The organism is Azonexus sp. (assembly GCF_030824335.1).
Taxonomy (GTDB): domain Bacteria; phylum Pseudomonadota; class Gammaproteobacteria; order Burkholderiales; family Rhodocyclaceae; genus Azonexus.
The window spans coordinates 1-56951 of the sequence record NZ_JAVBXX010000008.1 but is presented as its reverse complement, the minus strand read 5'-3'; the positions used below and the strand labels follow the sequence as shown (position 1 = coordinate 56951).

At 59.4% G+C, this 56951-nt stretch carries 53 protein-coding genes and 1 tRNA gene (1 of these 54 running past the window's edge); 12 read left to right on the top strand and 42 right to left on the bottom strand.

Annotation, left to right across the window (positions count from 1 at the left end):
- The 5 genes from bamC to RCI20_RS05715 all read right to left on the bottom strand — a co-directional run.
- Nucleotides 1-1105: the 5' portion of an outer membrane protein assembly factor BamC gene (gene bamC, locus RCI20_RS05735; protein WP_306603609.1), read on the bottom strand. The gene continues 26 nt to the left of window position 1, outside the view; 1105 of the gene's 1131 nt are visible here — the first part of the coding sequence; its start codon is at nucleotides 1103-1105; its stop codon lies off the left edge, out of view.
- 14 nt (nucleotides 1106-1119) lie between these two features.
- On the bottom strand, nucleotides 1120-1998 hold the full coding sequence (dapA, locus tag RCI20_RS05730) for a 4-hydroxy-tetrahydrodipicolinate synthase (protein ID WP_306603608.1): 879 nt from the start codon (nucleotides 1996-1998) through the stop codon (nucleotides 1120-1122).
- A 77-nt stretch (nucleotides 1999-2075) separates the two neighbouring features.
- The gene (tilS, locus tag RCI20_RS05725) at nucleotides 2076-3065 is read right to left on the bottom strand and encodes a tRNA lysidine(34) synthetase TilS (protein WP_306603607.1); all 990 of its coding nucleotides are present in this window, start codon (nucleotides 3063-3065) and stop codon (nucleotides 2076-2078) included.
- Nucleotides 3034-4002 (bottom strand): acetyl-CoA carboxylase carboxyltransferase subunit alpha, encoded by a 969-nt coding sequence (locus tag RCI20_RS05720; protein ID WP_306603606.1) that lies wholly within the window; start codon nucleotides 4000-4002, stop codon nucleotides 3034-3036. Before RCI20_RS05720 ends, tilS begins: the two co-directional genes overlap by 32 nt.
- A gap of 59 nt (nucleotides 4003-4061) precedes the next feature.
- Nucleotides 4062-4661 carry a DNA-3-methyladenine glycosylase gene (locus tag RCI20_RS05715; protein WP_306603605.1) on the bottom strand — a complete coding sequence of 200 codons (600 nt, stop codon included), beginning with the start codon at nucleotides 4659-4661 and terminating at the stop codon, nucleotides 4062-4064.
- A gap of 143 nt (nucleotides 4662-4804) precedes the next feature.
- On the opposite strand from RCI20_RS05715, the gene RCI20_RS05710 reads away from it, so the two are divergent.
- Nucleotides 4805-5965: an EAL and HDOD domain-containing protein gene (locus RCI20_RS05710; RefSeq protein WP_306603604.1), complete on the top strand. Its 1161-nt coding sequence runs from the start codon at nucleotides 4805-4807 to the stop codon at nucleotides 5963-5965.
- Between the two features lie 9 nt (nucleotides 5966-5974).
- Here RCI20_RS05710 and RCI20_RS05705 read toward each other — a convergent pair whose 3' ends face one another.
- Nucleotides 5975-6616 carry an MBL fold metallo-hydrolase gene (locus RCI20_RS05705; protein WP_306603603.1) on the bottom strand — a complete coding sequence of 214 codons (642 nt, stop codon included), beginning with the start codon at nucleotides 6614-6616 and terminating at the stop codon, nucleotides 5975-5977.
- A 103-nt stretch (nucleotides 6617-6719) separates the two neighbouring features.
- Here RCI20_RS05705 and RCI20_RS05700 point away from each other — a divergent pair, with 103 nt between their 5' ends.
- Entirely contained in the window at nucleotides 6720-7586 is an 867-nt protein-coding gene (locus tag RCI20_RS05700; protein WP_306603602.1) for an HDOD domain-containing protein, read from the top strand.
- On the opposite strand, the gene RCI20_RS05695 is transcribed toward RCI20_RS05700, so the two are convergent.
- The 4 genes from RCI20_RS05695 to RCI20_RS05680 all read right to left on the bottom strand — a co-directional run bounded on the left by RCI20_RS05695 (nucleotide 7574) and on the right by RCI20_RS05680 (nucleotide 13002).
- Complete coding sequence (locus tag RCI20_RS05695) at nucleotides 7574-7723, bottom strand: hypothetical protein (RefSeq protein WP_306603601.1); 150 nt, start codon at nucleotides 7721-7723, stop codon at nucleotides 7574-7576. The two genes, RCI20_RS05700 and RCI20_RS05695, sit on opposite strands and share 13 nt — an antisense overlap.
- A complete protein-coding gene (locus tag RCI20_RS05690) occupies nucleotides 7720-8928 on the bottom strand; it encodes an MFS transporter (protein ID WP_306603600.1) in 1209 nt (402 codons plus the stop codon). The genes RCI20_RS05695 and RCI20_RS05690 overlap by 4 nt, the downstream gene beginning before the upstream one ends.
- A gap of 19 nt (nucleotides 8929-8947) precedes the next feature.
- Nucleotides 8948-10897 (bottom strand): ATP-binding cassette domain-containing protein, encoded by a 1950-nt coding sequence (locus tag RCI20_RS05685; protein WP_306603599.1) that lies wholly within the window; start codon nucleotides 10895-10897, stop codon nucleotides 8948-8950.
- A 62-nt stretch (nucleotides 10898-10959) separates the two neighbouring features.
- Entirely contained in the window at nucleotides 10960-13002 is a 2043-nt protein-coding gene (locus RCI20_RS05680; protein ID WP_306603598.1) for a methyl-accepting chemotaxis protein, read from the bottom strand.
- A 91-nt stretch (nucleotides 13003-13093) separates the two neighbouring features.
- On the opposite strand from RCI20_RS05680, the gene RCI20_RS05675 reads away from it, so the two are divergent.
- Nucleotides 13094-13168: transfer RNA gene (locus RCI20_RS05675), tRNA-Arg, on the top strand.
- A 560-nt stretch (nucleotides 13169-13728) separates the two neighbouring features.
- Here RCI20_RS05675 and RCI20_RS05670 read toward each other — a convergent pair.
- Both RCI20_RS05670 and RCI20_RS05665 read right to left on the bottom strand, forming a co-directional pair.
- Entirely contained in the window at nucleotides 13729-14964 is a 1236-nt protein-coding gene (locus RCI20_RS05670; protein WP_306603597.1) for an MFS transporter, read from the bottom strand.
- Nucleotides 14942-15916 (bottom strand): alpha/beta fold hydrolase, encoded by a 975-nt coding sequence (locus RCI20_RS05665; RefSeq protein ID WP_306603596.1) that lies wholly within the window; start codon nucleotides 15914-15916, stop codon nucleotides 14942-14944. Before RCI20_RS05665 ends, RCI20_RS05670 begins: the two co-directional genes overlap by 23 nt.
- Before the next feature lie 118 nt (nucleotides 15917-16034).
- Here RCI20_RS05665 and RCI20_RS05660 point away from each other — a divergent pair, with 118 nt between their 5' ends.
- Nucleotides 16035-16937, top strand: a complete 903-nt coding sequence (locus RCI20_RS05660; protein ID WP_306603595.1) for a LysR substrate-binding domain-containing protein — start codon at nucleotides 16035-16037, stop codon at nucleotides 16935-16937.
- Nucleotides 16938-17025: 88 nt separating this feature from the next.
- Here the strand turns inward: RCI20_RS05660 and RCI20_RS05655 are convergent, their stop codons facing one another.
- Nucleotides 17026-18513 carry a PLP-dependent aminotransferase family protein gene (locus RCI20_RS05655; protein ID WP_306603594.1) on the bottom strand — a complete coding sequence of 496 codons (1488 nt, stop codon included), beginning with the start codon at nucleotides 18511-18513 and terminating at the stop codon, nucleotides 17026-17028.
- A 134-nt stretch (nucleotides 18514-18647) separates the two neighbouring features.
- Here RCI20_RS05655 and RCI20_RS05650 point away from each other — a divergent pair, with 134 nt between their 5' ends.
- Entirely contained in the window at nucleotides 18648-19916 is a 1269-nt protein-coding gene (locus RCI20_RS05650) for a benzoate/H(+) symporter BenE family transporter (RefSeq protein ID WP_306603593.1), read from the top strand.
- Here the strand turns inward: RCI20_RS05650 and RCI20_RS05645 are convergent.
- Complete coding sequence (locus RCI20_RS05645; protein WP_306603592.1) at nucleotides 19876-20316, bottom strand: hypothetical protein; 441 nt, start codon at nucleotides 20314-20316, stop codon at nucleotides 19876-19878. The genes RCI20_RS05650 and RCI20_RS05645 overlap by 41 nt on opposite strands.
- Nucleotides 20317-20322: 6 nt before the next feature.
- Between RCI20_RS05645 and RCI20_RS05640 the strand changes: the two genes are divergently transcribed.
- Entirely contained in the window at nucleotides 20323-22056 is a 1734-nt protein-coding gene (locus tag RCI20_RS05640) for a sigma-54-dependent Fis family transcriptional regulator (RefSeq protein WP_306603591.1), read from the top strand.
- A 38-nt stretch (nucleotides 22057-22094) separates the two neighbouring features.
- On the opposite strand, the gene gstA is transcribed toward RCI20_RS05640, so the two are convergent.
- From gstA to RCI20_RS05525, 23 genes are all read right to left on the bottom strand, one after another.
- Nucleotides 22095-22700, bottom strand: a complete 606-nt coding sequence (gene gstA, locus RCI20_RS05635) for a glutathione transferase GstA (RefSeq protein ID WP_306603590.1) — start codon at nucleotides 22698-22700, stop codon at nucleotides 22095-22097.
- 122 nt (nucleotides 22701-22822) lie between these two features.
- A complete protein-coding gene (locus RCI20_RS05630; RefSeq protein ID WP_306603589.1) occupies nucleotides 22823-23524 on the bottom strand; it encodes an NAD(P)H-dependent oxidoreductase in 702 nt (233 codons plus the stop codon).
- 14 nt (nucleotides 23525-23538) lie between these two features.
- Nucleotides 23539-23964 (bottom strand): tautomerase family protein, encoded by a 426-nt coding sequence (locus RCI20_RS05625; protein ID WP_306603588.1) that lies wholly within the window; start codon nucleotides 23962-23964, stop codon nucleotides 23539-23541.
- A gap of 12 nt (nucleotides 23965-23976) precedes the next feature.
- Entirely contained in the window at nucleotides 23977-24732 is a 756-nt protein-coding gene (locus RCI20_RS05620; RefSeq protein ID WP_306603587.1) for an SDR family oxidoreductase, read from the bottom strand.
- A gap of 58 nt (nucleotides 24733-24790) precedes the next feature.
- Entirely contained in the window at nucleotides 24791-25846 is a 1056-nt protein-coding gene (gene dmpG / locus RCI20_RS05615) for a 4-hydroxy-2-oxovalerate aldolase (RefSeq protein ID WP_306603586.1), read from the bottom strand.
- Entirely contained in the window at nucleotides 25847-26761 is a 915-nt protein-coding gene (locus RCI20_RS05610) for an acetaldehyde dehydrogenase (acetylating) (RefSeq protein ID WP_306603585.1), read from the bottom strand. It lies immediately after the preceding gene.
- A gap of 27 nt (nucleotides 26762-26788) precedes the next feature.
- Complete coding sequence (locus RCI20_RS05605; RefSeq protein ID WP_306603584.1) at nucleotides 26789-26992, bottom strand: 2-hydroxymuconate tautomerase family protein; 204 nt, start codon at nucleotides 26990-26992, stop codon at nucleotides 26789-26791.
- Between the two features lie 22 nt (nucleotides 26993-27014).
- Nucleotides 27015-27818 (bottom strand): 2-oxo-3-hexenedioate decarboxylase, encoded by an 804-nt coding sequence (dmpH, locus tag RCI20_RS05600; RefSeq protein ID WP_306603583.1) that lies wholly within the window; start codon nucleotides 27816-27818, stop codon nucleotides 27015-27017.
- Nucleotides 27815-28612, bottom strand: coding sequence for a 2-oxopent-4-enoate hydratase (gene dmpE / locus RCI20_RS05595; RefSeq protein WP_306603582.1), 798 nt, complete (start codon nucleotides 28610-28612; stop codon nucleotides 27815-27817). Before dmpE ends, dmpH begins: the two co-directional genes overlap by 4 nt.
- Before the next feature lie 7 nt (nucleotides 28613-28619).
- Nucleotides 28620-30080, bottom strand: coding sequence for a 2-hydroxymuconic semialdehyde dehydrogenase (locus RCI20_RS05590; protein WP_306603581.1), 1461 nt, complete (start codon nucleotides 30078-30080; stop codon nucleotides 28620-28622).
- Nucleotides 30081-30238: 158 nt separating this feature from the next.
- On the bottom strand, nucleotides 30239-31300 hold the full coding sequence (locus tag RCI20_RS05585) for an NADH:ubiquinone reductase (Na(+)-transporting) subunit F (RefSeq protein WP_306603580.1): 1062 nt from the start codon (nucleotides 31298-31300) through the stop codon (nucleotides 30239-30241).
- A gap of 13 nt (nucleotides 31301-31313) precedes the next feature.
- Nucleotides 31314-31670, bottom strand: a complete 357-nt coding sequence (locus RCI20_RS05580) for a phenol hydroxylase subunit P4 (protein ID WP_306603579.1) — start codon at nucleotides 31668-31670, stop codon at nucleotides 31314-31316.
- 28 nt (nucleotides 31671-31698) lie between these two features.
- Nucleotides 31699-33219, bottom strand: coding sequence for a YHS domain-containing protein (locus tag RCI20_RS05575; protein WP_306603578.1), 1521 nt, complete (start codon nucleotides 33217-33219; stop codon nucleotides 31699-31701).
- A gap of 14 nt (nucleotides 33220-33233) precedes the next feature.
- Nucleotides 33234-33503, bottom strand: a complete 270-nt coding sequence (locus RCI20_RS05570; protein WP_306603577.1) for an MmoB/DmpM family protein — start codon at nucleotides 33501-33503, stop codon at nucleotides 33234-33236.
- 9 nt (nucleotides 33504-33512) lie between these two features.
- On the bottom strand, nucleotides 33513-34505 hold the full coding sequence (locus RCI20_RS05565; protein WP_306603576.1) for an aromatic/alkene monooxygenase hydroxylase subunit beta: 993 nt from the start codon (nucleotides 34503-34505) through the stop codon (nucleotides 33513-33515).
- An 18-nt stretch (nucleotides 34506-34523) separates the two neighbouring features.
- On the bottom strand, nucleotides 34524-34799 hold the full coding sequence (locus tag RCI20_RS05560) for a phenol hydroxylase subunit (protein WP_306603575.1): 276 nt from the start codon (nucleotides 34797-34799) through the stop codon (nucleotides 34524-34526).
- Nucleotides 34800-34808: 9 nt separating this feature from the next.
- Entirely contained in the window at nucleotides 34809-35744 is a 936-nt protein-coding gene (locus RCI20_RS05555) for a catechol 2,3-dioxygenase (RefSeq protein WP_306603574.1), read from the bottom strand.
- A gap of 53 nt (nucleotides 35745-35797) precedes the next feature.
- On the bottom strand, nucleotides 35798-36040 hold the full coding sequence (locus tag RCI20_RS05550) for a 2Fe-2S iron-sulfur cluster-binding protein (RefSeq protein ID WP_306603655.1): 243 nt from the start codon (nucleotides 36038-36040) through the stop codon (nucleotides 35798-35800).
- Between the two features lie 236 nt (nucleotides 36041-36276).
- Nucleotides 36277-37320: a universal stress protein gene (locus RCI20_RS05545; RefSeq protein ID WP_306603573.1), complete on the bottom strand. Its 1044-nt coding sequence runs from the start codon at nucleotides 37318-37320 to the stop codon at nucleotides 36277-36279.
- A gap of 36 nt (nucleotides 37321-37356) precedes the next feature.
- A complete protein-coding gene (locus tag RCI20_RS05540) occupies nucleotides 37357-39753 on the bottom strand; it encodes an RND family transporter (protein WP_306603572.1) in 2397 nt (798 codons plus the stop codon).
- Nucleotides 39750-40862, bottom strand: a complete 1113-nt coding sequence (locus RCI20_RS05535; RefSeq protein WP_306603571.1) for a YCF48-related protein — start codon at nucleotides 40860-40862, stop codon at nucleotides 39750-39752. The genes RCI20_RS05540 and RCI20_RS05535 overlap by 4 nt, the downstream gene beginning before the upstream one ends.
- An 87-nt stretch (nucleotides 40863-40949) precedes the next feature.
- On the bottom strand, nucleotides 40950-42293 hold the full coding sequence (locus RCI20_RS05530) for a DUF1329 domain-containing protein (protein WP_306603570.1): 1344 nt from the start codon (nucleotides 42291-42293) through the stop codon (nucleotides 40950-40952).
- A 27-nt stretch (nucleotides 42294-42320) separates the two neighbouring features.
- Complete coding sequence (locus RCI20_RS05525) at nucleotides 42321-44021, bottom strand: DUF1302 domain-containing protein (RefSeq protein ID WP_306603569.1); 1701 nt, start codon at nucleotides 44019-44021, stop codon at nucleotides 42321-42323.
- A 193-nt stretch (nucleotides 44022-44214) separates the two neighbouring features.
- Between RCI20_RS05525 and RCI20_RS05520 the strand changes: the two genes are divergently transcribed.
- Entirely contained in the window at nucleotides 44215-45162 is a 948-nt protein-coding gene (locus RCI20_RS05520) for a LysR substrate-binding domain-containing protein (RefSeq protein WP_306603568.1), read from the top strand.
- 348 nt (nucleotides 45163-45510) lie between these two features.
- Nucleotides 45511-46473 (top strand): hypothetical protein, encoded by a 963-nt coding sequence (locus tag RCI20_RS05515; RefSeq protein WP_306603567.1) that lies wholly within the window; start codon nucleotides 45511-45513, stop codon nucleotides 46471-46473.
- A gap of 197 nt (nucleotides 46474-46670) precedes the next feature.
- On the opposite strand, the gene RCI20_RS05510 is transcribed toward RCI20_RS05515, so the two are convergent.
- Genes RCI20_RS05510 through RCI20_RS05495 form a run of 4 tightly spaced genes read right to left on the bottom strand, consistent with a single transcriptional unit; the run spans nucleotide 46671 to nucleotide 51023 of the window.
- The gene (locus tag RCI20_RS05510; protein ID WP_306603566.1) at nucleotides 46671-47267 is read right to left on the bottom strand and encodes a nucleotidyltransferase family protein; all 597 of its coding nucleotides are present in this window, start codon (nucleotides 47265-47267) and stop codon (nucleotides 46671-46673) included.
- 3 nt (nucleotides 47268-47270) lie between these two features.
- A complete protein-coding gene (locus tag RCI20_RS05505) occupies nucleotides 47271-48275 on the bottom strand; it encodes an XdhC family protein (RefSeq protein WP_306603565.1) in 1005 nt (334 codons plus the stop codon).
- A 2-nt stretch (nucleotides 48276-48277) separates the two neighbouring features.
- Nucleotides 48278-50539, bottom strand: a complete 2262-nt coding sequence (locus tag RCI20_RS05500) for a xanthine dehydrogenase family protein molybdopterin-binding subunit (protein WP_306603564.1) — start codon at nucleotides 50537-50539, stop codon at nucleotides 48278-48280.
- A 10-nt stretch (nucleotides 50540-50549) separates the two neighbouring features.
- The gene (locus RCI20_RS05495) at nucleotides 50550-51023 is read right to left on the bottom strand and encodes a (2Fe-2S)-binding protein (protein ID WP_306603563.1); all 474 of its coding nucleotides are present in this window, start codon (nucleotides 51021-51023) and stop codon (nucleotides 50550-50552) included.
- 201 nt (nucleotides 51024-51224) lie between these two features.
- On the opposite strand from RCI20_RS05495, the gene RCI20_RS05490 reads away from it, so the two are divergent.
- Together RCI20_RS05490 and RCI20_RS05485 are read left to right on the top strand one after the other, a co-directional pair.
- A complete protein-coding gene (locus RCI20_RS05490; RefSeq protein WP_306603562.1) occupies nucleotides 51225-52124 on the top strand; it encodes an AraC family transcriptional regulator in 900 nt (299 codons plus the stop codon).
- Between the two features lie 192 nt (nucleotides 52125-52316).
- Nucleotides 52317-53114 carry an aldolase/citrate lyase family protein gene (locus tag RCI20_RS05485; RefSeq protein WP_306603561.1) on the top strand — a complete coding sequence of 266 codons (798 nt, stop codon included), beginning with the start codon at nucleotides 52317-52319 and terminating at the stop codon, nucleotides 53112-53114.
- On the opposite strand, the gene RCI20_RS05480 is transcribed toward RCI20_RS05485, so the two are convergent.
- The gene (locus RCI20_RS05480; RefSeq protein WP_306603560.1) at nucleotides 53111-53365 is read right to left on the bottom strand and encodes a hypothetical protein; all 255 of its coding nucleotides are present in this window, start codon (nucleotides 53363-53365) and stop codon (nucleotides 53111-53113) included. The two genes, RCI20_RS05485 and RCI20_RS05480, sit on opposite strands and share 4 nt — an antisense overlap.
- Nucleotides 53366-53684: 319 nt before the next feature.
- Here RCI20_RS05480 and RCI20_RS05475 point away from each other — a divergent pair, with 319 nt between their 5' ends.
- On the top strand, nucleotides 53685-54404 hold the full coding sequence (locus RCI20_RS05475) for a LuxR family transcriptional regulator (RefSeq protein WP_306603559.1): 720 nt from the start codon (nucleotides 53685-53687) through the stop codon (nucleotides 54402-54404).
- 64 nt (nucleotides 54405-54468) lie between these two features.
- Nucleotides 54469-56951, top strand: a 2483-nt coding sequence (locus tag RCI20_RS05470; RefSeq protein ID WP_306603558.1) for a DUF4347 domain-containing protein, incomplete at its 3' end; no start/stop codon positions are given.

Genomic DNA, 56951 nt, shown 5'->3' with positions numbered 1-56951 from the left:
CGAGTATTTTTCGAGCCGTTTCCGACTTGTCTGTCCCGCCTTCACTGGTCAGCACCTGAACACTGGAACGACCAGCAACATCGGCCACATAAATGCGATATTGTTCGCGCTTGACCGTCGCTGAATCAGCACTCTTCCAGAAACTCAGCTTGGACAAGATGCCATCGCTTTTCTTGCTGGCGTTATCGACTTCCGGATCGACGTAGCGGACAAAGTACAAACCGCGCGAACGATCACGATCTTCAACGGTAAATCCGACACGATCCAGCGCCAGACCGACACGACGCCAAGCGCGGTCAAAACGATCAAAAACTTCCAGCTTTCCACTGCCATCTTCAGCGCTGCCCAAGCGAGCCCGCGGTTCGGCCTTGGGTACGGCCATTGCAACTTCAGCGCGCCGCTCTTCAGCCCCCAGACGCACCATCAAACGGCGCAGCATTTCAGCTTCCAGCTCAGGGTCGGCCGGCCGCGGCTGCCAACGCGTGTCATCCTTGGCTGACGAGGTATAAACCTCTTCCATCGCCCGATGGCTGATGTAAATCTCCGTCGTACCAGCGACGCTTCCAGGCTCCAGACGGGTACGGAATTTGTCACGTTCGCCGGACGAATAAAGGCTGTCGAGCAGCTTACCCAGCGTATTACGCAGGAAGTCGTCCGGAATCTTGGCCCGGTTTTCTGCCCAATCGGTTTCCATCACCCCTGCTTCAGGACGCTCAACATTGACGATGAAGCCGGTTTCCTGCCAGAAATCCTTGATATTGTCCCACAAGGCTTCAGGTGGCATGGCGACGACCAGCCAGCGCTGGTTGCCCGAGCGCTCTACACTCACCTTGTCGACCTGCGGCAAAACGACTGACTGACCAGCCCGAGCTTCCGGGCTGCGCTCCGCTGAATAGGCGGAAAACGTGGCCGCGCCCTTGCCGGTATCGTCAGGCACCAGATAGCGGTCATCCCGAGTCAATTGCGACAGATCGGGAGGAACTTCCAGCGTGGAAACCTTGCCGGCTGATTTGTAATCGATCTTGCGCGAATCGGGCAAAATGCCGCAACCAGCGAGTGAAACTGCGACTAGGCACAGCGTGAAGCCGGAAATCCGACGATTCATCTTTTTTAACTCCGTCAGGCAGTAATGCCAGCTTGGCGCATCGCGGCCAGCACGCGCGCCTGATTGGCTTCGGACAGCGAGGTCAGTGGCAGACGGATGCCGTTTGGCATGAGACCCATCTGCTGAACAGCCCACTTGACCGGGATCGGATTGGCTTCGCAGAACAAATCGCGATGCAAACCCAAAAGCTTGAAATGAATTTCCTTGGCCTTGGCCAAGTCACCTGCCGCTGCCGCAACGCACATTTCGTGCATCAGGCGCGGTGCCACATTGGCCGTCACCGAAATGTTGCCGTGGAAGCCGAGCAGGATGGACAGGACACAGGTCAGATCATCGCCGCTATACAGCGCAAACCCCTTCGGCGCGCGAGCGATCAGATCGTAAGCACGATCCATGTTGCCAGTCGCATCCTTGACACCAACGATCCCCGGCACATCGGCCAGACGCAGGATGGTGTCGTTCGACATATCGGCCACCGTGCGACCCGGTACGTTGTACAACAGCACCGGCAACTCAACGGCCTCGGCAATCGCCTTGAAATGGCGATAGAGACCTTCCTGCGTCGGCTTGTTGTAATAGGGCACCACGGACAAGGCCATGTCAGCGCCGGCCTGCTTGGCGAAACGGGTCAGTTCGATGGCTTCGGCTGTCGAATTGGCGCCTGTCCCGGCGATCACCGGAATCCGGCCAGCTGCATGGTCGACCGTCACTTTGATCAATTCGCAGTGTTCTTCGACGTTGACCGTGGGCGACTCGCCCGTGGTGCCGACGACGACGATTGCATCGGTCCCTTCCTGCACATGGAAGTCGACCAACTGCTTCAGGGAATTCAAATCGAGGCTGCCATCCTCGTGCATGGGCGTCACAATAGCGACAAGGGATCCGGTAATCATGGCCTGTTTGCGTGAAAGTAATTGGTCGATTGTAACTGAAGCCTTCCGCCAGTTGAAAGGCACGCTACAAGAGTTTCTTATTCCAAAGCACTCCAGTGCAAGCGACCGCGCGCCAGACGCATTGTTCCGGCAGGTAGAACGAGTTCCGGATGACGATCCGGCGCGGCAGTCATCAATTGCCGGGAAAACTCGTCGAGACGCGCCGCCACCGGAACCTGCCAGCCGAGCTGGCGCAGACGCCAGCGCAGCAGATTCTTCAGGCGCGCCAGCGACAAACTGCGCATTTCCACTAGGCGTGCCGTTTCAGTACCAGTTTTACCGTCCACCACCCGTTGCCAGTCCTCGGCCGCCAGTTCATCGAGCAAATCGCTCGCCTCGGCAAAATTGGCTGCCGCGCGAGCCAAAGCCACCTCGGCATTCGGAAAACGCTGATTTATTGCGGTCAACGCCTCATGACGCAGAAAATTCCGCGTGAAACGCGTATCGGCATTACTCTCGTCGTCAATCCAGCGCAATCCGTACTGGCGCGCATAAGCCTCAATCTCGCCGCGACTGACATCGAGCAAGGGCCGCAACAAGCGCAACGCCCCTTGGGCACGCTCGTCACGCATCGCCGCCGCCCCCGCCACGCCGGCGCCCCGCAAGAGATTGAACAAGACGGTTTCGGCCTGATCGCCACGATGCTGGGCCAGCAGCAAACAAGCACCGGCCGGCAGACTTTCGCTGAACGCAGCGTAGCGCGCCTGCCGCGCCGCCGCCTCCAGTCCGTGGCCGCTATTGCGCTCAACGTTTACCGAACGAACAATCAGCGGCACGCCCAACGACTGACAACAGGCCGAACAAAAATCGGCCCAGGCATCGGCGTTGGGCGACAGGCCGTGGTGCACATGAATTGCCGCAAGACGCCCGGCCAAACCGGCACGCGACAGCAAATGCAAGAGGACGACAGAGTCGCAACCGCCAGACAGGCCAACATATACGGCATCGCCAGCAGTAAGGCGGGCGGCGGCGAAAGCCTCAAGCCGCCCGAGGAGATCAGCCTGCAGGCTGTTCCTTGAAACGCCCATAACTCATCAGACGCTCGTAACGCTGCGCCAGCAATGCCTCAACCGACAAGGCAGACAATTGCTTCAGCGAATCCTGCAAGGCTTTCTTCAGGTTGGTCGACATGGCGACGTGATCGCGATGCGCCCCGCCCAGCGGTTCGCTGACCACGCGGTCGATCAAACCCAGGGTTTTCAGGCGCTGCGCCGTGATGCCCATGGTTTCTGCGGCTTCCGAAGCTTTTTCCGCACTCTTCCACAAGATGGAGGCACAGCCTTCCGGCGAGATCACCGAGTAAGTCGAATACTGCAGCATCTGCACGTTGTCACCGACGGCAATGGCCAACGCACCACCAGAACCGCCTTCACCGATGATGGTGACGATGATGGGCACTTTCAACTCGGCCATCACGTAGAGATTGCGCCCGATGGCTTCGGACTGACCGCGCTCCTCGGCCCCGATGCCCGGATAAGCGCCGGGCGTATCGACGAAAGTCATCACCGGCAGACCGAATTTCTCGGCCAGTTTCATCAGGCGCAAGGCCTTGCGATAGCCTTCCGGACGCGGCATGCCAAAATTGCGGTAGATTTTATCCTTGGTATCGCGCCCCTTCTGGTGGCCGATCACCATCACCGGATCGCCATTGAAGCGGGCCAGACCGCCGACGATGGCATGGTCGTCGGCAAAGGCACGATCGCCGTGCAACTCTTCGAAATCGGTAAAGATGTGCTGTACGTAGTCCAGCGTGTAAGGCCGCTGCGGATGACGGGCGACCTGGGAAATCTGCCATGGCGTGAGTTTGGCGTAGATATCCTTGGTCAATTGAGCGCTTTTTTTCTCCAGCCGCCCGATCTCTTCCGAGATATCGACGGCGGAATCGTCCTGAACGAAGCGCAACTGCTCAATCTTTGCTTCGAGGTCGGCAATGGATTGCTCGAAATCGAGAAAACTAATTTTCATGGATTGCTCGGTTCTGAAGTTGGCGCGCATTTTACCCCAAAGGCCAAAAGGGTAAGCAGTCAGTACGCGACAGGCACCGGATCAAGGCTGCGCCACAAGTGCCAGGTCGCCACCGAACGCCATGGCCGCCAGCGCTCGCCGAATTCCGCCAGAGCCTGCCGCGACTGCTTCTGGCCGGCAAAGTAGCGGTCAAAGACGGCACGTTGCAAGCCCACATCATCGAGCGGAAAAACATCCGGACGCATCAGGTTGAAAATCAGGAACATTTCTGCGGTCCACCGGCCAATTCCGCGAACTTTGCATAGCTCAACGATCAGGCTTTCGTCATCCAACCCAGCCCAGGCCGCCGGATCGAGCCGACCGTCGACAAAATGCGCCGCCAGATCCCCCAGGTATTCGATCTTGCGCTGCGACAGGCCACACCCGCCCAGACCGGCTGGACCAAGGCGCAACAGATGATCGGGCGTCAAGACCACAATCTGGGCAACGAAACGTCCCCACACGGCATCGGCCGCTTTCACCGAAATCTGCTGCCCGACAATCGAACGGGCCAACGTGGCAAAAGGATCGCCCCGCGACGACAAACTTGCACCGGCATGCCGCTCGATCAATTCGGCCATCAACGGATCCGCATCGGACAATGCCCGGGAAGCTTTCATCCAGTAATCGGGAAGCATCTTTAAATTCGCACCTTTCTGCGGTCGACCGCAAATAACGACGGAAATTGTGATACTGAAGCCGTCCTTCGAGACGATGAATTTGTTACCATAAATCGACTACCATCCACCAAAAACCGAAAACAATGCCCCTCGGATATTCCTTCATCCACCCCCTGCTCACCCAGGACGATAGCTGTGCCGGTTATCTGGTTGAACATGCGGCCGGCGCGACGCTGGCCGGGACGACAACGGGCATTGTTCAACATCCCCAATTTCCGCGATTCGACAAACGCCACCCGTGGTTCGTCCCGGCAGACGGATTCGAAAATCCCGGCCCGGAACAGATCATTCCCTGCTTTGCCGGTGAACAACTCGGCATGGAGGCAATCAAGGCGCAGGAAACCGAATTGCGCAAGGCAAAACGCAAACTGGCTTTGCACGTTCCACCGAACAGCAAGCTACCCGCCCCCGGCGCTTGGGACTATGCCTTTGTTCCGCCGGCCCAGGCCCGCACCCTGCCCCCCTTTGCCCTGCATGGTCTGGCCTCGCGCACGACCATTATTGCCATCGGCGTACAAAATTACAGCGACCACACTTGGGCGCAAAGCAACGCCTATACACTTTACACGGGTGAATTCCTGCTGACGCATTCGGCACCGGGTAAAAAAGCGGACACTTCGCGCCAGAAAATGCTGGAACTGCTGGCCCTGATCGCCCAGGACGCCGACACCGAAGACCTGAACGAAATTTTTCGCCAGGAACCCAAACTGTCGTACAGCCTGCTGCGATTGGTCAATTCAGCCGCCATTGCACCACGCACACCGATTACCAGTTTCACCCAGGCCATCAACCTGCTCGGCCGGCGTCCGCTGGAGCGTTGGCTGCAACTTTTGATTTATGCCGATCCCGACGATGGGCAACACCCGAATCCGCTGCTTTACAAAGCAGCCGTTCGCGGCCGCCTGATGGAATTGCTGGCCCCAAAACTTGAGCCGCTGCCGGATTTGCCCAATCTGCCGGACAACGCCTTCATGATCGGCTGCTTTTCGCTGCTGGATATACTGCTGGGCATTTCGATGCCGGAAATCCTGCTGCAACTGCCGATTTCCGAAACGGCAATCGAAGCCCTGGCGCACCATGCCGGCTCAGCCGGCAAACTGCTGCAAGCCCTGGAAATCGCCGATAGCCGCAATCTCGCGACTGCCGACCGTTTACTGGAAGAGCTGGCGATCGACAAAGACGACTTTCTCAAGGCCCAGATCGATGCGCTGAGCTGGGCCAGTCGTATCCGTCAAGCCGCCTGAGTCAGCGCATCAACCGAATCGGGCACTGAGGAAGGGGTTGTAGCGACGCTCTTCGCCCAGCGTCGACATCGGCCCGTGCCCCGGCACGAAATCCACCGCATCGCCCAGCGCAAACAACTTGTTCTTGATCGAGGCAATCAGCGTCTCGTGATCGCCACGCGGAAAATCCGTACGTCCGATTGACCCCTGGAATAGCACGTCACCGACCTGAGCCAGTTGGCTAGGCGCGTGATAGAACACCACGTGACCCGGCGTATGGCCCGGGCAATGCAGCACATCGAGTTCAACTTCGCCAAAACAGACTTTATCGCCATCCTTCAACCAGCGATCCGGCGTAAAGCTCTCGACGTTGGGAAAACCGAACATCTTGCTCTGCTGCGGCATCCCGTCGATCCAGAAACGATCTTCTTCATGCGGCCCTTCGATCGGCACCGCCACTTTCGCCACCAGGGCAGCCACGCCGCCCGCGTGATCGATATGGCCGTGCGTCACCAGCACTTTGGCCAGGGTCAGATTCTCGTCGGCCAGCGCCTTGAGAATGCGATCGACATCGCCGCCCGGATCGATCACCGCCGCCTGGCGCGTGCTTTCGCACCAGAAAATGGTGCAATTTTGCTCAAAGGGAGTAACCGGAACGATCAGATAGCGCATGACAGAACTTGAATGATTCGCGAAGGCGCGATTATGTCATGTTCGACAGCTTGCCCGGCACAGCCGCCGCCCTTAAACTGCCCCAACGCTTTTTCGGAATGCCATGCAAATGATCGACCATCCGCTGCCGGACCGCGATGCCTGGGTGCTGCTGTTCAGCAACAGCAGTTTGCCGGTACTTCGCGCCACCAAGCGCCATCTGGCCGAAATGCGCGAAGACATCGACCGGGTCGATGCCCGCGAACTGGCGCGCGTCATCCTGCATGACCCGATCATGACCGTGCGGGTACTGGCCTATATCCAGCCTTATCACGGGCGCTCCTTGCCGCACGACATCACGACGATTGCCGGGGCCGTCATGATGTCGGGCATCCTGCCTTTTTTCCGCCGCTTCGAATCCTTGCCAACCATCGAGGATGCGCTGGCCGGCCATGATCCGCACGCCCTGCTCGGCGTACTGCACGTCATCCGCCGCGCCCAGCGGGCGGCCGAATACGCCCACGAGTGGTCGCTCTGGCGGCACGACATGAACCTGGAAGAAATCCGGATTGCCGCGCTCCTACACGATCTGGCGGAAATTCTGGTCTGGTGCTTCGCCCCGAAACTGGGGCTGGAAATTCTCGCCCGGCAACAAGCAGAACCGACCATGCGCAGCAGCGACGCCCAAATCCAGACGCTCGGCCTCAGTTTCCAGGACATTCAACTCGCCTTGTGCAAGGTCTGGCACCTGCCGCCCCTGCTCGCCCGCCTGATTGACGATCATCCGACCGACCTGGCCCGCGTCCGCAACGTCGCGCTGGCGGTCCGGCTGGCTCGTCACTCGGCCCACGGCTGGGACGACCCGGCGCTACCGGACGATTACCGCGATATCGCGGCGCTGCTCAACCTGAAACCGGAAATCATCCGCCAGCGCCTCGGGCAATCCGTAACGACCGGGACAACGACGGCACAGGAGGCTCAGCCGCAGTAACTGATGTTGGTCCAGTCAAGCAGCAATCCAGGGTGCTGATAAGCCAGAAAGATCAGCACCAGAACGACCACGGAAAGCGCAGAACCGAGGCCGGCGAGAAACCATTTCACCGCCGGATTTTTCAAGCCCGATTTCACGCCCTTGCTTCCTGGCGTACCAGCGGTCGTTCGTTGATCGGCCAGGAACACAGCGCAGCCAGCACCGACAGCACGATAGCAATCGTCCAGGCCAGGCCATAGGAACCCGTTTCATCGAAGATGCGCCCGCCCAGCCAGGCACCGAGAAAACTGCCCAACTGGTGGCCCAGGAACACCACGCCTGTCAGCATCGACATGTAACGCAAGCCGAAAATCTGCGCCACCAGACCGTTGGTCAGCGGCACCGTGCCCAGCCACAGAACGCCCATTGCCGCAGCAAACAGCCAGGCACTTGCGGTCGACAGCGGAATCAGCATGAAAACCAGGATGACCACAGCGCGCACCGCGTAAATCAGGACCAGCAGATTTTTCTTGCTGCCCTTGCCGCCAGCCCAGCCAAACAGGAAAGAGCCGAAAATATTGAACAATCCGATCAAGGCGACGGCCGTCATCCCGACATTGGCGCTCAAGCCGCCATCGACCAGGAACGAAGGCAGATGCAGCATGATGAAGGCAGTCTGGAAACCGCAGACGAAGTAGCCCCAAAAAAGGTAGTGAAAACTGCGTTGACCGCTGGCTTCACGCAAGGCTTCAGCTATCGACTGGCCGCTGTTGGCAGCCGGCTTGTGACCATCGGCCAACGCATACGCCAGCGGCGCAATCAGACCGACACCCGCCGCCAGCAGGACAAGCGCACTCTGCCAGCCATAAGCGGAAATCAGCGCCTGGCCGATAGGCAGCACGGCAAACTGGCCGAAAGAACCGCCGGCGCTGGCGATACCCAGCGCCAGACTGCGCTTTTCCGGCGTCGTATGGCGACCGATAACGCCCATGATGACGGCGAAGGTCGTTCCCGAGAGCCCCAGCCCGATCAGCACACCGGCCGACAGATCGAACGCCAATGGGGAAGCGGCCTGCGACATCAGGACCAGCCCGATAACGTACAACACCGCTGCGCCCAGCACCGTGCGCCCGGCACCATGCCGGTCGGCCAGTGCGCCGGCAAATGGCGATGCCAGGCCCCAGACCAGATTCTGCAAGGCGATGGCAAAGGAGAAAGTTTCCCGACTCCAGCCGTGATCCATCGTCATCGGCTGCAGGAACAGGCCCGCCGTATGGCGTACGCCCATCGACAGGGTCAGGATGATGCAGCCGGCGATCATGATGATCAGCGGGGTACGCCATTGATTTGAGCTTGAGTTCATCGGGCTTCGAGTCGACAAATCAACCGGGGTTCCCGGCACGGGCCTCGAGCGTTTCCCAACGTTCAAGGCAAGCCATCAACTCATCATCAATGGCGGCCAGGCGCTCGGAGGCTTTTTGTGCCGCCTGCGGATCGCGTTGATAAAGCGCCGGATCTTCGAGTTTCTGCGTCAAATCGGCCTGCTCGGCTTCCAGTCCGGCGATCTTTTCCGGCAAGGTTTCCAGCTCGCGCTGTTCCTTCCAGGAAAGCTTGTCGACCTTCGCTTTGGCTGCATCCACGGGCTTGCCGGCCGATTTGCTGCCCGGATTGGCCTCAGTCTTCGCCTCGGCCTTTACTTTCTCACTCGCCGCCTTGGCCAGGCTGGCCTTGTAATTGGCCCAGTCGCTGTAACCCCCGGCATATTCCTTCCAGACGCCGTCACCTTCGGCGGCAATCGTCTGGGTCACGACGTTGTCGAGGAAAGTCCGGTCATGGCTGACCAGGAACAAGGTGCCATCGTAGTCCTGCAGCAGTTGTTCGAGCAGTTCCAGCGTATCGATATCAAGGTCGTTGGTCGGTTCGTCGAGCACCAGCACATTGGCCGGCTTGGCGAACAGGCGGGCCAGCAACAAGCGGTTGCGCTCGCCGCCAGACAAGGAACTGACCGGCGAACGGGCACGTTCCGGCGCAAACAGGAAATCTTCCAGATAGCCAATGACGTGCTTGCGTGCACCGCCGATCTCGACCCAGTCCGAGCCGGGAGAAATCACGTCGGACAAGGTCGAATCCGGATTCAACTGGGTGCGGAACTGGTCGAAGTAGGCAATTTCCATCTTCGTTCCCTGACGAACCACACCGCTGTCCGGCTGAAGTTCGCCGAGAATCAGCCGCAGCAGCGTCGTCTTGCCGGCACCGTTCGGCCCGATCAGGCCAATCTTGTCGCCGCGCTGGATGCGCGTCGAGAAATCACGCACGATGGGCCGTTGACCGTAGGATTTGAACACTTTGTCGAGCTCGGCCACCAGTTTGCCGCTCTTGTCGCCGGCATCGAGTTGCAAATTGACCTTGCCCATGCGCTCACGGCGCGCCTGCCGTTCAGCGCGCAGCCGATCCAGGCGCTGAACGCGAAACACCGCCCGCGTGCGCCGCGCTTCGACGCCCTTGCGGATCCAGACTTCCTCTTCCTTGAGCAGCTTGTCGGCGCGTGCACTGGCCAGCGCCTCTTCGTGCAACATGGCTTCCTTGCGTTGCTGATACTGGCTGAAATTACCGGGAAAGCTGGCCAGCTTGCCGCGATCCAGTTCAACGATGCGCGTGCTGACGCGATCGAGAAACGAACGGTCGTGGGTGATGAACAGCAAGGTAACGCCGCTCTCGATGAGCAGCGTTTCCAGCCATTCGATGGCGGCAATGTCGAGGTGGTTGGTCGGCTCGTCGAGCAGCAACACCTCGGGCGCCACGGCCAGCGCCTGGGCCAGCGCCAGACGTTTTTTCTGGCCGCCGGACAGGCTGCCGACCGGCGCTTCGGGGTCCAGGCTGAAGCGGGCAATCACCCGCTCGGCCTGCGCTTCGTACGCCCAGGCGCCACGCGCCTCAAGCTCATGCTGCAAGGTGTCCATGCGCGCCAGCAGCGCATCGTGATCGCCGGTGCCTTCAGCCATCCGGTGCGACACATCGTGATACTCGGCGAGCAGGGTCGACGTCTCGCCCATGCCGGAAATCACCGCTTCAAAAACCGTCGCTTCCGGATCGAACGGTGGCTCCTGCGGCACATAGCCGACGCGAATGCCGGGCTGCACCCAGACTTCGCCATCGTCCAGCCGGCTCTTGCCGGTACCGGCCGCGATGGCGGCAAGCAGCGAGGATTTACCCGTCCCGTTGCGCCCGATCAGCGCAACGCGTTCGCCCGGATCGAGCAGGAAATCGGCGTGATCGAGAAGCGGCACGTGGCCGTAGGCAAGGCAGGCATCGGAGAGTTTGAGATAGGGCATCGTCGGCAATAAAAACGGCGCCCCGCAAGGCGCCGCGTTGGGAAGAACAGGATTCTATCCGCTCAGGTGGTAAAGCGCGAAAGCTGTGCCTGAAGTTCGGCCGAAAGACGCTGCAAATTGACCGCCCGTTCGCTGTTGCGTTGTGCTCGGCTGCTGGTGCCCTCGGCCGACTGGACAATGCTTTCGACCAATCGGGCGATTTCCTGGCTGGCCGCACTTTGCTCACGGGTACTGTCGGCAATGACGTGCACCACGGTCACCGTCTGCTGGGCGCGCTGATCAATCGTTTCCAGCGCCTGACCGGCCTCGCGGGCCAGTTCGACACTACCGCTCATATTGGCGCTGACGCTCTGCATGCGCGCCACGGCACGGGCTGTTTCTTCCAGAATGGCATTCACGGTCGAGGCGATTTCCTGCGTCGACATGGAAGTTCGCTCCGCCAGCTTGCGCACTTCATCGGCCACCACGGCAAATCCGCGCCCCTGCTCACCCGCCCGCGCCGCTTCGATGGCGGCATTGAGCGCCAGCAGATTGGTTTGTTCGGCAATCTCGCGAATCACGCCGACCACACTGGAAATCTGCTTCGAGCGGTCACCCAGCGACTCAATGAGCGTAGCGGATTCGCCAATATCGTTTGCCACCCGTTCCAGTTCGCTCATTGCCCGGCCCACCACAAGGCGACCCGTTTCGGTCACGGCCTTGGTGTCTTCCGAAATTCGCGCCGCGTGGTCTGCATTTTCTGCCACATGCGACACGCTGACCGACAACTCCTCGACCGATGCGGCAATGCCCGAGGCCGACTGTGCCGCCTGCTCCGAACCCTGCATGGCCAGACGGGCCGCTTCCTGCAATTCATTGGCCGCACCGCCAACCTGACCGGAAGTGCTGGCCACACCGCCCACCAGCTGACGCATTCCCTGCGCCATCTCGTTGAACGCATGGGCAATCACATGCACTTCGTTACGACTGCCCGGATCTGCCGCATGAACGGTTGCCCGCAAATCACCGGCACTGAGCCGCGACACTTCCTGCACCATGACACCCAAACCGCGCAGTCGGGCACTCACCAGAACAAAGACGATGATGCTCAACAACAGGGCAGCAACAACGCTGATCCCGATGAACAGGTTGCGCAAGGCATGACTTTCCTCCAGATACTCGTCCTGCCAGCTACCGGTCGCCACCGTCCACCCCCAGCCAGCCGAGGTCGCCGCAACAATCAGCTTTTCCCGTTCCTTGCCGTTTGCATCCGGCATCAGGTAACGGAACACCCCTTCCTTGCGCGCCAGCAGTTCGGTAACCGCCGTCCGCGCCGTCGCCGGCAACTCCACCTCGGCCAGTTGCTTTTCCTGGAACTTTGGATGCAGCACGAATTCGCCAACGCCCTTTTCATCGGTCGGCCGGATGATATAAACGTAACCCGTCTTGCCGGCAACCAGGCCACCGAACAAGCCGCGCATCCGCTTCAGTTCATCTTCCAGGGAAATACGTACCGAGTAGGCACCCCATGCCTTGCCGGAAGCGTCGCGCAGCAGGCGAACCGTGCTGAAATTGTATTTACCGGCGCGAATCGCCAGCCCCTGGTAATCCTTGCCCGCCAACAAGGAACGCGCCACCGGATCGGCATCCGGCAAAGGCACGCCGTGCATGGGCTTGCCTTCCTTCGAACGCAACAGCGTGTTCAGTCGATAGACCTTGTTGTCCTTGAACACCAGAAATGCCGTCTCTTCTCCGGTCAACGCCTTGAAAGCGGCCAAAATGCGTTCGTTACCATTGAGTATCTCGCTCCCCAGGCGGATCAGCGGCAAGTCCACCTCACCGGTACGCACCGACTCACTGCTGATCGATGGCTCAGCGCCAAGATACTTCAGGAAGAAATCCGACTGCCGGTTGCCTCGTTCGCGCACCGCCTCGTACAACGAATCCAGCATCCCCGCCATCAGCTTCGCTTCATGCGCCAGATTATGCTCGGCAACTGCCAACGCTGCGCCATCCGCTTTCTTCTGCACGATGAATGCCATCAATGTAAAAACCAGCAGCAACGCCAGCACGGTAGCCAAAATCAACTGCTGGGCAATCGGCCTTCTTTGAAATGATTGAAGCATGAATCCCCCTGTTTTAATTAGTACCGCGCAATCTATCACAAGCTCGCTCCCGCCCGGTACAATGCGCCCCTGCTGCTGAAAACAGCTCGCTGCCTCCATAGTTAAATGGATATAACACGCCCCTCCTAAGGGCGAATTGGTGGTTCGATTCCACCTGGGGGCGCCAGGAAACAGCTCGACAGTATCTGGCCCGTCGGCGGCACGATAGCCGACATCCGAGAACACCCCCGGAGATCAGGTAGCAAAGTTTTCCTTGCCGATCAGCGCCAACTACTGCAAAGGGCGATCCGTTGGTGGCAGTGCCCCACGCGTAATTCGAGGGATATCGGAGCGAATCAATCCGATATCCATAAGGTCTCGCGCCGTCATTCGACCAAGATCCTTGCTCAATTTGTCGTTTGAAGTCAGTTGCCGGGTTTTGACGCTCAACCATTTCAAGCAGGTTTCCCAGAGAGGGCTTGACCGCTTTTTCTGGGCGCAGGCACAAGCGGTTTCATCGCCCTCACGTTGTCCAGCGGAATGACTGCTGCGCGCACCACCGCTATTGTCCTTGGTCATCAGTAGTCCCTTTCCACCTTGTAAATACGATCCTGGATTCACGAAATCACCGTTACTGACAAAGCGTCATCAAGATCGCCCAACGCCATACGTTCATCGGGTTCAGGTAAGCGCAGAACGCCAACCCGACGCCAAGTGTCAGCAACAGAATCGAGATGACCTGAAGTTTCATGCCACGACTCCCGATAGCGCGGGTCGTTGAATCTCGGCGTCCCTGATTGGGTAATGCAGCGCCGCGGACAGGAAGCCGATGGCGATGCTCAGTTGCCACACCAGGTCATAGGACCGGGTGGTGTCGAACACATACCCGCCCAGCCAGACGCCGAGAAACGATCCCAACTGGTGGCCGAAGAAGACAAAGCCGAACAGTGTCGTGAGATATCGGATGCCGAAAATCTGCGCGAGGATGCCGTTGGTCAGCGGGACCGTGCCTAGCCAGATGAAGCCCATCACGGCACAAAACGCGTACAGGGTGAATTGACTGAGCGGCAGGAAATAGAACGCTGCAATGACCAGAGACCTCAGCACGTAGATCCAGAAAAGCACATATTTCCGGCGGAACCGGTTGCCCATCAGTCCGCACACGTAGGTGCCGGCGACATTGGCCAACGCGATGACTGCGAGGCCGATCACTGCCGCGGACTGGCTCATGCCCTTGTCGCGCAAATACGAAGGGAGGTGATTGGCGATGAAGGCCAGATGGAAGCCGCAGGCAAAGAAGCCAAGGATCAGCAGCCAGAACCCCTGATGGGAAAATGCCTCGACCAGTGCGCCACGCAGGCTTTGCTGGGGTCCGCTGGTTTGTGCCGGCGCGTCAGCAAGCGGTAACGCCAGTGGCAGAACCACCAGACAAGCGATCGCCAGAGCGATGAACGAACCATGCCAGGTAAAGGTGTCGATGAATATCTGCGAGACCGGCACCAGAAAAAACTGCCCCAATCCGCCAACGGCGCCCGCAAGTCCCAGTGCCCAGCCTCGGCGCTCCGGCGAGACCATACGACTCAAGGCGCCGTAAATGACGCCGAATGAAGTACACGCCAGGCCAATACCGACGAGCACGCCGGCGCTGAAGGTGAAGGCCAGCGGCGTCGAACCGTAGGCCATGCCGACCAGCCCGCAAGCATAACAGATCATCCCGGCCATGACGACCCGCCGTGAGCCGAAGCGGTCGGCGACCATGCCCACCAGCGGCTGCATGATGCCCCAGACCAGGTTCTGCAACGCGATGGCGAAACTGAAGGTTTCGCGGGTCCAGCCGTGGTCCATGATGATCGGCACCATGAAAATCCCGAAGGCGTGGCGTACCCCCAGGGACAAGCCCATCACGATGCCGCCGGCCAGAACGAAGGCCAACGGCTCCTGCCACCACAGCCTGCCTGACTCAGTGTTGATGTGCATCGTCATGCCCTTCGTTCGATTGAGTTGCGGTAGCTGGGTAGATGGCGTTATTCCCGGCTGGCACTTTGCCGTCGCGAAGCCAGCGCAATGCATCCATCCATAGCGTTTCTTCGAATTGGTCGTGGAAGTAGGCGAAATGACCGATGCTGGCAACGCCGACTGCTTCGGGGTGAATTTCCAGCCGTGTCCTGTGCGCCGAGGCGTAATAGCGCAGCAGCCGGTCGATGGCCTCCGGCGTACCGAATGGGTCATCGCTCAAGCCGATGGCCAATATTTCGCCGGTCATGGCGGGAAAGTGCCTGAGCGGATCGAGCCCATGGCGCTGGCGATGCCGATAGGACTTCTCCAGTCGGGCCCGGCGGAACGCCCATTCGTAGGCGGCGCCAGCCGGGAGGTCTTCGTGCCAGCCGAGCCGGCTGGCCGGAAAATAGCCAAGTACCGATGTCAGCAACGGCATCAGGAAATGCCAGCGCAGCCACATCGAGAATCGCTGGTCGGCCGCATAGTCCGGCCAATAGGCGTACTGGGCACCGACGGTGAGGCAGCGCCTGACATGATGCCCATGGCTGGCGAGGCCGATCATCAGTCCGCCAATGCTGTGCGCCACGACGTTGAGTGGCATGTCGGGGAAGGTGTCGACCGCCCATTTCAGGGCGGCATCGCAGTCATAGGCCCCCCACGCGAACTTGTCGGCGTCTCGGGTTGCGCGCGGGTGCATCAGTCTTGAGGCGCCAATGGAACGGTAGTCGTAGGTCAGCACGGCGTAGCCATGCCTGGCCAGGAAGCGGGCAAATCGATGGTAGTAGCTTGCCTTGACCGCGGTCGCCGGATTGATGACGACCATGCCGATTTGCCGGGCCGAAGTTGGCAGCCAGAGATGGCCAGCCAGGTCTTTCGCATCGCTGGTGCGGAGCGAGATCGGTACGCCTGCGGAAATATCATTGCTCGCGCGATCCACGGTTTTCTTATCCTCTAATGCATGTTTAATGAAAATGCCTGGACTGGATTAAAATCTCTAGACACTTGGCTCTCAAGCGATATTCCAGAATTCATCACATTCCAAAAAGGAATGAATCATGGTTGCCACCAAGCAGGCGCGTATTCCGTCTCTGGATCTGTTAAAGGGTTTCGTGGCAGTGGGGCGCCATCAAAGCATCACGATGGCGGCCAATGAGCTACACCTCACGCAATCGGCCGTTAGTCGCCAGATTCTTGCCCTCGAGGACGCACTCGAGTGCAAGCTATTTCTGCGCAGCCATCGGTCTCTCACCTTCACATCGGAAGGTGAGCGTTTGTTCCGGAAAGTCGCCCCATCGCTCCGGCGATTGCAGGAGGCATTTGAAACGCTCAGGCCGGCAGAGCGCCCCGTTACAGTCACGGCGAGTATTGGCGTGGCAACACTTTGGCTGCTGCCTCGCATCGGAAAGTTCCAGGAGCGCCACCCCGATATCGATCTGCACGTGCTGGCACTCAATCGGGTTACTGACCTGAAGCGGGAAGGCATCGATCTGGGCATTCGCTACTGCTTGCCCGAAGATGCGCCACCTGGCTCAACCCTCCTCTTCGAAGAGTCCATCCGCGTCGTGGCAAATCCTGCGCTCAAGCTTGAACGAATCGAGTCAGCAGCTGATTTCCAGAACCAGGTATTGCTGGAATATGAAGATCCTCAACGCCCCTGGCTTCACTGGAAATCATGGCTGAATGAGCGAGGCTGGCTGGACGCCCGCCCACGCAGCGTGGTGCGTTTCAATCAGTACGATCAGGTTATTCTGGCGGCGATGAGCGGTCAGGGCTTCGCATTGGGGAGAGTCCCGCTGATCAGCGATCAGATCGAAAAAAAACTGCTGAGATATGTCGAAACACCGGCATCGACCCGCCAAAGTCGATACGGCTGCTGGCTGATTCAAGGTGAAGCGACGCCTCGCTCAGTTGTTCAAGTCGCAGCCAACTGGGTAAAGGAAGAAGCGTTTAGAAAATGAGTCAAGCACTTACGCCGTGCGACCGCTTCCCGGCATCTTGATCAACATGTGCTTCTGCCAACTTCGGCCACAGGCCTGAGTCACGACATTAGCTTCCTGTTTCGATCATGTGGCACAGCGTCCGAATCGTTTCCGCCATGGATTCAGGGCGAGTATTGCCGAATCCCATCAACAGCCCCTGTCGTTTCGCCATGGAGGAATCGACAAAATATCCGGACAAGGGCATGACGCCAATCTGCCGCGCCCTCGCTGCTGCTGCAAGTACCTGATCGTTGCAACAAGCAGGCAATTCGGACACCAGATGCAGCCCGGTCGAAGCGGTCGGCGCACTCAACCATCCACCGCCCGCTGCATGAATTGCTGACAGCAAGGCAGCACGCCGTTCGGTGTAAAGCCCCCTGGAACGCCGGATATGCGCCCCCAGATAACCATTGCCGATGAAATCGGCGGCCGTGGCCTGAAGCGGCATCGGAACACGGTGATCGGTTCCGTTGCGCACGGCGCATAGCGCATCGATCAAGTCATCCGGGGCAACCAGGAAGCCCAATCGCAGACCGGGCGCCAGCAACTTGCTGAGCGTACCGATGTAAATCACGCGCCGGTTATCGCCATCAAGCGCCTTGAGCGCAGGTGTCGGCGCGCATTCATAGCGAAACTCGCTATCGTAATCGTCTTCAAGGATGAATGCATTGGCAGCATTGGCCCATTGCAGCAACGCAAGCCGCCGCGCCAAGCTCATGGTGACACCCAGCGGGTATTGATGCGATGGAGATACCATGACCAACCTCGCGTCGGGAGCGCGACTCCGGCCATCGTCCACATCCAGCCCTTCGGCATCGACATCGACCCCTATCGCATCCACCCCGGCAAGCACGAGGCTGCGATAAGCGGCATCGTATCCGGGATTTTCGACCCAGACGCGATCCCCGATATCGGTCAGTGCCAGCGTTGCAATCGATATTGCCGCTTGCGCACCGGGCGCAATGACAATCTGGCGCGCATGGCAGACGACGCCTCGGGCAGCCCCCAGATACTCTGCCAAGGCCTCACGCAAGGGCAGAAAGCCTTGCGGATCACCGTAAGAAAGATCGGGCGTCGGTCGACGCCGCCAGAAACGACCTTCGAGACGCCCCCATAAGGCATAAGGAAATGCATCCAGCGCCGGCAACCCGGGCGTAAGCGGCCATGCCGCACGCGCCATCGACATTGAATCCACCCCCGCCAGGCGGCGAGCCCGTACCGATACCGATGCTTGTTGCCGCTCCCGCTGCACAGTCGCAGTTGCAAGCTGCTTTTGCTCGCCCATCCGTGACGCCACATAAGTACCCGCTCCCCGACGCGCCGCCAGAAAACCCTCGGCGACAAGTTGCTCGTATGCGCTGGAGACGGTAATCCTGGACAGCCCAAGCTCCTGGGCCAATACGCGCGAGGCCGGCAAACGGATCCCCTGCTGCAAGGTGCCGTCGGCAACCCCTTTGCGAAAGAAACGCACGAGTTGCTCACGCAGCGATAAAGGGTCATCGGGCGAGCGATGAAAGCGATTCCAGATGGGATAAGCAGTGGCGCGTGTCTTCATATGGCCCCTTCGCGGGATTTCGTTGCAGCCACAAAAAGTGGTCTTAATAATTAACTTAAGTGGATATTTTTATAAGACCATTTTGCAGGCATTCTGCCCCCCATGCAATCCAATCCCACTCAAGGACACGGCACATGAATACCGCCTCCCTCCGGCCTGCGGACCTGACACATCCGATCATCGCGGCATTCGTCTCGGTTATCGTCAATTATGGCGGCACCTTCATCCTGGTGTTTCAAGGGGCAAAGGCAGCGGGACTCAGTCCCGAGCAGACAGCCTCATGGATATGGTCGATCTCGATCGGCGTCGGCTTGACGGGCGCCTGGTTGAGTTTGCGCTACCGAGAACCGATCATCACCGCCTGGTCCACGCCGGGCGCGGCCTTCCTCATCGCCGTACTGCCAAATACCCCCTATGCGGAAATGGTCGGCGCCTACATCTTGTCGGCCATCGGGTTTATCGCACTGGGGGTATCTGGCTATTTCGAGCGAGTCGTGAAAATGATCCCACCGGGCATCGCTGCCGGGCTGCTTGCCGGCATTCTGCTGCGCTTCGGTATCGGCGCTTTTGGTGGTGCGAGCATGGACCCCTTGCTTGTCGGCACCTTGATTCTCACCTATGCCTTGCTGCGCCGGTTCACCGCACGCTATGCAATTGTCGGCGTACTGATCATCGGCATTGCGCTGCTGCTCGGGATGGGGCAGGTCAACTTCGAAACCGTAGCATTGAAATTGGCCATGCCGGTATTCACGCACCCCATCTTTTCGATAAACGCACTGCTCAGCGTCGCGCTTCCCTTGTTCGTCATCACGCTGACCGGTCAGTACATGCCAGGCATGCTGGTGCTACGCGGCGATGGTTTCAAGACCAGCGCGAATCCAATCCTCACCGTGACAGGCTTCGGCTCGCTGTTGATGGCGCCATTCGGTTCGCATGCATTCAACATCGCGGCAATCACGGCGGCCATCTGCACCGGCAAGGAATCGCACGAAAACGCAGGAAAGCGCTATATCGCCGGTCTTGCCTGCGGCGTGTTCTACATCCTCGTCGGCGTCTTCGGCACGACGCTGGCCAGCTTGTTCGTGGTACTTCCACCGACCTTCATCACTACGCTCGCCGGCCTCGCCCTACTCGGTGCGATTGGCGGCAGTCTCGCCACCGCACTGGTCGATCTGCGCGGACGCGAAACGGCACTGATCACATTCCTCGCCACAGCGGCCAATATCACGCTGTTCGGGCTCGGCGGTGCATTCTGGGGGCTGATCGCAGGACTCGCAGTGCACGGACTGATCCATGGCAAGCTTCGGCCGGACGACAGCGGCACTATCGCAGAGAAGACGCTCGGACGTGTCGGAATCACGCTCAACAAGAATGCCATTCCCAACGCCTCAGAAAACCGATGATTACTTCAGACATCCACATCGGCACGCCATCCGGGCGCAATCGTGGATTTGGCACTGCTGAATTGCGCAGCCCAGCTTCGATGCTTATCCAAGTGACAAACAAAAAAACGGGGAGAGGATTGCCCTCTCCCCCGAAGATCGTTGATGAACAAAGCGCACCAACGCAGAGGTAGATCACGAACCACCACAGCCTGGCGATGGAGAAGGGGTCGGCCAGGCAAGGTGAATGATGCGTGGCCTGGAAAATAAGGTCCAATATAATTCGGAGCGCCAAACCATACCCATAAGGTATCGAATCAGCCACCGATACGTAGGCCGGGATCGCGCGATAATCCCCTGAAAGCGCCTGGATTGCAACAATGCGAATCGGGCTTCGCGCCACTGTCGGTAAGGATTTCACTGCCCCATGTCGAGCAAAACCATTCGTCTGCAATTACCCAATGACCGGCTGAAACACCGGTTTCCCGACATTGACGACATCACCGAGCGTCTGCTCTTTTCGCCGGGCGATGGGGAAATCTGGCTGGATCAGCAACGTATGCTGTTGCTGCACAGCGCTGCCATTGCGTCGTTGCGCCGGGAGTTGATCGAAACGCTGGGCAGTGACAAGGCGCGCGGCCTGCTCTCCCGCATGGGCTACCAGTCCGGCGCCCGCGATGCCGACATGGTGCGGCGCGAACACCGCAACCGGAGCGACTTCGATGCGTTTGCCGTCGGACCGCAACTGCACGCGCTGGAAGGATTCATGTCGATTGAAACCGTGGTCCAGGATGTTGATACCAAAACCGGTCATTTTTACGGTGAATACATCTGGCACAACTCGGCAGAGGCTGAGGAACACTTGCGCGCGCACGGACGCAGTGCTGCGCCGGTTTGCTGGATGCAGCAAGGCTATGCGAACGGTTACCTGAGCAGTTTTCTCGGCCGCCAGATGCTGGTCCGGGAAATCGAATGCAAGGCCATGGGACACGCGACCTGCCGCATTATCGGCAAAGCGGTTGAGCAATGGGATGCACCGGAAAATGACCTGCGTTATCTGCAGGCGCAGGAATTCGTGCAAAGCCCGAATAACCGTCAGTTCTATTTTCAGCGCCAGGAACCGAGCGCCAACGAAATCCCGGCAAAAAGCAATCTCGTCGGCATTTCCTCCGGCTTCAATACGGTCTGCCACATGATCCAGCGGGTCGCGCCGACGCGGGCCACGGTGCTTTTTCTCGGCGAAAGCGGCGTGGGCAAGGAGCAGTTTGCCCGCACCCTGCACAACATCAGCGACCGCTCGGCACAGCCCTTTGTAGCGATCAATTGCGCGGCGATTCCCGAACAACTGATCGAGTCCGAACTGTTCGGCGTCGAAAAAGGCGGCTACAGCGGCGCAGCACAATCCCGTCCGGGACGTTTCGAACGAGCCGATGGCGGCACCCTGTTCCTCGACGAAATCGGCACCTTGAGCCTGGTGGCTCAGGGCAAGCTGTTGCGGGCGCTGCAGGAAGGCGAGATCGAACGGATTGGCGACACCCGGGTAAGAACGGTGGATGTGCGGATCGTCGCGGCCACCAACGAAGACCTGCGCAAACTGGTCGAGGCTGGCCAATTCCGCGACGACCTGTTCTATCGGCTGAACGTTTTCCCGGTGCAGATTCCGCCCTTGCGCGAACGCAAGGAAGACATCCTGTTGCTCGTTGAACACTTCATGAACCGCTTCTGCGCCCTGCATAAACGGCAGGTCACGGGCTTTACCGAGGGGGCAATCGAGGCGCTGATGCGTTACGCCTGGCCTGGCAACATCCGCGAACTGGAAAACCTGATCGAGCGCGGTGTCATCCTCGCGCCGGACGAAGGGGCCATCGATATCGACCACCTGTTTACCAGTGGCGAAAAACTGGCACTCAACCCGACCGCTGAAAGCAAGGCGCCAGACTGGTCGGACAGCACCGACAGCAAGCCGCAACTCGCGGAAGCCCTGCATGAGGCGCTCGCCGACAGCCGGATTTCACTCGATCAACTGGAGGAAATTGCCGTCACCCAGGCCTTGCAACTGGCCGCCGGCAATGTCTCCGGCGCCGCCAAAATTCTCGGCACGACACGCGCCCGGGTTGCCTACCGCTTGTCGGGCAAGAAGGTGCCGCACCCGGCGGAGTAAGACCGAACGGGCGCGGCCGAGCCGCTATGGCTAACGGCTCAGAGCAGGCCTTCGCTGCGCAGGGCTTCTTGCACCGCCGGCCGGGTTGCAATGCGATGATGGTAATCGACCAGAGCCGGCCATTCGGCCAGACTCATTTTCAGGAAGAAGGTCCAGTTGATCACGGTGAACAAGTAGGCGTCGGCGACGCTGAATTCGCTGCCGGTCAGGTAATCACGGCCGTTCAGAATGTCATCGAGGTAGGCGAAGCGTCGTTCGATATTGCTGCTGGCGGCCGCCTTCCAGTCAGCCGATGCGGTCGGCTTAAACAAGGGGGTGAAGTTCTTGTGCAGTTCGGTGCCGATGAAGGTCAGCCACTCCTGCACCCGGACCCGGGCCAGCGTACCGGCGGGTGGCAAGAGGCCGGCTTCGGGCTTCAGGTCGGCCAGGTACTGGACGATGGCCGGGCCTTCGGTAATCAGTTCGCCGTCGTCAAGCAACAGCGCCGGGATGTAGCCTTTCGGATTGATCGTCGTGAAATCACGACCGTCTTCGGTCTGCTGGGTGGCCAGGTTCACCTTGACCAGTTCGTGCGGCAAAGCGAGTTCACACAACACGATGTGCGGCGAGAGCGAGCAGGCGCCCGGGGTGTAGAACAGTTTCATTTTGTCTCCTTTTTTGCGGTCAACGCCGGAACCAGCGGTTTTTCCATGGTCACGGGGCTAGCCGTTGCTTCTATGGTCCCAGGGCCAGCAGTTGGCTCTATGGTCGTAAAAACAGTAGGTTTTCAGGTTTTGGGATACAGGCGGTCATCAAAATCGTCGAGTGACGGGAAGCTGAGCGGGGTGAGATCGTCCAGACGATTCAGGCGCCCCGCGTATTCGACCAGAATCTGCTGCCGAGATTCCTGTGTCACGTAAGGAACATGGTAAGCCGCGAAAGGTGGCAGCACCGTAAACCCGGCATAAGCCAGCGAACCGCGCAGGATGGGGCGCAACATGGTTTCCAGTTCGCCATGAATGGCCTGCGGGCCGAACATGTGTTCACGACCACCGAGGGTAAAACTCAGCATCGCCTGCTTGCCGCGCATGCCGCCCTGGTCGTAGAAGCGTTTGCCGCCGTAGAAACGTCCGGAAACGAAAACCCGGTCGATCCACCCTTTCATGATGGCCGGCACGGAAAACCAGAAAATCGGGAAGTTCAGGATCAACAAGTCACACCAGTCGACCTTGGCCACTTCCTCACGGATATCGGCAGCGATTGTCCCGCTCTCGAACCCTTTGCGCTGTTCCAGCGCATAAACGCAGTAATCAGGATCGCTGCGCTCGGCAAAATCAGCGGCTGAAGCGACCGGGTTGAACTGCATCGCGTACAGATCGGACACCCGGACTTCATGCCCGGCGGCGCTCAAAGTCGCGACCGCCTGGTCCTTCAGGGCCGTCGTGAAGGACTGCGGTTCGTAATGTGCATGGACGATCAGGACTTTCATGTTTACTCCAGGATTCACAAATTGCCGGCAGCCAGGCGTCGGGCTTCGATTTCAGCCTGCCGCAGCGAACTGGCTGGCTGACCACCGATACTCCAGTCTGCCGGCGCAACCGGGACAATACCACCCCGCACCAATTCCCTTGGCGCATCCAGCAACTCGACGATCAGGTCGGTAAATGCTGCCAGCAACTTCTGGCGATCTTCCAGCGAACGCCCTTCCAGGACGATGAAGGAAAAATACGGCGCATTCACCCCAGCGTCGCGGACCAGCTGGCCACCGACACACATCAGATGCGGCTCATGCTCGGTCACGAACACCCGGACCCGATCCTGCGGACAACGCAACCCGGCGGCAAACGCCTCGCTGCAACGCAGCAGCAAGTTCTCGACCCGATCGGCAGCATGTTGCCCGCGTACCAGGTGAATATTCAGAATCGGCATGGATTTTTCCTTTCAGGGCAGGCCGCGCCGACGCCCGGCGTCGAGCATCAGTGTCGAACCGGTCATCGCCGAGGCTTCCGGTGCCAGCAATATCTCCAGCGCCCAGGCCACCTGGCCGGGTTCGGTGAAAGCGTGGATCGACGATTCGTCCAGCATTCCAGCCAACACCACGTCGACCGTCGTGTTTTGCAGCCGCGCGCGGTCGGCGGCGACCCGGTGCAGGCGTTCGGTATCGGCCGGACCGGGCGCCACCAGATGCGCCGTAATGCCCCGCTCACCATAAGCCAGGCTCAACTGGCGCACCACATTGACCAGCGCGGCATTGGCCACGCCGGCCGCTGCGGCATAAGCCGTTGGCTCGAAACCATAATGACCGCCGATGGCAACCAGTCGCGAATTGGGGCGCAAATGGCCGTCGACCGCACGCACCAGACGCAACAAACCGCCGACCTTGATATTCACCGCATCGACCAACGCTGCCGTCGAAATATTCAGCACGCCGCCCCCGACGCTGACGCCGGGACCATGCACCACCATGCGCACCGGTCCGGGCAAGGCAGCGCGGATCGCAGCAATCGAAGCATCGTGGGCAATATCGGCGGCGCAGGCAATCAGGCCAGGGTGCTTGGCGGCCAGAGCTTCCAGCGTCGCCGCACTGCGCGCCACAGCGATGACACCGAGGCCACGCGCCAGAAAACGCTCGACCATCACCGTGCCAAAAGCGCCGGTGGCACCAACGACAACAACATACTCCGTGACTTGCGCCATTTTTGTGCTTTCAGACAGGTTGACCGTGAAATTCCATGAATTCCACGGTCAACGCGGTTTAAATCTCGATTTCCTTCAACAAGCCGCGTTCCTTGGCCATGGTCATCGCCGTATCGACAATCATGTCTTCCTGACCGCCGATCATCTTCTTGCGCCCCAGCTCCACCAGGATGTCGCGTGCCGGAATGCCGAAGCGCTCGCCGGCCCGCTTGGCGTGCAGCAGGAAGGTCGAATAGACGCCGGCAAAGCCCAACGTCAGCGATGCGCGGTCGACGCGCACCATGTGCTCCATCATCGGTACGATCATGTCTTCGGCCATGTCCATCAACTGGAACAGGTCGCAACCGGTGACGATGCCCATGCGTTCGCAGACTGCGACGAACACTTCGGTCGGCGTGTTGCCGGCACCGGCGCCCAGACCGGCCACCGACGTGTCGATGCGCGTTGCCCCGGCTTCGATGGCAGCAATGGAGTTGGCGATGCCCATGCCCATGTTGTGATGGCCGTGGAAACCGATTTCAGTTTCCGGATTGAGCACGGCGCGCAGCGCAGCAACCCGATCCTTGACGTCACCCGGCAGCATGTAACCGGCAGAATCGGTGATGTACACCGTGTTCGCACCATACGACTCCATCAGCTTGCCCTGCTTGGCCAGACCTTCGGCGGTATTCAGGTGCGCCATCATCAGGAAACCATTGGTATCCATGCCCAGCTTGCGGCAGAAGGCGATGTGCTGCGGCGAGGTATCGGCTTCGGTACAGTGCGTTGCCACATGCACGGCGCGCGCCCCGGCATCGTAGGCCGACTGCAATTCCTTCATCGTGCCCAGACCGGGAATCAGCAGCACCGAGACCTTGGCCTGCTTCATCTTGCCGGCTACGGCAGCGATATATTCCTCGTTACTGTGCGGCGCAAAACCATGCTGCAGCGAATTGCCACCGAGGCCCGCGCCATGCGTGACCTGGATGTACGGCACGCCGGCCGCGTCGAGCGCACTGGCGATCTGCACCATCTGCTCGACCGAAATCTGCTCGCGCTTGGCATGCATGCCGTCGCGCAAACTCATGTCGTGAATGACGACCTGGCGGCCCTTGAGATTATTTTCTGTGCTCATTTATGCCACCTCCAGCGACTTGAGCTGGATGCTTCCAGCCAGGATTTCTTCGGCGAACATTTCGGCCGTGCGCGTTGCCGCCGCCGTCATGATGTCCAGGTTGCCGGCGTATTTCGGCAAGTAATCGCCCAGACCGGCGACTTCCATGAAAACGGTGACGCGCTTGCCATCAAACAGCGGGCCGTTGACCAGGCGGTAACCCGGCACGTATTTCTGCACTTCCTTGATCATGGCCAGCACCGACGCGGTGATCCTTTCCTGATCCGGCTCATCGTCGGTCAGGCAGGAAATGGTGTTGCGCATCATCATCGGCGGATCGGCCGGATTGATGATGGCCAGCGCCTTGCCCTTGCGTGCGCCGCCAACCTTTTCGATGGCGCTCGACGTGGTGTAGGTGAATTCATCCAGATTGGCCCGGGTGCCCGGACCAATCGATTTCGACGCCAGACTGGCGACGATTTCGCCATAGCCGACCGGCTGCACGCTGGACACGGCATAGACGATGGGAATCGTCGCCTGACCGGCGCAGGAGATCATGTTCACGTTCATCTCGACCTTTTCGGCATGCGCCTTGAGGTTGACCGGCGGAACGCACAAGGGGCCGATTGCGGCCGGCGTCAGGTCGATCATCATGACGCCGAGTTCGTTCAGCTTGCGCGAATTTTCGGCATGCACATAGGCTGAAGTCGCATCGAAGGCGATCTGGATGCCATCGGCCAGCACATGCGGCAGCAGGCCGTCGACGCCGTCGGCGGTGGTTTTCAGGCCCATGTCACGGGCGCGCGCCAGACCTTCCGATTCCGGGTCGATACCGACCATCCAGACCGGCTCAAGCAGCGGACTGCGTTGCAATTTGTAGATCAGATCGGTGCCGATGTTGCCGGAGCCGATCAGCGCACATTTGATTTTTTTCATCTTGTCCTCGATTTCCTGGTGTCGGCTTCAATCAACGTGGGCCGCATTACGCTGGCCCACGGTCTGACCACCGACAGAAAAATGTTCAACCGAATGTTCGGTAATCAGGATGCGTACCTGCTCCGGCTGGACTTCCAGCGCTTCCACCAGCGCAGCGGTCATGGCGGCAACGGCCTTGCGTTTTTTTTCCACACTGCGGCCCTCCAGCAGATGCATTTCGATAATTGGCATGGTCGGCTTTCCGTGATGTTTGTTATTCGACAAAGCGCATCGATACGCTGCCCAGTTCCTGGAAGCGCGCCACGATGCTGTCGCCGGGCTTGACCGCCACGGCTTCGGTGATGCCGCCGCTCATGACGAAACTGCCGGCCGGCAATTCCTCGCCCAGTTCGCCGAGAATATTGACCAGCATCGCCACCGCATCGGCCGGATGCCCGAGCACGGCCGCAGAAGCGCCCATCGTGACGATCTCGCCATTCTTTTCCATGACCACACCCAGCGTGCGCAGGTCGATATCGGCTGGATAACGGGCGCGACCGCCGCCGACGTAGCGGGCAGAAGAACCGTTATCGGCCACCACGCTTTCCAGGTCGAACTTGAAGCCGGAGAAGCGCGAGTCGATGATTTCGACCGCCGGCAGCACGTAATCCGTCGCATCCAGCACCGCCTGACGCGTGCAGTTCGGGCCTTTCAGCGTCTTCTTCATGACGAAGGCCACTTCGCACTCGACCCGCGGATGGACCAGATCGGAAACCGTAATCGCCGAGTTTTCTGGACGCGCCATGCGGTCGGTCAAAAAACCGATGGACGGCACGTTGACCCCCATCTGCAACATCTTGGCCTTCGAGGTCAGGCCAGCCTTCCAGCCGGTCTGCTTGTGGCCGGCGGCGAGGAAACGCTGGCGTAACTCCAGTTGCACCGCGTAACCGTCGCCGATGGTCATGTTCGGGTATTCGTTGGTCAGTTTGGGGATCGCATAAGCGCGGGTTTGTGCGCCTTCGACGCGTTCGCACAGGCGAACGACGTCCTCCCGCGACAGGGTGACATTCATGCTCATGCCGCACTCCTTCCGAAAAACTTGACGCGGCAGCTACCCAGCCCACCGACCGTACATACCAGTTCGTCGCCATCGACCACCGGCACCAGCGCCGATTGCGAGCCGGACAGAATGACTTCGCCGGCCTTGAACGGAATGCCCAGTTCACCCAGCGTATTGGCCAGCCAGGCCACGGCATTGGCCGGCGAGCCCTGCACTGCCGCGCCAACGCCGGTCGAGAACAGTTCGCCGTTCTTTTCCAGCACCATGCCGGCCAGCGTGATGTCGAGTTTGCGCGGATCACCCTTGGTCTTGCCCAGCACGTAGACGCCGCACGAGGCGTTGTCGGCCACGGTGTCCTGAATCTTGATCTGCCAGTCGGTGATGCGCGAATCGACGATCTCGAAACAGGGCAACACGTAGTCGGTGGCGCGGATGACGTCCATCGCCGTGATGCCCGGCCCTTTCAGGTCTTCCTTCAACACGAAGGCCAGTTCGGCTTCGGCTTTCGGCTGGATCAGCGTACCAAGGTCGATGGTGTCGCCTTCCTGGTAGACCATGCCGGACAGCAACATGCCGAAATCGGGCTGATAGACGCCGAGAAAATCCTGCACCGGCTTGCTGGTCGCCCCGATTTTCTTGCCGATGATCTGTTCACCGGCCGCCACCCGGCGGGCAACGAACTGTTCCTGAATCTTGTAGGCGTCTTCGATGCTGATCTCCGGCTCGCGCTCGAGCAGCGGACGAACCGGCTTGCACGCCAGCCAGGCGGCGTAAAGCTCGTCCCCGTATTGCTTGATTTTTTGTTGGTCCATTTTTGCCTCAGAGCTTCACGCAAATATTTCTTGTCTCGGTATAGAACTCGAGCGAATGCACGCCGCCTTCACGACCGATGCCGGATTGCTTTGAACCACCGAACGCCGTGCGCAGGTCGCGCAGGAACCAGCTGTTGATCCAGGTGATGCCGACTTCAACGCGTGCTGCGACGCGATGGGCACGGCTCAGGTTGGTCGTCCAGATGGTCGTCGACAGGCCGTATTCGTTGTCGTTGGCCTTGTTGATGACTTCGTCTTCGCTGTCGAACGGGCTGATGTGGCAGCACGGCCCGAAGATTTCTTCGCGCACTACCGAAGCGGTTTCCGGCAGGCCGGTCCAGATGGTCGGTTGCACCCAGTGGCCATCCTGCAGATCGGCCGGCATGTCGGGCACTCCGCCACCGGTGACGATGGTGGCGCCTTCGGCCTTGGCCTTGGCGTAATAGGACATGACCTTCTGCTTGTGCTCGGCGCTGATCAGCGGGCCGTAGTTGGCGTTGTGGTCGTCCGGCCGGCCGAACTTGACGGCTTCGGCCTTGACCTTGAGCGCCTGCACGAACTTGTCGAAAATCGGCCGCTCGACATAGACGCGCTCGGTGCCCAGGCAAACCTGCCCGGAGTTGAGGAAAACCGAGCGAAAAATGCCGTCGACCGCAGCATCGAACTCGGCATCGGCAAAAACAATGGCGGCGTTCTTGCCGCCCAGTTCGAAGGACACATCGCGCATGCCTTCCGAGGCGGCCTTCATGATCGCCGTGCCGGTGCGCGTTTCGCCGGTGAAGGTGATGGCGTCGACCTTCGGATGCTGGGTCAGGAATTCGCCGGCCGAATTCGGGCCAAAGCCGTGAATGACGTTGAACACGCCCTTCGGAATGCCGACGCTGTTCATCACTTCGCCAAGCAGCGTCGTGGTCAGCGGCGTCTCTTCGGAGGGTTTGACCACCACGGTATTACCGCAGGCCAGCGCCGGGCCGACCTTCCAGGTCATCAGCATGAACGGGGCGTTCCACGGCGAGATGACACCGATCACGCCCTTGGGCAGGCGAATGGCGTAATTCAGCGCGCCCTTGCCGTCCGGCGTCGCCATGCGGAAGGATTCCGACGGCACGTTCTTCACCACATCGGCGAAGACCTTGAAATTGGCCGCGCCGCGCGGAATGAAGGCGCTGGTCATCACATGATGCGGCTGACCGGTATCGGCCATTTCAGCAGCAACGAAATCGTCGAAGCGGCGGGTGATTTCGTTGGCCACGCCGTAGAGCAGATCGACGCGCTGGTCGGTACTCAAGCCACCCCACTCGCCCTTCAGCGCGGCGTGCGCCGCCTGCACGGCGGCATCGACATCGGACCGGCTGGCCTCGACGACTTGGGCAATGACCTGGTTATTCAGCGGCGAACGCTTGTCGAAGGGCGTTGTCCCCGTCGCCTCGACAAATTCACCGTTAATGAAATTCCTGATTAGTTGCATGGCAACTCCTTTTTGTTGTTCCCGATTTCCGGGCTTGGCAAGCAGTCTAGGTTCGGCAAATCAATACCGTCCAATACCTTGTTTCATTCAACTCAATATCAAAAAGGTATTAAAAACAGGTATGAAAAAGGCGGCCTGCTGGCCGCCTTGGCTGGGCCTCAAATTGCCCGGAAAAGCGGGCTGCGTACCTGCTGCGCGTCGGCCGCCGAAATGAATTTTTCGGTGTAGATATCGCGCTCGAATAGCCGCCCCTGCATCAAGGTACTGATACAGGCCTCGATCATCATCGGCGGGCCGCAGAGATAGGCTTTGTGGCCGCGGAAATCGTTGGCGAAGTGGATCTTGGCCGTCTCATGCACAAAGCCGCGATAGCCAGACCAGTCACTGCTTTCCTGCTCCTGCGACAGAACCGGCACGTAGGTGAAGTTGGGATGGCGCTCGGCCAGGGCAAGAAATTCGTCGTGGTAATAAAGTTCGTCACGCTGGCGTTGACCGTAGATCAGCGTAATTGGCTTGGCAAAACCCTCGGCCAGCAGATCAAGGATCATCGACCGAGGACTCGACAAACCGGAGCCGCCGGCCATGAAAATCACCGGCAGATCGGCCGATTTCTTGACGAAGAAGCGACCATACGGCCCGGTGAGCTGGATGGCGTCGCCAAGCTGCAGTTGCTCGTGAATATAGGTCGTCCCCTGCCCGCCCGGCACGATGCGGACGTTCAGTTCGATCTCGCCAGCCGCCGAAGGTGGGCTGGCAATCGAAAAAGCACGACTGCCCAGACCATTCGGCAGTTCCAGGTTGATGTACTGGCCGGCCTGGAAACGCATCCCGGCCAGCGCATCGAGCTTGATCCAGATGCCCTTGATGCTCGGCGTCAGCGATTCGATACGACTGACCACCCCGGCGAAGTCGCGTACCGGCAGATTCTCCGCATCCGGGTCTTCCTCGATTTCGGCCTCGATCACCAGATCGCTCTCGGCAGTCGCGCAACACGCCAGGCATTTCCTTTCCTCACGTTCAAAGTCCATCAACGCAAAGCTGGAAGCCTGGCCCTGCTCGATCTCGCCATCGACCACCTGCACCTTGCAGGTGGCGCACAAGCCGTGACAGCAGGCATGTGGCAAATAAATGCCGGCGCGCAGTGCGGCATCGAGGATGGTTTGACCCTCCTCGATTTCGATGGTCTGACCGAGCGGCTCAATGGTCAGTTCGTAACTCATCGCCCGGCGCTCCTCAAGCTGCGGCCAGCAGGGTGTTGACACCCGGCGTGCGGAAGCACAGTTGCGCCTTATGCACAATGCCGTTCTCGGCCAGCGTGGCACTGATGTTGGGCGTGAAGTCCTGCTTGCCCATCGTCCACTTGACCTCGGCCAGATTGACCCCGGCCGCATCCGGGTCCGCTTGCATCAAGGGTTTGACGACATTTTCCCAGTAGTCGCCAAAACGCATGCCTGGCTCGACGACCGTCAGGTAGGGCGTCGAGAACAGCAGATGCTGCTCCCAATAGGTGTACACAATCTGTTTGCCGTTGAAATTGGCGACCGTGTCGCGCGGCACGCCGACATAAGGTTTGGTTGAAGTTAAAGCCATTTGATGTCTCCTTTTTTCAGCTTGCCGCTCAGACGTTACGGGTCGCCAGATCACGCCAGGCGTCGAAATTTTTCTGATCTTCGGAACCGAAGTAATCGCCGTTGTCTTTGCCATTTTGCAGGCCGACCCAGTTCATCCAGGCCACCAGGTCGCCGCTGAGCGGTGCCTGGAACAACTGCGGCATCGGCAGGACGGCCTGAATGTATTTCTCCGGCTCGTTCTCGAAAATGTGCTGACAGCCTTCGGAACAGAAGTGGTATTTGTCGCCCTTGTAGTCGACTTCGCGGATGGTCAGTTGCGTCGGATCGTCCGGCTCGGTAAACACGGTCGGAATCTGGCAGGTCTGACACAGTTTGGCGAGGCCCATGTTCTTGTACGGCGTACCGGCTTCCTTCAGCTTCCTGATGTGCTCCCAGCGCGGCCGGTAGTACTTGTTGAAGGTGGTCGGGTACTTCTTGTCCAGCCAGGCCATGTCCTCTTCGGTCGGAATGTCGGTATGGAAGGCGGTGCCGAAGTTGTACTGATAAAGTGCCAGCATGAACTGGTGCGACATGTGGTCGAGCGCCTTGCCGGCATCATCCCAGCCGCGTGGCGGACGGATGCCGTAACGCGCCAGGTCGTTGAACAGCGCGCCGCCGTTTTCGATACCGTAAATCTCGAAGGCTTCGCGCCAGGACATGACGCGCTTCGGCAGCATGTAATCCATCATCGTGCCGACCACGCCGAGCAGGCGGAAGCCGCGCCAGAACCACTTGTCGATCCAGTTCTGCACGATGGGCAGATTGTCCGGGTCCTGTTCCAGCATGAACTTGATGCATTCCAGGCCCAGCGTCATGTGCCGTGCTTCGTCGGACTGCGCCGAGAAGCCGAAGGTCACCGTCGCCATGTCGCCGTTATAGGCGGCACCGGACATGAAGGGGACGAACAGCAGGTTGGTCAGCACGTATTCGAAGCTGAAGCCGATGGCGATCATGAATTCGAACGGGCCGGACGACATCGCATCGTCAAAGAACGAGCGCGGCAGCGTGCAGTACCACATGCGGTCGCGGGCATCGGCGAAGGCATGGAAACCGTTGTAGAACTTGTTGTAGTTCGACAGCGCGTGAATCTGCGTCTGCGCGTGGCGGATTTCGTCAATCGACTGCATCTGGCAGGCAACCTGCGTACCGACACCCGGAAACTCGCGGCCGGTACGGGCAAAACCCTTGCCGGCGGCGTATTCGCCCGGACTGATCGCCTGCAGGAAAATCTTCAGCGCCGACAGGTAACGCGCGTCGGTGATGTTCAGGTGACCGTTGTTCTGGGCGTGCGCGTCGATGATCGCGTAGAACTTGCGCTCCTTTTCCGCCTGGTATTTCCAGTAGGAATCCATGGTCAGACGGAAGGGGTCTTCCCACTTGTCCCAGTCGTGAATCTTGATGCCTTCGTACTTGATGTACGGATAGATATCGTCTTTCTTCTGATAGGACGGCTCCCAACCCAGATCACGGGTCAGCAGCTTGTATTTTTCCTTCAGCGCGAGTTTCTTCTTGGCAACTTTCATGTCCATGTTCGTTCTCCTTCTCAACTGTTCCAGCACAGGGTCAGGCTGTCTTCATCCTCATCGACGTTGCCGGAGAGGGTGATCAGATTGACTTGCAGTTCCTGCAGATCGAACGGGCGACCCAACTGCTCTTCGATCGTCTCGCGTCTTACGGTCAACTTGCCCTGGGCATCGATTTTGACCATGGCCGGCTGGCGATTGACGGTGCATTCCGGGTTGTCGAGCACGATGGCATCGATGATCGGACGGGTATCTTCATTGGCTTGCAATGCGATGAATACGGTAGACATGGTGACCTTTCAGATCTCGATACCGGTTTTCTTCAGACGTGCCTTGAGCGCCGTCACTTCTTCGGCCAGCATCGTTTCAGCCTGTTCAGCGTTGGCCTGCCGCACGATGGGCAACAGGGCGTCAGCCGCACGCTGGGTCCAGTGCGTAGTCCACTCTTCAAGCACGGCACGATTGGCCGGCGACTCGGCCGCGGCTGTCTTGATCACGGCATCGATCCACTTGCGCGTTTCTTCGTACCAGTCACGCATGAACTGAGTCAGCATGGCGACCGCCGAAGCGCCACGCGGCGACAGATCGCCGTCGATCAGCTGTTCATAGACCAGCGGATAGAGCAAACCGTCGAGCGCCACGTTCTGCGCGACATACAGTTCGAACGGATCACGGATGACCAGCGTGTCTTCGACGTAGCGGCGCAGCGGCTGCCAGACTTCGCTTTCCAGCCAGTCGGTCTTGCCCGCTTCAAGCGCTTCAACATCGCCGAGCAGCAGGCCGATGCGCGACAGGTACTGGGCAATGCCCAGGTTGTCCATCGCATGGAACATGCAAGCCTGCGTGAAGATGGCCGCGTAACCGTAGCCGCAAACCAGGGTGTTGTTCATGTTGGCGCCCCAGGCCGCATGACGCAACGGCACGAGCAAATCCAGCACGGTTTGGCGCAAATCATCGGGAATCGCATCGGCCAGGCCACGCGTTTCGACAAAGGTGAAATTGGCCTCGGTCGTTTCCTGCTGGCGGGCGCGGGCCAGGGTGTAGTTGTTGTAGTAGAACTGGCGGGGATCTTTCAGCGCATACCAGTCCTGCATCACGATGCGGGTGATCGACGCATCGTAAATCAGTTGATCCGGGTCCCAGGTCGGGCGGTAATGCAGGTTTTCCGTCGCCTGGATATCGTAGCTGCCTTCCTGGTAGCGAGAGGCCGGCTTGTTGCCAAAGCGCCGGGCGAGATGGTCAAAGGTCTGGCGCAGCGGCTCAATGCTGACCGTACGGAGGTCGATTTGCATCTTGGTGTCTCCTGTTTTTTACTTGAAACGGGTTTTGGTAGCGTCGGACATGCGCCAGTCCCAGTCGCCAACCGCCAGCCCGGAGTCCTCGTGCGGCGGCAACATCTCGACGCGGTTGGCCTGGCAGAAGGCCAGGAAATCGCTGCGCTCGAGAATCATCTCGGCGAAGACTTCCGGTTCGCCGATGGCGAATTCGAACTCGACGAAGCCCTTGCCCCGTTCGCCGCAAACGCGCACGAAACGGCGTGAGGCATCCAGTGTCGACTGGGCATTTTGGGAAGCGACTGCGGACATGGCGGCGCCTTAGCTGACGACGGTCAGGAAGGTTTCGTGCAGCTTGCGCTGCGGGTAGTCGAGACCACCGCCAGCGCCAAGCCCTTCGAAAGTCCAGGTCGTCGGCTCGTAATCTGGATAAGGTTGATAGCCGCCCATGAAAGTCTCGAAACGGTTGCCGGATGGATCCCAGGCGTAGATCGTGCAACCACGCGTGACACCGTGGCGGGTGGGGCCGATGTCGATTGGAACCTTGTGCATCGACATGATGTCGCCCGCACGCAGCACTTCTTCCCAGCTTTCGAGCATGAAGGAGACGTGATGCAGCTTGCCCGGCTCGGCGTGTTCGACGAAGGCGATGTCATGAACCTTGTGTGAGCACGACAGCCAGATCGCGACATTGCCCTGGCCATCCGGCGTCAGCACGCGCTCGACGAGATAGAAGCCGAGCACCTCGGTAAACAGCTTCTGCACCGCAGCAACGTTCGGGCCGTAGAGCAGGCAGTGGTCGAGGCGCACCGGCGCGATGCCGTTTTCCGAAGCCTTGGTCCACGGCGCCGGGTTTTCGACCTGCAGGCCGTTGCCAACAGCCGTCTTGGTGGCATAAAGCTCGATCAGGTGGCCGGTCGGGATCTGGAAACGCACACGCTCACCGGTTTCCAGCAGTTCGCCAGCCGGCATGCGCTCGGTCTTGACGCCGTAGTCGTTGAGCTTCTTTTCCAGCTCATCAAGCGTCGCTTCGTCCAGCACCTTGAAGGCGAAGAAATCGAGACCTGCCGTATCGGCCTGGCGCAGGATCACGCTGTTGTGATCGCGTTCATCCCAGCACTTCAGATAAACCCGACCTTGCGCATCCCGCCCGGTTTCCACCAGACCCATGACGTCACGATAGTGATGCACGCCTTCTTCCAGATCCAGCACGCGAATCTGGGCGTGCCCTGGACGCAAAACTCCTGTCATTGCCATTACTTTGTCTCCTTGTTTTTTAACTACGGACCACTGAAAACCAATTGCTGCAACTACTGCGTCGATGCCTGCCCAAGCAGCGCCGAGCGCATCACGCCGAGCACCCGCAACTCAAGATCGCTGCGGGGAAAGATGCGGCAGGCCAGCACACAACCAGCCGCCTGATCCGCTGCGCTGACATGACAGCGGCTCATCGGCTTGACGTCATAACTGCCCGCCAGAACCTCAACCTTGCAAACGCCGCAAGCGCCGCCGCAACAACCTTTTGGAATACCACGCCGGCCAAGCTGACACATGCTCTCAAGGACGGAACGCGCCGGATCACCAGAGAAGCATTCGCCCGTTTCGGCAATACAAACCTTGAACACCACGACAAATTCCTCATTGAGATATGCATTTCTTTTCAGATAACAGCAGGTAGTGTGCCAATACAGCAAGCCACTGTTTTAATTCACCTATCCGAAACGCATTCACCAAAAACACATAAAGCGATTTATTTTTTTATCAAACCCGACAAATCGCTTTGATAAATTTATTCAAGCTTGGCTATCGCGAGGTGGATGATCCGGGCGTACAACTGCTTGAAATCGTCGTCGAGATCGGTGTCAAAACGCGGATCGCCGTTCTCGGCGAAAGCCGCCCGGATCTCGCGCCAGTCATCCGTCGTCAGGTGTTCGCGTGCGCCTGGCAAGATGGTGTTTTCTTCCAGGTTCATGTGCGCCCACTGCGCCTCGGCAAAGCGCTTGACCGCCCCAGCAAGAGCGATCTTTGCGGCCTGACGCGCAGCCTCATCCCGCGCCGCCGCCCATTCGTCGACTGCCGACTGCATCGCCTGCAGCAGCGCATCACCGGCCAGATGTTCGGCGCGCAATAGCGCAATGGCCCCATCGAAAGCCTTTGTGCGCGCCGCCAGATGGCGGAACAGGTAATCGTTTTCCTTCGGATGGTGCAGTCGCTCGGGGAAGGCTTCGATATAACGCAACATGGCCTGCAGCAGCGGCACATCCAGCGGTCCCGACCCACCGGCGGCCTCTTCGACCAGAGCCTGCAGGGCGCGTACCACTGCCGCCAGCGAACGATGTTCATCCTGGATGATGGCTATCGCCACCAGCATGTCGCGTTCCGGCTGCTGGCTTTCCACGCTTGCCACCAGTACCGGTAAACGCGCATTGGCCAATACCTTTTGTGTCTGTGAGCCAAGGACCAGCGCACGCAAGCCTTTGTGGCCGTGCGACGCCATGAAAATCAGATCGCAGCCCAATCTTTCGGCTTCGGCCACGATGGCCGCGGCCGGCCGGTCGCTGACCCGGCTCACCAGGGAACAGGGCACGCCCTTGGCACTGGCCGCAGCTTCGGCTTTTTGCAGGATGCCCTGCGCTTCACCGGCCAGATTGGCGGCAAATGCGTCGGGCGCGACCGTGCGCTGCAGGGCGCCCTGATCGGTCGAAGAAAAATCGGCCTGCGCCGTGAAGAAGCTTATCCGCGCGCCCAGCGCCGCGGCGAAGGCAACCGCCTGGGAAACGATTTCGGTGGCCAGCCCCGAGCCATCGAGGGGAACCAGAAGATGCTTGTACATATCAACCTCGTGCAATGATCAGCGTGGACCGGCGGCTCAGACGCTGGCCGGTTTTTTGTGCTTGAGCAGGAAATGGCCGAGTGCCGGCAGCAGGATCAGCGCACCGAGCATGTTCCAGACGAACATGAAGGCGAGCAGGATGCCCATATCGGCCTGGAACTTGATCGGCGAAAACGCCCAGGTGGCGACGGCGATGCCCAGCGTGATGCCGGTCAACACGACCACCTTGCCGGTGAACAACAGCGCCTTGTAGTAAGCCTCGGACAAGGTATGGCCGGCCTTCAACTGCGCCTGCGTCACGGTCAGCACGTAAAGTGCGTAATCGACGCCAATGCCGACGCCCAGCGCGATGACCGGCAGCGTGGCAACCTTGACACCGATATTCAGATAGACCATCAGCGCTTCGCACAGCACGGAAGTCAGCATCAGCGGCACAACGGCGCAGATCACGGCACGCCAGGAGCGGAAGGTGATGAAGGCGAGAACGATCACGGCCAGATAAACCAGCAACAGCATTTCGGTATTCGCCTTGCGCACGACGATGTTGGTCGCCGCCTCGATGCCGGCGTTACCGGCGGCCGACAGGAAACGGACCTGCTCGGTGTTGTTCGCTTGGGCAAAGCGCTCGACTGTCTGCACGACGCTGTTCAACGTGTCGGCCTTGTGATCCTTCAGATATACGTAAATGGTCAGCAGATCGCAGTTCTGGTTGAATAATTCACGCGGTGCCCGGGTGATGATGGAATTCAACATGTCCTGGCTGCGCGGAATTTCATACCACTTCAGGCTGCCTTCGTTCATGCCGGCGGCGGCCAGCTTGCTCAGGCCGGCCAGCGAACTGGTCACCTCGACACCGGGCAACTGCTGCAGATCGCGTTCCAGCGCGTCGACCTGCATCAGCACGTCGTAATGCGCGCAGTGATATTGCGGCGTCTTGACCATCACGATATAGACGTCGGAGCTGGCCGCGTAATTGGCGACCATGAAAGCGTTATCGCGGTTGTAGCGCGAATCCGGACGCAACTCGGGGGCGCCCTGGTCGGTATCGCCGATCTTCAACTGGAAGCTGGTGACCAGACCGAAAATCCCCAACACCAGCGAAACGGCAATGGCGATGCTGGCCCACTTGCGCTGCGTGAACATATCGAGGAAGGCCCAAAACGGATGCTTGGCATGGCCGGCATCGGCCGCTTCAGCCAGTTCGGCTTTCAAACTGCGTTTGGCGGCATCGGCGCTGACCCCGGTGTAGGACAGCAGGATGGGCAACAGCAGCAGATTGGTGAAAATCAGCACGGCCACACCGATACTCGCCGTAATGGCCAGATCCTGAATCACCTGGATCTGGATCACCATCAGCACGGCAAAGCCCACCGCGTCGGCCAGCAGCGCAGTGACCCCGGCCAGAATCAGCCGGCGGAAGGTGAAGCGGGCGGCGACCAGCTTGTCGGTGCCACGCCCGATATCCTGCATGATGCCGTTCATCTTCTGCGCACCGTGGCTCATGCCGATGGCGAACACCAGGAAAGGCACCAGCACCGAGTACGGGTCAAGTTCGTAACCCAGCATCGGCAGCAGGCCGAGCAGCCAGATCACGGCCACTACCGAGCAGGTGACGACCAGCGCCGTGCTGCGCAGACAGCGGGTGTACCAGTAAAGGACGGCGGTACAGATGGCAATGGCCATGGCGAAGAACAGCATCACCTGCTGCAGGCCGGCCAGCAAATCGCCCACGACTTTGGCAAAACCGGTGACATGAATTTTGATGTCGTCGGTTTCGTACTTGGCCCGGACATCCTCAAGGCGCTGCGACAGTTTGTTGTAGTCGATGCGCTCGCCGGTATCGGCCAGCTTGTCCTGCAGCGGCACCAGAATGATGCTCGACTGGAAATTGGCGGCAATCAACTGGCCGATTTCCCCCGAGCGCTCGACATTGACCCGCACCTGATCGAGGCTCTCGGGCGAGCCGTCGTAATCGTCGGGAATCACCGGGCCGCCATCCAGACCTTCCTCGGTCACGCCGGTCCAGCGCACCGACGGTGCCCACAGCGACTTCATGAACGGCCGGTCGACCTCCGGATAAAGGAATAGCTCGTCATTGATCTGGCGCACCACATCGAGATAGGCCGGCGCGAAAATCGTGCCGTTTTTCGTTTCGATGGCAATGCGCAGCGTATTCCCGGCGCCGGCCAGTTCGGCACGGTTTTCCAGGAAATTGGCGATGTACTCGTGCTTGGTCGGAATCATCTTCTCGAATGCCGCATTGAGCGACAGGCCGGTGGCCTTGTAACCGAGGAAAATGGTGGCGATCAGGCAGAGCAGGACGATGACCAGACGGTTGTTGAACAAGGCTCGCTCGATGGCGGAACCCGATTGCGGATCGAAATCCTGCAGGGAAACGCCCCCCATGGCGGGCGAGGATGCGACATAGCTCATTTCTTTTGCTCCGATCCCAGGACTTCGGCCGGCAGACGCACCGGCCCGCGCTGGGTAGATACCAGCAAGCCACCGTCGGCCGTTTCGACCACACCGGTTGCTGCGTTGATTTTCGCCGTGCTCAGTGCCGTGAAGGCTGCACCGGCATTGCGGCTGAGCATGACCCGGCCGGTTTCATCGACCACGACCAGGCGGCCGTCGCGCAAGCGCGTTCCTGCGGTCAACGTCACCGGCAGACCAAAATCGACCTTTTGCCAGGAAGTGCCCTGATCGCTGGAGCGGAAGGCGTTGCCGCGCAAGCCGAAGACCAGCATCGACCGGTCGTTGGCCAGCAGCGCACCGAACAAGGTGCCGGGATAGTCGATGCGCAATGCGGCAAAGGATTGCCCGCCGTCGGTGGAGCGCAGCAAGGTGCCCTGTTCGCCGGAAATCAGCAGATTCGGGCCGTCGACCGCAATATGGTAGAGATGCCGGGCGCGCGGGTTGTCTATCCGGCCAAGCAACGAGGTCCAGGTCTGGCCACCGTCCGCCGTGGCAAAGGCCAGGCCGTAGGCACCGACCACCAGACCACGCTGTGCATCATGAAAATGGACGTCGAGAAACGGCTTGTCCGGCCCTTCGGCCACCATCCGCGCCGCGTCGCGCTGGCGCCGGGTCGGCGTTTCCGTGCTGCCTTCGGCATCGGCTGCCGCCTGTTCGATGGCTGCCGCCTGCCGGCCATCGAGCTGGCGCGTCCAGCTTTCTCCGCCATCACGGCTATGCAGCACGACACCGCCATGCCCCACTGCCCAGCCCGACTCGGCGCTGACGAAACGCACCGCCGTCAGCGCCACGCTGCTCGGCACCGAACGGGCTTGCCGCCAGTGCGCGCCATGATCATCGGACAACAGGATCACGCCGCGCTCGCCGACCGCTACCAGACGTTGCCCGGCGACGGTTATTGCGGTCAACAAGGAAGATCCGGCCTTTTCGCTCAAGCGGGCCGGTTGTTCCAGCGCATCAAGGGGCTTGCGGTTTTCACCACCGACAGCGGTGCCACAGACGAGACTCAAGCTGGCCGAAAACAGGACGGCAGCGAGCCCTCGCGACGTTTTTCTACGCGCGTTCATGTTCATTCCCAAACGGATAAGTGGGCAACACCGGGGGAACCCGGTGCGCCAGACGACGCCGGGAGAAAGCTCCCCCGGCCGCTTCAATTAACGGCTGGCGTCAGCCGCCACCGCATCGCCGGTGAAATAGATTTCCGGCTTGCGCTTCGGCAGCACCTTGAAGGAATCGAGGAACTGCACCGTGCTGGAGGTTCCCTTCTGCAAGTCGAATACCGTCACCGGCTTGATGACGACGGCCGGAATGGCCGGCACCACGTACGGGTAGCCTTGCGTGGTCCGCCACAACTTGCCCTGGCTGTCGTAACCGTCCATCAGGACGAGCAACCAGGTGTCCTCGTCAAAGTAGTAACGACGCTTCGGCACCGCATGACGTTTGCCAGCCGCGACGGTCGCTTCGACTTCCCAGACCCGGTGCAATTCCCAGCGGGCTTTGTCCGGATTGGCGTGGGCCTTGGTGAAGAACTCTTCTTCCTTGGCCGTCACCAGCGCATTGCTGTTGTAGGGAACGTAAATTTCCTTCTTGCCGACCAGTTTCCACTGATAGCGATCCGGATGGCCCATGATGCCCATCACTTCGTCGAAGTAGTTGGCACCGGAAGACACGAAGTCCGGCGTGTCGTAGGCGACGGTTGGCGCACGGCGAACGCGCCGCTGACCGACCAGGTACTGCCAGGTCTGGCGCGGCGTCGCCGCATCGACGCCGTCACGGATGACCAGCGATTCACCTGCCTTGAATGGCGGTGCAATGGTCGAGAAACGCTGCAGGAAGTACTCGCCGCTCCATTTTTCAAGCGAGCCATCCTTGTAATAGAACGGATACTGATTGACCTGCTCGTTATGCGTCGCCAGCGTGCGGTTGCCATCCGAGGTCACGAGAATGTTCTTGAACGACACTTCGGTCGCTTCGGCCTCGACCCGCAACAGGTAATTCCAGACGGCTTCGGCGCCCGCCTTGGGAATCGGGAAGGGAATACCGCCGTAACAGCCTTCGACCGAATTGCCTTCGTTCTTGGTCTTGCAGTTGGTGGCATTCTTCAAGGTATTGTCGTAAACATATTGCGGCGCAACCGAGGTCCGGTGTGTCGGGTAGACATCCAGACGGAAGCTTTCCGGATACTTGGTCAACAAGGCCTTGGTGCCATCGGTCAGCTTGTCGGCATGCTGTGCCATGTTCTTGGCCGTAATCTGCAACAGCGGCTTTTCACCCGGAAAAGGATTGGTCGGAATGTCGCCTGCCTTCGGCGTGGCGGCAACGCTCTTCTTGCCATCCCAAGCCGGGATCGTGCCTTCCTTGTTGCCGGCGCGTTCGCCACCGAGCGGGGTCAGCGTGGTCTTCAGCTTGGCGGCCTCGTCAGCCGACACGGCAGCCAGGCAGCCGGTCGAAGCAGTGAGCAGTGCGACGATTGCGGCGCACAGGGTTGTCTTGTTCATATTCAAGTCTCCTGATTATGTTTTGAATTAAAAGGTTCTCTGGACCGACAGGGAAATGAAGTCCCGATCGCCATGGAAATTCTTGTAGGAGAGTTCCGGGGCGGCGGTGTTGTATTTGATGACCGAGCCCTTGTCGCCGAAGTACTTGGTGTAGTTCAGACCCAGTTGCCATACCTTCTGGTACTCGCCCTTGACGCCGACACTGAGATTGCCGCCACCTTCGATCGGCATCAGCGCGGCAACGCCGGCGACCGAAGAGTTACCCTTGAGGCCATAACCGATACCAATCGGCACCTGGACATCGAGTCCCGGCAATACCTGGAAATACTCGGGCTGGAAAACAAACTGAATGGCCGAAGCGCTACGCGTTGCCAAGGGGTCGAGGGCCGCTGCGTTATCGGTTATCTTCAGACGGCGGTTATAGGCAAACTCACCGACGAAGCTGGCGCCATCCCACAACGGCGTGGCACCGAGCACACTGATCGCCGACACGTTGATATGCAGCGAATCACCCTTCGGATAGGCCGGGTTGTTGTCGTTGTTCGACGCCGGGCCGGTCATCATCGTGACACCGGTAGCCACGAAGGGCTGGTTCTTGCGCACCGAGACTTCAGTTGCCACATTGGTTTCGCCAATCAGCGTGCTGGCGCTGATCCCGACGGTGCGAATTTTCTCGGCATAGACCAGCGAGTAGGTATTGTTGCCGCCAACCACATCGCCCCGGGCATAGAACTGCGGCATCTTGTCGTGGTATTGCGCAGCGTAGACGCCAAACTCGTAGTCACCGAGCTTGTATTTCATCTGCATGCCGCCCTGACCGGAATCGGAGGCTTCCAGGTCCTTGGCCCGGGTCAGTGCCCACGGCGTACCGGTCACCGGATGCAGACCGAGATTGATGATCTCGCCGCCATCGTCGGCAAAGTCGGCAAAGCTGAAATAGCTGCCGGCGGCCGGGATGCGGTTTTTCTTCCATTCAAGCTGGTAGTAGGCGCCAAAGGACAGGTTCTGGTTAACCTGCACCTGCGTCGACAACTGCTTGACCGGCAACGCAATTTCCTTGAACTGGGAATTCGGCACCGACAGGGCGCGCACCAGATCGAGCGGGGTTTGCGCTGCAGCGATCCCGTTGTAACCGAAGTACAGGGTTTCGCCGTACAACTGGGTGTATTGACCGGCCTTGACGTTCACATTCATGTCGGCGGGTGCGAAATTGCCATAGACGAAGACGTCACGGAACTCGGCCTTCCGCCCGTGCAGCTTTTCCGTATCCTTGGTGAAGCGGTTGTACTTGACCGAAGGCGAGTTGCTCAGCATGCCGCCCATCGCACCTGGGTTGTCATTGCTGTGCTGGTACACATCGTCGTACCAGGCGGCACCACTGAGCCGGAAACCGAAGTCTTTCTTGTAGCGCAAGTCGAATTCCGACAACAAGTCGACGCGATTCGAAATCATCGCGCCCTTCTTGAAATTCTGGTCGCCATCATTGGTGTTGACCTGCGGCCCGATGGAATTGTCGGCAACGCGCCGGTCAATATCTGCCATGCGCCAACCGGCGCTGTACTTGACGGTATTGTCCCAGGACATCTTGATGTCGGCATTATCACTGTCGATGGTGAACGCCTGTGCTCCGCCAATCGTGCTTGCCGCACATAGCGCGGTCAACACGCAACGGGTCAGCGATTTCAGTCGGAAACTCCCGGGGTGCTGCGCAGTCCTGATGTAATTCATTTGTCCCTCCTGTTTTAAGTAAACTTTGCGGAAAACGCAGCGCCGACCCAACGGCAGACACTGGAAACCCTTGCTTTGGAACAAATTTACGGAGACAGCGAATTACCGTCCAATACCATCTATCGCCTCGCTTGATACCTTCTAGGTATAATCAAGTCGATCGAATGACAGGTAGAAGCTCGACAGCCCCCTCATGGATCTCCGCCATCTGAAATACTTCATCGCCGTTGCCGAAGAACTGAATATCGGTCGTGCGGCGCTGCGGCTGCACATTTCGCAACCGCCACTGACCCGGCAAATTCAGCAACTGGAAGAAGAACTCGGGGTACAGTTATTAATCCGCACGCCGCGTGGCGTCGAGCTGACCCAGGCAGGGGAAACCTTTCTGCACGAAGCGCGCAACATCCGCTCTCTGGTTGAACTGGCGATCGAGCGCACGAAGCGCACCGGCCAGGGCAAGCTTGGCCGCCTGGATATCGGGATTTTTGGCACCGGGATTTTCAGTGCCATCCCAAAATTGCTGCAGCAATTCAGGGACACCAACCCGGATGTCCGGGTCGTGCTGCACACCATGTCGAAAATCGAACAAATCGAAGCCTTGCGGCAACGGCGTATTTCCGTCGGATTCAACCGGATGCTCGACCCGCTGCCCGACATCCACAGCGAACTGATCATGCGCGAACCGCTCTATCTGGCGGTCAACGACACCCATCCGCTCAGCCGGGAAAGCAGCGTCTCCTTCACCGAACTGAGCAAGCATCCTCTGGTGCTCTTCCCCACCGGCGCCCGCCCGAATTTCGTCGACCGGATCATCGAACTATGCCGAAACATGGGGTTTACGCCGGAAATCTCGCAAATCGTCGGCGATGCGGTCACCGGCGTCGCCCTGGTGGCCGGCGGATTCGGCATCACCGTGGTACCGGAATCAGCCACCCCGATGGCCCCCCCGGGCATCGTTTATCTGCCTTTTTCCGACAACCCCAGTGCCACGGTGGATCTCAGTTGTTTCTATCGCAAAGACGACGAGTCGCCGGTCCTGCATGCCTTCCTGCAGGCCACGCAAGCCTTCCGCAACGAGCAGCGAAAGCAGGACGGCGAATTGATCGACAGTCCACTGACAAACGCGCCATCGACAGCCTGACGCGCAGCGCTGTTTTTGATGCCGGCCGCTTGCTGCGAAATCTCGACCGAGTTGAGCACCTGAATTCATTGCACCTGACTACCGATTATCGACATCCTGAGCGGCGGTCGTTTTGGCGGTATTCGGCCATGAGCAGCCTCTCAGGAAATCGTCACATAGCGGACGTTGGCTCTGTCCGTATGATTGCAGATTGATAAGGAGACCGGCATCGGATAATCTCCATGTCATTCTTTACCTTACGCTCCCCCAATCGTGTCCGTATTATTAGCAGTGACCCGGACGTTTTTGCTCGTGAATAACTGTTGGGCGTCTCAACAGTTCAGTTCCCGGACCCTTTGACCAAGCCCCATGACCATCCTAGTTCTTGTCGCGTGCGTTTCGTTCTACTCCCTTGGCGTCTTGGGTTATGCCACTTCGAAATCAACTCGTTGGTCGTACGTTGATGTTGTTTACTATCCATTGGCAGCAATTGCCGTTGGCCTATTGTTCGCACACAACGCCGCTCAACGAGAACTTTTCGAGCTGGGACAGCTGGCGGAGATACATCAAGCCAAACTCATAGAGGTCAGCGATAAGCGCCCTAACACGCTCTTTGAAGCCCATGATGGACTCACCAGTTCCAGTATTGGTTTGCTCGCTACTATTCCGGAATACGGGGATGTTTGCGAAAAAATACCGACCGTCAGCCCACGCTGTTCGGTCGCAAAGAAGTTGGCGCCCCCGATTCGGCGGCTTATAGACGCGTCGCGCGCTGACACCTCGACATCAAAGGAAATTCGCCTTGCTTCGACATGTAGGGCGGCCCAAGCTTTACTTCTTGAGTTGCGTACATCTGATGCAGTGTCTTCTCTCATTGGTGATGTGTTGCTGACGCATTATCAAGAAGCCCTGTCAAAGGATTTCTCTCCGCTAGCGTTTGAAAGCGCTCGTGAATTCACAAGCAGCTTTTTGCCTCAAGCACTTCAGAGAGTGGACTGGATCAAAGGCGCCATGAACATGAAGGGAGAAGCGGTAGATTTTGTTTTGGAGTCCAATCGTGAAGAGGCACGTTACGGAGAGGTGATTCTTCAGTCACTCTTGCCGTGCATGGTCGCCCCGAAGAAGGATCTAGAACTTCTAGTTCAATGGACCCAAGTTCGCGAATCCGAGCAACTGGAACTTAAGCGGATTGAGCAATCACGCCAGGCAATTAAGGAAGCTCCTCATACCAATCCATTTGCGACAAAACTACATTTACTCCTTTGGCCGTATGTTCTCGTTGCTGCTTTATCACTGAAATTTGGGAAAGGTGTGGCTGCGGTACGCAAATAACACATATAGGTAGAACCCCCATGACATCAAGACGCCCAACCCTGCAATGCACCGGACCTGCGGGAAAAGCCGCGCAGTCCGGTGATTTTGAACGTTGAGCGTCAGCTTTGATAAGCACCAACTACCGCTTTGGGTCGACTGAAACCGATCAGGCCCGATGCGAATCAGTGGTCCCCCGAACAAGATTTCGCACTTGCTCAGCGGACGACGGACGGCATGCCCAGCAAGTCGTCCACGAAATCGATATCCAGGATGACGCCCGGATCATCAACCGGGCAAAGCGTGATGTGCTGCCGGTTTTGCTCGAGAATCGCACGTCCGCCAAGATCCCCCGTCAGCGCACGCAATTGCGGCAGCCAGATGCCGGAGAATCCGACCGGATGGCCTCGTCGACCCTGAAATTCGGTTGCGGCAATGCTTGATCCGGCCTGCAGGCTGGCAGCCACGACTTGGTGACTGGTCGTTGCAATGCAGGGCATGTCGCCCAGCGCGACAATCCACCCGCTGGCGTCCGCCGCCGCGCTTGCCCCTGCCGCCAGACTATGTCCCATGCCATGCGCCGCGTCAGGACAAATCACGATCTCGCAACCTGCATTCGCCAGGACACGGGCAAGCCGGAAATGGTCCGGGCGCAACACGGCAACAACTCGACCGCAGGCCGGACGTAGCCGGGCGGCAGCCGCAACAGCGATGGGCGTGCCGTCGGGCAACGGATGCATCAGCTTGTCGCCACCGAATCGGCGGCCGATACCGGCAGCCAGCAGAATGCCGACTATGCCGTGCACCGCGCCCATGCCTCAGGCAACACCGCACCCGGCTTCGACGGGCAAACGCTGGCGCAGCAGACCTTCCTTCGACCAAACACCGTTCCTGACAGCCGTCATTTCCGCCAGCACGGACAGGGCAATCTCCGGTGGCGTACGGCTGCCGATGGGCAGGCCGACCGGTCCGTGAAGTCGCGCCACCTCGGCCGGGGTCAGGTCGAAATATTGCAGCAGACGTTCGCACCGCCGCTGGCTGTTGACCGCAGAACCCAGGGCACCGACATAGAAAGCCGGCGACTTCAATGCTTCGAGCAGCACCATGTCGTCCAGCTTCGGATCATGGGTCAGCGCAACGACGGCGCTGTGCGGATCGAGCTGCAACTCGATCACTGCATCATCGGGCATCGAAGACAGCAAGACAGTCCCCGGCACATCCCATTCCCCGGCATATTCGCTACGTGGATCGCAGATGAAGACCTGGTAGTCCAATGCTTGCGCCATCTGCGCCAGATAACTGGAAATTTGCCCGGCACCGACGATCAGCAGACGCCAGGCCGGGCCATGCACGGTGCTCAGGGTGCGCCCATCCCAGCGCACGGCATCGCCCGCCGCCCCCGCTGCAACCCCGCTGCCCACCTGATCAACGGTGACATGGCGCCGGGCCAACTCGCCGCGGGCGACCCGCCCGGCTAAATCCTCCAGCACGGCAAGATCGGGGGACGGTTCGATCACCAGTTCCATCGTGCCACCACAGGGCAGACCGAAGCGGCGAGCCTCCTCCTGGGTAACGCCATATTTCAGGAGGAAAGGCGTCGTCGACGCGAATCCGCCGTTCAGCACACGCTCGACCAGATCGGCTTCAATACAGCCACCGGAAACGGAACCCTGCACCTGGCCGTCGTCACGCAATGCCATCCAGGAACCCGCCGGGCGCGGCGCCGAACCCCAGGTACGGGCGACGGTAACCAGGGCAAAGCGGTGTCCCGCCAGCGCCCAGCGGCGCACGGCATCAAGCACTTGTCGGTCGGTACTGAGCATGGCTAGCTCCCCGACAGACGGGTGTCGAACGGTAGCTGGCGCAGCGATTTGCCCGTCAGGCGCGCGATGGCGTTGGCAAAGGCCGGCGCCAGGGGCGGCAGGCCCGGCTCGCCCATGCCGGTTGGCGGCTCGGCACTGGGTACGACATGCACCTCGAAGAGCGGCATGTCGGTGATGCGCGGCACCATGAAGTCACCGAAATTGCTCTGTTCGACCACACCGTCCTTCAGTGTAATGGCCGCCCCCGGCAGACACATCGACAAGCCCATCAGGGCCGCCCCCTGCACCTGGGCTTCGACGGTGCGCGGGTTGACCACAAGATTGCAATGCACCCCTGCCGTCACGCGATGCAGCACCGGGCTGCCCTGCTGTACCGAGGCTTCAACCACGTAGGCAACCACGGAATCGAAGGATTCGTGTACGGCCACGCCCCAGGCCTGGCCGGATGGCAGGTTTTTTTTGCCATAGCCGCTCTTGTCTACCGCCAGTTGCAGCGCAGCGCGATGGCGCGGGTGCCGATCGCCAAACAGGCGCATGCGGTAAGCCACCGGGTCCTGCTGGGTGGCGCGCGCAATGTCGTCCAGCAAAGTCTCCATGACGTAGGCCGTGTGGGTGGAACCCACGCTGCGCCACCACAGTACCGGCACATTGAGTTTGGGGTGGTGTACGGTCAGGCGCATCGGCAGCGGATAGGGATCGCGCATGCCCTCTGTCGCCGTCCCGTCGATGCCATTCTTGACCTGGAACTGCTCGAACACGGACCCCGCGGTAATGGACTGGCCGACAATGACGTGGTCCCAGGCCAGAACATTGCCCTGCGCGTCGAAGCCGATATGCGCCCGGTGCAAGTGCATGGGCCGGTAGTAACCGCCCTTGATGTCGTCCTCCCGGCTCCATAACAGGCGAACCGGCACATTCAGGCCGACGGCACGCGCAGCCTTGGCAATCTCGCAAGCTTCGAGCACATAGTCGCTGGTGCTGACAAAACGCCGGCCGAAGCCGCCGCCCGTCATCTGGACATGCATCTTTACCTGTTCCGGCTTGAGACCCAGAACACGGGCGGCCGCAGCGCCATCCAGACCGGGGCACTGGGTGCCGACCCACAGCTCGGCCAATCCGTCGGCCAGCCGGACGGTACAGTTCAGCGGCTCCATCGGGGCATGGGCCAGGTAGGGAAATACGAACTCGGCTTCCAGCCGGTGTGGCGCGCTTGCCAGTGGCGCCATATCGGCATCGAAGCGCCGCGGGCCGGGTCGAGCGGCCAACTCGCGGTACTGGGTCAGCATGCGTTCGCTGTCCACTTTTTCCACGGCTGCCGTACTCCATGCCAGCTTCAGCACATCGCGCCCCTGCTTGGCCGGCCAGTAACCCTCGGCGACCACGGCCACCCCTTCGCCACCGCGATCCACCGGGATACGCAGCACGGCCTTCACTCCCTTGATGGCAAGCGCCGCACTATCGTCTACCGAAGCCAGGCGGGCACCGAAAACCGGGGGATGCGCCACCACCGCCGTCAGTTGTCCGGGCAGTTGAACGTCGATCCCGAACACCTGCTGCCCACTGCTTTTGACCCGTGCATCGAGGCGAGTGGTGGGATGACCGATGATGCGAAAATCCTTGGCATCCTTGAGCACGACCGTATCGGGCACAGGCTGGGCCATGGCCGCCTCGGCCAGTTCACCGTAACTCGCTTTGCGGCCATCGGGACCGAGCACCATCCCGGCCTGGGTGTGCAGTGCGGACACATCCACCTTCCAGCGTGCTGCGGCAGCGCCCAGCAACATCGCTCGGGCACGCGCACCAAGCTCGCGGTACTGGACAAAACTGTTCTTGACCGAATTGGACCCGCCGGTAAGGTGAATGCCGAACATCGGATCGACATAGGCCGGATCGTTCGAACCATGCTGGCTGCGCACCAGCCCCCAGTCCGCATCCAGTTCTTCGGCCAGGATCATCGGTAGTGCCGTCAGCACCCCCTGGCCGAAATCCAGCCGGTTTATGGTGACGGTGACTTCACCACTGGCAGCGATGTGCACGAACGCCAATGGCTGCTGAGTCGGCTTGAGACTGCTGCTTGCCGGGTCGGCTGCGTTGGTCTGCGCGCTGGCCAGATGAGGAAAGGCACCGAGCGTCAGACCAACCGAGCCGGCCAGCTTGAGGAATTGGCGACGCGAAAACGTCGCAACCTCGGCATCGGATTGCTCCCTCAGCATCAGATGTTGCAAGGCACGCGGCATTTCGCTGTAGTCAATGTTTGGCAACATGGCTGCTCCTTCAGGCGAGTGTCTGGGCGGCATCGGCCACCGCTGCACGAATGCGGACATAGGTACCGCAACGGCAGATATTGCCCGCCATGGCCGAGTCGATTTCGGTGGCGCTTGGTTGCTTGCCGCGCGGCAACGATTTGAGGAAAGCCGTCGCGCTCATGATCTGGCCACTCTGACAATAACCGCACTGCACCACGTCATGCTTCACCCAGGCCGCATGCACGGCTGCCCCGACCGGATCACTACCATCAGTAGTGGCTTCAATTGTGCTGACTTTCTTGCCGTGTACCGTTGAAACAGGCGTGATGCATGAACGAATGGCCTCACCATCCAGATGCACGGTACAGGCACCGCACACTGCTGTACCGCAACCGTATTTGGTCCCGCCAAGTTGCAGCGTATCGCGCAGAACCCATAACAGCGGGGTATCCGGCGCGACATCCACCTGGACATCCTTGCCGTTGACATTGAGAGTGATCATGGGAGCCTCCATTGGCTGAGGGGTATGACGAAAGATAGCCTGCAGTTTCGCCCATGAGGTAGTGCAAGGGTTTGCCAAATCCGATTCAATTATTGCCTGATTCGACGAACATCCGTTATCCGCCGAATTGTGTTGGCTTGCCGATGCTAGTCTTCAGCCTGACACTTCCTCGCCTTGCGACTAATTTCATGGACACAGAGAATGCTGGCTAAGGTTAATCAGAATGAAGAAGCGCTTACCCGTCTGGCAGGCGACATTGCCCAAACCGATGGAAACCACAGCACGCGGATTCCTGCGCTGATGATCTTCCGGCGCAGCTCCGCCACAGACCCGATGCCCTGCATCTACGGTCTCGGGCTCGCCCTGACCGTACAGGGCGATAAACGCGTCACGCTGGGTGAAGAGGTCTACGACTATGGGCCAGGTCAGTCCTTGATCACGACGGTCGACCTGCCTGTGGTGTCCTATGTCACCCAAGCCAGCACCGCCAAACCTTATCTCGGCATACGCCTGGAACTGGATGCCCGGACGATTGCCCAGTCGGCCGCCGAGATGGAGTTTGCCGCGCCACTCAAGGTTTCGACAACGCGAGCGCTGTCCATCGTAACGCTGGATGAAGGACTGCGGGATGCGCTGACCCGCCTGATCCAGTTGCTGGCCGAACCGCAGTTGATCCCGTTTCTCGCCCCCTTGATCCAGCAGGAGATCATCGTCCGACTGCTGAACGGGGAACACGGCCCCACGCTGCGCCATCTCGTCGCTGTCGGTTCGCCAAGCCAGCAGATTGCCAAAGCTGTTGCCTGGTTGAAACAGCATTACAAGGAAAATATGCCGATGGATGACTTGGCCGCGACCGTCCACATGAGTCCGTCGACCTTTCGCCAGCATTTCCGTGCAGTCGCCGGCATGAGCCCTTTGCAGTACCTGAAGAACCTCCGACTGCAGGAAGCCAGGCAACTGATGCTGAACGAGGATATGGATGCCAGCAGTGCGGCAGTGCGCGTAGGGTATGAAAGCGCCTCCCAATTCAGCCGGGAATACAGCCGTCTATTTGGTGAGCCGCCCCAACGCGACATCAAACGAATGCGCGAATCCATCTGATCGAAAATGAACCGGGATACGAACCGGGGTCAGCCTCATACCTGAAAGGCATGACACTTCACCCAAAATCGCATTGGACGCCCCATTTGGCCCGAGCTAAATTCTCTCCGGATTTCAATAATCCGACCGGGAAGCTGGCGCGGCCTTGCGCTCGCTGCCGGCCCTGCCGACACAAATGGAGCGCACAGCAACATGGACATCCCGTTCAACCAGTTCAAGGCCGATCTGCACGCCGGCAAGACACGCATCGGACTTTGGCTTGGCCTTGCCGATACCTTCAGTGCGGAAATTTGTGCCGGTACGGGGTTCGACTGGCTGCTCATCGATGGTGAACACGGCCCCAATGACCTGCGCAGCATCCTGTCCCAGTTGCAAGCCATTGAACCGTATCCTTCACACGCCATCGTCCGTCCACCGCAAGGCGACCATGTACTGATCAAACAACTCCTCGAAACCGGTGTTCAAACCTTGCTCATTCCGATGGTGGATAGTGCCGCCCAGGCGACCGAACTGGTTCGGGCAATGCGCTACCCTCCCGCCGGCATCCGCGGTGTTGGCGCTGCATTGGCAAGAGCATCCCGTTGGGGGAGGATCAAAGACTACAGCGCACTGGCCAATGACCAGATGTGCTTGCTGCTTCAGGTGGAAACCAGGGAAGGCTTCGAGAATCTCGAGTCCATCCTGGCGGTTGAAGGCGTTGACGGCATCTTCTTTGGCGCAGCGGATTTAGCCGCATCCTATGGTCATCTCGGCCAATCCAATCACCCGCATATTGTCAGCATGATTGAAGCCGGCCTGCAAAAAGTCCGGGCCGCCGGGAAATGCGGTGGCGTTCTCTGCAGCGATCAAAAAATCGTCCAGAAGTACCACGATGCCGGCGCCCGGTTTATCGCCGTTGGCATCGATGCACTTCTTCTGGCCGCAGCAGCAACGGAACTGCTGCGAACGTATCGGCCGGAAGCCGGTGCTCAGAGCGTCAGCAACTATTAAGCCCGCCCACCTTTGATCACAATTTCCTTGGCGCATTGATACGCCGCCAATTCGATGAACTCCAGCGCCGAAATCCCTTTGTGCCGGGCCGCCTTTTCGATCAACAGATAATCATGTGGATGCATGCTCAACACCACCGGTAGTGGTTCGGCGGAAGCCGGGGGATCATTCGTCGCTACCGAGGCAGCCTCTTCGGCGAAAGCCGCCAACGGACGATTTTCTGCGGAACAAGAATTCGAGTGTGCGCTCATGGCCTCTTCTTTTTTTAAACTTTTTCCATGCCCAAGGGCGAATCCCGAAGGCATTTGCAGTCTGCAGACACACTGTAACGAGCAGCGGCGGGCTGGGTAACTGTCAAAGTTCACAGGTCTCTCTGGCCGAAAGGCACGCTCCTGAGCCGCCTGCCATCCCAAAAACTCTTCAACCCCAGCCAACAAGACGCGCTCGTGCTCGCCCCGAACCGATCCGAATGGGAAAAACCTAGCAAATATCATAGGTTCAATTTACATGCCGAATCCTTAGAATGAGGGCGCTCCATGCATTTCGCCTACTTCTACCCGGCCATTCAAATTGCACTTTTTCGAAGAATTCAGCGATCTGCTTAATGCAGACAACGACGTCATCTGGACGAATGCCTTCTTTGCACACAGCAAGCGTCTCGGTTTCGATTTCTGCCTGTTCGGCACCATCCCCCACGTCAAATCACCGCTCAGCAGCGCATGGATACGTAGCTCCTTCCCCAAGGATTGGCTTGACCGTTACTTCGGGCGCGGCTACATCGCCCAGGATTACAAACTGATCCATTGCATGCGCGGCAACCTGCCCCTGATCTGGACTCCCGAAGTCTTTGCCCGCAGCGAACAACGACGTATCTACGACGAAGGCTGCGGCTTCGGCCTGCGCGCCGGCATCAGTTTCCCGGCCCACGGCCCGGACGGCATCTACGGTCAACTCTGCCTGTCACGGGATATTGCCCCCGGCCCGGAATTCGAAGCATTTCTGGCCACCCGTCTCCAGTCGATACTCCTGTTGCGCGATGTCCTCGCCCACACCAGCCGCTCATTCGCCTACCCAGGCTGTAAAACCACACACCACCCGCTGACTGTGCGCGAGCAGGAATGCCTGCGCTGGGCCGCCACAGGCAAGAGTTCAAAACAAATCGCCGACCTGATGTATTGCACCGTTTCGACGGTCAATTTCCATATCGGCAATGCCCGCGGAAAACTGGGGGCAAAAAGCCGCCAGGCCGCCATCGCTGCGGCAATACAAAGCGGCGCGCTGGTTGTTTGACACTTTCTGATGCCCGACCGCCGGCAACAAGCCGGCCCCCTGCCACCGATAAAAGGGAAAAACCATGAGCAGCGCTAATCCGTTCCGCCAGGAAATCGTCTTCATCGTGGACAACCTGAGTGACTGGCAAATGCTTGCCGATGCAGCAAGACAACGCGGCCACGAAGTTGTCATTGTCGATAGCAACAGCGATGGTTTGAGGCAGATTGCCGGATACCTGTCCGGCAAGCCGGCCGGCTCGGTGGATGCCATTCATCTGCTCTCACACGGCTCGGCGGGACAGATTGACTTGGGCAGTCTCACCCTGGCACTGGATACGCTACCCCGGCATGCCGGATCACTCGAGGAAATTGGTCAAGCCATGAGCGAAAAGGGAGATTTTCTGCTTTATGGATGCAATGCCGCAGCAAGTCCGGAAGGTGTGGCACTGATGGAAGGTATTGCCACACTCACCCGTGCGGATGTGGCCGCCTCAACAACAATGACGGGGCATACGCGTTTCGGTGGTGATTGGCATCTCGAAACCCACTCCGGCTTTATTGAAACGCCAAGTCTGAAAATTGCAGACTATGCAAGCACATTGGCGCTTGTTTCTTTTACTGGCGATAGCGGCAACAGCAATTCGCCTGATGCCACGCTAAGTAACGGACCGGCATCGCTGATTACCATTACCAATACCGCAACCAGTGATGCACTGGATATCGCGATCAATGGCACTCAACTATTTCACGACACTGTCACCAATATCCAGAGTCTTGGCATAGCCACCCCCACTGGAAGCAGCGGCATGATTCTGATCATGCCGACAGGAGAATTCGCCAGCAGCATCACTTTGTCAGTTCAGGGCGGCAAGTCGTTTGATTTTGTCTCCATGCTGTTGATGGAATCCTTCGATGTAAATGAAACCTTTACCTTCACCCCGAATGGTAATGCGGCAAAGAAGGTCGATGTCAGTTTCTCCAACGGCCAAACCCAAACCGTCAACTTGAGCAGCAACGCCGACTTTGACAATCTCTCCACATTGACAATCTCGTCGAGTGACGGCAACTTCCAAGCCTACTTCGACAACATCCAACTGGAAAACATCGGTGGCGGGAATACCCCACCCAGTATTGGCGGCGCAGTTGCCAGCCAGGCCGTCAACGACATCGCGACAATTTCGCCCTTCAGCACGCTCACCATCGAGGATGCCGATAACAACAATGTGAGCGTCACGGTCACGCTGGACACCGCAGCCAAAGGCGTCTTCACCCCGGCATCGCTGACTGCCTCCGGCTTTGCCGACGCCACCGGCGGCAGCTACACACTGGCATCAACCACGACCAGCGCAGCCCAGGCAGCCATTCGCCAATTGGTCTTTGACCCAGCCAATAATCGCGTGGCTGTGGGAAATACGGAAACGACAAGCTTCACCATTGCGGTGAACGATGGCACCGACAGCACTCCAAATACCAGTACGACAGTAGTTTCCACCAGCATCAACGACGCCCCGACGGATATTGCGCTCGGCAATACGAGCGTGAATCAATCGGCTGCCACAAACGCTCCGGTAGGCACGCTGTCTTCCACCGACCCCGACCCCGACCCTGGCAGCAGTTTCACCTACACGCTGGTGGCAGGCAGCGGCGATACCAACAACAGCCTGTTCAACATCAGCGGCACCTCCCTGCGTGCCAACGATGCCACGACGATGGCTCCGGGCAACTACAGCATTCGCGTTCGCAGCACCGATGGCGGCGGTCTTTTTTACGAAGAAGTCTTCGCGATCACGGTCAACGACAATGTTGCCCCGGTTTTTGACGAAAGTACGCCGTCGACCGCAAATATTGCCGCGACCGCACTTGACTTGAACGCTTCGCTGAACGAAGCCGGCACGATTTACTACGTCGTCCTTGCCGATGGGGCCAGTGCATCCAGCGCAGCACAGGTCAAGGCGGGTCAGGACGCCAGCGGCGCTGCCGCCCTGAAAGCCGGCAACGCCGCCGTCAGTAGCGGAGCCTTCACTCACACTTTCAACCTCAACGGCCTGACGGCAGAAACTGCCTACGACATTTATGTCGTAGGACAGGATGACGAAGGCACCCCGAACCTCATGGCCACACCAACCAAGCGCGACGTGACTACCGCGCAGGCCGGCCCAAGCGTCACCGACGCGCACATCAGCATCACCTCGACACCGACCGGCAGCGCCAGCACCTACAAGGTGGGCGACACCGTCACGGCGCAATGGGACAACAGTGCCAGCGGACAGAATCAAACCGGCGTGACCGGTGTGACGATGGATTTTTCGGCCTTTGGCGGCGGCACTGCGGTGACGGCGACGAACAACGGCAGCGGTATCTGGAGCGCCAGCTATGTGTTGGCGGCAGGCAGCATTGATGCCGGCAACCGCAACGTCTCGGTCAGCGCAACCGATGGCAACGGGACAACCAGCACCGCAGACAGCAGCAACCTGACGGTGGACAACCAAGCCCCGGGCGTCGGCGATGCCCGCATCTCGATTTCCGGCGCCAGCGGTACCGGCGGCGCGTACAAGATCGGCGACAC

Bases quoted from the DNA above. Each gene is read 5' to 3' on its own strand.
- dapA (WP_306603608.1), bottom strand. From the start codon at position 1,998: ATGATTACCGGATCCCTTGTCGCTATTGTGACGCCCATGCACGAGGAT.
- tilS (WP_306603607.1), bottom strand. From the start codon at position 3,065: ATGGGCGTTTCAAGGAACAGCCTGCAGGCTGATCTCCTCGGGCGGCTT.
- RCI20_RS05720 (WP_306603606.1), bottom strand. From the start codon at position 4,002: ATGAAAATTAGTTTTCTCGATTTCGAGCAATCCATTGCCGACCTCGAA.
- RCI20_RS05715 (WP_306603605.1), bottom strand. From the start codon at position 4,661: ATGAAAGCTTCCCGGGCATTGTCCGATGCGGATCCGTTGATGGCCGAA.
- RCI20_RS05710 (WP_306603604.1), top strand. From the start codon at position 4,805: ATGCCCCTCGGATATTCCTTCATCCACCCCCTGCTCACCCAGGACGAT.
- RCI20_RS05705 (WP_306603603.1), bottom strand. From the start codon at position 6,616: ATGCGCTATCTGATCGTTCCGGTTACTCCCTTTGAGCAAAATTGCACC.
- RCI20_RS05700 (WP_306603602.1), top strand. From the start codon at position 6,720: ATGCAAATGATCGACCATCCGCTGCCGGACCGCGATGCCTGGGTGCTG.
- RCI20_RS05690 (WP_306603600.1), bottom strand. From the start codon at position 8,928: ATGAACTCAAGCTCAAATCAATGGCGTACCCCGCTGATCATCATGATC.
- RCI20_RS05685 (WP_306603599.1), bottom strand. From the start codon at position 10,897: ATGCCCTATCTCAAACTCTCCGATGCCTGCCTTGCCTACGGCCACGTG.
- RCI20_RS05680 (WP_306603598.1), bottom strand. From the start codon at position 13,002: ATGCTTCAATCATTTCAAAGAAGGCCGATTGCCCAGCAGTTGATTTTG.
- RCI20_RS05670 (WP_306603597.1), bottom strand. From the start codon at position 14,964: ATGACGATGCACATCAACACTGAGTCAGGCAGGCTGTGGTGGCAGGAG.
- RCI20_RS05660 (WP_306603595.1), top strand. From the start codon at position 16,035: ATGGTTGCCACCAAGCAGGCGCGTATTCCGTCTCTGGATCTGTTAAAG.
- RCI20_RS05655 (WP_306603594.1), bottom strand. From the start codon at position 18,513: ATGAAGACACGCGCCACTGCTTATCCCATCTGGAATCGCTTTCATCGC.
- RCI20_RS05650 (WP_306603593.1), top strand. From the start codon at position 18,648: ATGAATACCGCCTCCCTCCGGCCTGCGGACCTGACACATCCGATCATC.
- RCI20_RS05640 (WP_306603591.1), top strand. From the start codon at position 20,323: ATGTCGAGCAAAACCATTCGTCTGCAATTACCCAATGACCGGCTGAAA.
- gstA (WP_306603590.1), bottom strand. From the start codon at position 22,700: ATGAAACTGTTCTACACCCCGGGCGCCTGCTCGCTCTCGCCGCACATC.
- RCI20_RS05630 (WP_306603589.1), bottom strand. From the start codon at position 23,524: ATGAAAGTCCTGATCGTCCATGCACATTACGAACCGCAGTCCTTCACG.
- RCI20_RS05625 (WP_306603588.1), bottom strand. From the start codon at position 23,964: ATGCCGATTCTGAATATTCACCTGGTACGCGGGCAACATGCTGCCGAT.
- RCI20_RS05620 (WP_306603587.1), bottom strand. From the start codon at position 24,732: ATGGCGCAAGTCACGGAGTATGTTGTTGTCGTTGGTGCCACCGGCGCT.
- dmpG (WP_306603586.1), bottom strand. From the start codon at position 25,846: ATGAGCACAGAAAATAATCTCAAGGGCCGCCAGGTCGTCATTCACGAC.
- RCI20_RS05610 (WP_306603585.1), bottom strand. From the start codon at position 26,761: ATGAAAAAAATCAAATGTGCGCTGATCGGCTCCGGCAACATCGGCACC.
- RCI20_RS05605 (WP_306603584.1), bottom strand. From the start codon at position 26,992: ATGCCAATTATCGAAATGCATCTGCTGGAGGGCCGCAGTGTGGAAAAA.
- dmpH (WP_306603583.1), bottom strand. From the start codon at position 27,818: ATGAGCATGAATGTCACCCTGTCGCGGGAGGACGTCGTTCGCCTGTGC.
- dmpE (WP_306603582.1), bottom strand. From the start codon at position 28,612: ATGGACCAACAAAAAATCAAGCAATACGGGGACGAGCTTTACGCCGCC.
- RCI20_RS05590 (WP_306603581.1), bottom strand. From the start codon at position 30,080: ATGCAACTAATCAGGAATTTCATTAACGGTGAATTTGTCGAGGCGACG.
- RCI20_RS05585 (WP_306603580.1), bottom strand. From the start codon at position 31,300: ATGAGTTACGAACTGACCATTGAGCCGCTCGGTCAGACCATCGAAATC.
- RCI20_RS05580 (WP_306603579.1), bottom strand. From the start codon at position 31,670: ATGGCTTTAACTTCAACCAAACCTTATGTCGGCGTGCCGCGCGACACG.
- RCI20_RS05575 (WP_306603578.1), bottom strand. From the start codon at position 33,219: ATGGACATGAAAGTTGCCAAGAAGAAACTCGCGCTGAAGGAAAAATAC.
- RCI20_RS05570 (WP_306603577.1), bottom strand. From the start codon at position 33,503: ATGTCTACCGTATTCATCGCATTGCAAGCCAATGAAGATACCCGTCCG.
- RCI20_RS05565 (WP_306603576.1), bottom strand. From the start codon at position 34,505: ATGCAAATCGACCTCCGTACGGTCAGCATTGAGCCGCTGCGCCAGACC.
- RCI20_RS05560 (WP_306603575.1), bottom strand. From the start codon at position 34,799: ATGTCCGCAGTCGCTTCCCAAAATGCCCAGTCGACACTGGATGCCTCA.
- RCI20_RS05555 (WP_306603574.1), bottom strand. From the start codon at position 35,744: ATGGCAATGACAGGAGTTTTGCGTCCAGGGCACGCCCAGATTCGCGTG.
- RCI20_RS05550 (WP_306603655.1), bottom strand. From the start codon at position 36,040: ATGTGTCAGCTTGGCCGGCGTGGTATTCCAAAAGGTTGTTGCGGCGGC.
- RCI20_RS05545 (WP_306603573.1), bottom strand. From the start codon at position 37,320: ATGTACAAGCATCTTCTGGTTCCCCTCGATGGCTCGGGGCTGGCCACC.
- RCI20_RS05540 (WP_306603572.1), bottom strand. From the start codon at position 39,753: ATGAGCTATGTCGCATCCTCGCCCGCCATGGGGGGCGTTTCCCTGCAG.
- RCI20_RS05535 (WP_306603571.1), bottom strand. From the start codon at position 40,862: ATGAACGCGCGTAGAAAAACGTCGCGAGGGCTCGCTGCCGTCCTGTTT.
- RCI20_RS05530 (WP_306603570.1), bottom strand. From the start codon at position 42,293: ATGAACAAGACAACCCTGTGCGCCGCAATCGTCGCACTGCTCACTGCT.
- RCI20_RS05525 (WP_306603569.1), bottom strand. From the start codon at position 44,021: ATGAATTACATCAGGACTGCGCAGCACCCCGGGAGTTTCCGACTGAAA.
- RCI20_RS05520 (WP_306603568.1), top strand. From the start codon at position 44,215: ATGGATCTCCGCCATCTGAAATACTTCATCGCCGTTGCCGAAGAACTG.
- RCI20_RS05515 (WP_306603567.1), top strand. From the start codon at position 45,511: ATGACCATCCTAGTTCTTGTCGCGTGCGTTTCGTTCTACTCCCTTGGC.
- RCI20_RS05510 (WP_306603566.1), bottom strand. From the start codon at position 47,267: ATGGGCGCGGTGCACGGCATAGTCGGCATTCTGCTGGCTGCCGGTATC.
- RCI20_RS05505 (WP_306603565.1), bottom strand. From the start codon at position 48,275: ATGCTCAGTACCGACCGACAAGTGCTTGATGCCGTGCGCCGCTGGGCG.
- RCI20_RS05500 (WP_306603564.1), bottom strand. From the start codon at position 50,539: ATGTTGCCAAACATTGACTACAGCGAAATGCCGCGTGCCTTGCAACAT.
- RCI20_RS05495 (WP_306603563.1), bottom strand. From the start codon at position 51,023: ATGATCACTCTCAATGTCAACGGCAAGGATGTCCAGGTGGATGTCGCG.
- RCI20_RS05490 (WP_306603562.1), top strand. From the start codon at position 51,225: ATGCTGGCTAAGGTTAATCAGAATGAAGAAGCGCTTACCCGTCTGGCA.
- RCI20_RS05485 (WP_306603561.1), top strand. From the start codon at position 52,317: ATGGACATCCCGTTCAACCAGTTCAAGGCCGATCTGCACGCCGGCAAG.
- RCI20_RS05480 (WP_306603560.1), bottom strand. From the start codon at position 53,365: ATGAGCGCACACTCGAATTCTTGTTCCGCAGAAAATCGTCCGTTGGCG.